The sequence below is a fragment of the Sphingomonas sp. LY54 genome, assembly GCF_035594035.1.
In the GTDB taxonomy this organism is placed as follows: domain Bacteria; phylum Pseudomonadota; class Alphaproteobacteria; order Sphingomonadales; family Sphingomonadaceae; genus Allosphingosinicella.
Window position 1 is genome coordinate 1,340,877 of the sequence record NZ_CP141588.1, and the last position, 54,215, is coordinate 1,395,091.

General features: G+C 67.8%; 58 protein-coding genes and 3 tRNA genes (2 of these 61 cut by a window edge). 38 read left to right on the forward strand and 23 right to left on the reverse strand.

What is annotated here, in order from left to right; all coding sequences use genetic code 11:
* Together SH591_RS06770 and SH591_RS06775 are read left to right on the forward strand one after the other, a co-directional pair.
* Positions 1-544: the 3' portion of an Mrp/NBP35 family ATP-binding protein gene (locus SH591_RS06770; RefSeq protein ID WP_324751342.1), read on the forward strand. Its footprint begins 221 nt before the window's first position; the window shows 544 of its 765 coding nt (coding positions 222-765); its start codon lies beyond the left edge, outside the window; its stop codon occupies positions 542-544.
* Positions 545-585: 41 nt separating this feature from the next.
* Positions 586-1,020: a CoA-binding protein gene (locus SH591_RS06775; protein WP_322832138.1), complete on the forward strand. Its 435-nt coding sequence runs from the start codon at positions 586-588 to the stop codon at positions 1,018-1,020.
* A gap of 1 nt (position 1,021) precedes the next feature.
* On the opposite strand, the gene SH591_RS06780 is transcribed toward SH591_RS06775, so the two are convergent.
* The 3 genes from SH591_RS06780 to ubiA are packed head-to-tail and all read right to left on the reverse strand — an operon-like array spanning position 1,022 to position 4,079.
* Positions 1,022-1,783: a 3'(2'),5'-bisphosphate nucleotidase CysQ gene (locus SH591_RS06780; protein WP_324751072.1), complete on the reverse strand. Its 762-nt coding sequence runs from the start codon at positions 1,781-1,783 to the stop codon at positions 1,022-1,024.
* Positions 1,776-3,122 carry a TldD/PmbA family protein gene (locus SH591_RS06785; RefSeq protein ID WP_324751073.1) on the reverse strand — a complete coding sequence of 449 codons (1,347 nt, stop codon included), beginning with the start codon at positions 3,120-3,122 and terminating at the stop codon, positions 1,776-1,778. Before SH591_RS06785 ends, SH591_RS06780 begins: the two co-directional genes overlap by 8 nt.
* 39 nt (positions 3,123-3,161) lie before the next feature.
* On the reverse strand, positions 3,162-4,079 hold the full coding sequence (ubiA, locus tag SH591_RS06790) for a 4-hydroxybenzoate octaprenyltransferase (RefSeq protein WP_324751074.1): 918 nt from the start codon (positions 4,077-4,079) through the stop codon (positions 3,162-3,164).
* 51 nt (positions 4,080-4,130) lie between these two features.
* Here ubiA and SH591_RS06795 point away from each other — a divergent pair, with 51 nt between their 5' ends.
* From SH591_RS06795 to SH591_RS06815, 5 genes are all read left to right on the forward strand, one after another.
* Positions 4,131-4,886, forward strand: a complete 756-nt coding sequence (locus tag SH591_RS06795; RefSeq protein ID WP_324751075.1) for a 16S rRNA (uracil(1498)-N(3))-methyltransferase — start codon at positions 4,131-4,133, stop codon at positions 4,884-4,886.
* A 50-nt stretch (positions 4,887-4,936) separates the two neighbouring features.
* A complete protein-coding gene (locus SH591_RS06800; RefSeq protein WP_324751076.1) occupies positions 4,937-6,310 on the forward strand; it encodes a glutamate--cysteine ligase in 1,374 nt (457 codons plus the stop codon).
* Positions 6,311-6,327: 17 nt separating this feature from the next.
* A complete protein-coding gene (gene pip / locus SH591_RS06805) occupies positions 6,328-7,284 on the forward strand; it encodes a prolyl aminopeptidase (RefSeq protein WP_324751078.1) in 957 nt (318 codons plus the stop codon).
* A 250-nt stretch (positions 7,285-7,534) separates the two neighbouring features.
* Positions 7,535-8,023 (forward strand): hypothetical protein, encoded by a 489-nt coding sequence (locus SH591_RS06810; RefSeq protein WP_324751079.1) that lies wholly within the window; start codon positions 7,535-7,537, stop codon positions 8,021-8,023.
* The gene (locus SH591_RS06815; protein WP_324751080.1) at positions 8,020-8,268 is read left to right on the forward strand and encodes a hypothetical protein; all 249 of its coding nucleotides are present in this window, start codon (positions 8,020-8,022) and stop codon (positions 8,266-8,268) included. The genes SH591_RS06810 and SH591_RS06815 overlap by 4 nt, the downstream gene beginning before the upstream one ends.
* A gap of 4 nt (positions 8,269-8,272) precedes the next feature.
* On the opposite strand, the gene SH591_RS06820 is transcribed toward SH591_RS06815, so the two are convergent.
* Positions 8,273-9,577 carry a methyltransferase family protein gene (locus SH591_RS06820; RefSeq protein WP_324751081.1) on the reverse strand — a complete coding sequence of 435 codons (1,305 nt, stop codon included), beginning with the start codon at positions 9,575-9,577 and terminating at the stop codon, positions 8,273-8,275.
* A 173-nt stretch (positions 9,578-9,750) separates the two neighbouring features.
* Between SH591_RS06820 and SH591_RS06825 the strand changes: the two genes are divergently transcribed.
* The 4 genes from SH591_RS06825 (at position 9,751) to SH591_RS06840 (ending at position 13,965) form a co-directional block, all read left to right on the forward strand.
* Positions 9,751-10,368, forward strand: a complete 618-nt coding sequence (locus tag SH591_RS06825; protein WP_322832148.1) for a PilZ domain-containing protein — start codon at positions 9,751-9,753, stop codon at positions 10,366-10,368.
* A gap of 57 nt (positions 10,369-10,425) precedes the next feature.
* Positions 10,426-10,499 (forward strand) — tRNA-Gly (locus SH591_RS06830).
* A gap of 254 nt (positions 10,500-10,753) precedes the next feature.
* Positions 10,754-12,880, forward strand: coding sequence for a TonB-dependent receptor (locus SH591_RS06835; protein ID WP_324751083.1), 2,127 nt, complete (start codon positions 10,754-10,756; stop codon positions 12,878-12,880).
* Positions 12,880-13,965, forward strand: a complete 1,086-nt coding sequence (locus tag SH591_RS06840) for a PepSY-associated TM helix domain-containing protein (RefSeq protein WP_324751084.1) — start codon at positions 12,880-12,882, stop codon at positions 13,963-13,965. Before SH591_RS06835 ends, SH591_RS06840 begins: the two co-directional genes overlap by 1 nt.
* A gap of 39 nt (positions 13,966-14,004) precedes the next feature.
* Here SH591_RS06840 and SH591_RS06845 read toward each other — a convergent pair whose 3' ends face one another.
* The 3 genes from SH591_RS06845 to SH591_RS06855 form a co-directional block, all read right to left on the reverse strand.
* Positions 14,005-14,157 carry a hypothetical protein gene (locus SH591_RS06845; RefSeq protein ID WP_324751085.1) on the reverse strand — a complete coding sequence of 51 codons (153 nt, stop codon included), beginning with the start codon at positions 14,155-14,157 and terminating at the stop codon, positions 14,005-14,007.
* 264 nt (positions 14,158-14,421) lie between these two features.
* Positions 14,422-14,508: transfer RNA gene (locus tag SH591_RS06850), tRNA-Tyr, on the reverse strand.
* A 58-nt stretch (positions 14,509-14,566) separates the two neighbouring features.
* Positions 14,567-15,313, reverse strand: a complete 747-nt coding sequence (locus tag SH591_RS06855) for a hypothetical protein (protein WP_324751086.1) — start codon at positions 15,311-15,313, stop codon at positions 14,567-14,569.
* A gap of 97 nt (positions 15,314-15,410) precedes the next feature.
* Here SH591_RS06855 and rlmB point away from each other — a divergent pair, with 97 nt between their 5' ends.
* The gene (gene rlmB / locus SH591_RS06860; RefSeq protein ID WP_324751087.1) at positions 15,411-16,154 is read left to right on the forward strand and encodes a 23S rRNA (guanosine(2251)-2'-O)-methyltransferase RlmB; all 744 of its coding nucleotides are present in this window, start codon (positions 15,411-15,413) and stop codon (positions 16,152-16,154) included.
* Positions 16,154-16,771 (forward strand): DNA-3-methyladenine glycosylase family protein, encoded by a 618-nt coding sequence (locus SH591_RS06865; protein WP_324751088.1) that lies wholly within the window; start codon positions 16,154-16,156, stop codon positions 16,769-16,771. The genes rlmB and SH591_RS06865 overlap by 1 nt, the downstream gene beginning before the upstream one ends.
* A gap of 75 nt (positions 16,772-16,846) precedes the next feature.
* On the opposite strand, the gene SH591_RS06870 is transcribed toward SH591_RS06865, so the two are convergent.
* The 3 genes from SH591_RS06870 to SH591_RS06880 all read right to left on the reverse strand — a co-directional run bounded on the left by SH591_RS06870 (position 16,847) and on the right by SH591_RS06880 (position 19,035).
* Positions 16,847-17,083, reverse strand: coding sequence for a hypothetical protein (locus SH591_RS06870; protein ID WP_324751089.1), 237 nt, complete (start codon positions 17,081-17,083; stop codon positions 16,847-16,849).
* Between the two features lie 514 nt (positions 17,084-17,597).
* Positions 17,598-18,296 (reverse strand): pirin family protein, encoded by a 699-nt coding sequence (locus SH591_RS06875; RefSeq protein ID WP_324751090.1) that lies wholly within the window; start codon positions 18,294-18,296, stop codon positions 17,598-17,600.
* A gap of 112 nt (positions 18,297-18,408) precedes the next feature.
* Positions 18,409-19,035, reverse strand: coding sequence for an FMN-dependent NADH-azoreductase (locus SH591_RS06880; protein WP_322832179.1), 627 nt, complete (start codon positions 19,033-19,035; stop codon positions 18,409-18,411).
* A gap of 93 nt (positions 19,036-19,128) precedes the next feature.
* On the opposite strand from SH591_RS06880, the gene SH591_RS06885 reads away from it, so the two are divergent.
* From SH591_RS06885 to SH591_RS06905, 5 genes are all read left to right on the forward strand, one after another.
* A complete protein-coding gene (locus tag SH591_RS06885; RefSeq protein WP_322832180.1) occupies positions 19,129-20,067 on the forward strand; it encodes a LysR family transcriptional regulator in 939 nt (312 codons plus the stop codon).
* An 87-nt stretch (positions 20,068-20,154) separates the two neighbouring features.
* Positions 20,155-21,951: a DUF885 domain-containing protein gene (locus SH591_RS06890; RefSeq protein WP_324751091.1), complete on the forward strand. Its 1,797-nt coding sequence runs from the start codon at positions 20,155-20,157 to the stop codon at positions 21,949-21,951.
* A gap of 5 nt (positions 21,952-21,956) precedes the next feature.
* On the forward strand, positions 21,957-23,795 hold the full coding sequence (locus SH591_RS06895; protein WP_416385215.1) for a DUF885 domain-containing protein: 1,839 nt from the start codon (positions 21,957-21,959) through the stop codon (positions 23,793-23,795).
* 125 nt (positions 23,796-23,920) lie between these two features.
* Positions 23,921-24,100, forward strand: coding sequence for a hypothetical protein (locus SH591_RS06900; protein ID WP_322832183.1), 180 nt, complete (start codon positions 23,921-23,923; stop codon positions 24,098-24,100).
* A 77-nt stretch (positions 24,101-24,177) separates the two neighbouring features.
* On the forward strand, positions 24,178-24,444 hold the full coding sequence (locus SH591_RS06905) for a DUF3297 family protein (protein ID WP_322832184.1): 267 nt from the start codon (positions 24,178-24,180) through the stop codon (positions 24,442-24,444).
* Here the strand turns inward: SH591_RS06905 and SH591_RS06910 are convergent.
* Entirely contained in the window at positions 24,425-24,748 is a 324-nt protein-coding gene (locus tag SH591_RS06910; protein WP_322832185.1) for a hypothetical protein, read from the reverse strand. The two genes, SH591_RS06905 and SH591_RS06910, sit on opposite strands and share 20 nt — an antisense overlap.
* A 125-nt stretch (positions 24,749-24,873) precedes the next feature.
* Here SH591_RS06910 and SH591_RS06915 point away from each other — a divergent pair, with 125 nt between their 5' ends.
* The 4 genes from SH591_RS06915 to ygiD all read left to right on the forward strand — a co-directional run bounded on the left by SH591_RS06915 (position 24,874) and on the right by ygiD (position 28,249).
* On the forward strand, positions 24,874-26,253 hold the full coding sequence (locus SH591_RS06915; RefSeq protein WP_324751092.1) for an APC family permease: 1,380 nt from the start codon (positions 24,874-24,876) through the stop codon (positions 26,251-26,253).
* A complete protein-coding gene (locus SH591_RS06920; RefSeq protein WP_322832187.1) occupies positions 26,250-26,813 on the forward strand; it encodes a class I SAM-dependent methyltransferase in 564 nt (187 codons plus the stop codon). The genes SH591_RS06915 and SH591_RS06920 overlap by 4 nt, the downstream gene beginning before the upstream one ends.
* Positions 26,814-26,957: 144 nt before the next feature.
* On the forward strand, positions 26,958-27,404 hold the full coding sequence (locus SH591_RS06925) for a hypothetical protein (protein ID WP_324751093.1): 447 nt from the start codon (positions 26,958-26,960) through the stop codon (positions 27,402-27,404).
* 5 nt (positions 27,405-27,409) lie between these two features.
* Positions 27,410-28,249 carry a 4,5-DOPA-extradiol-dioxygenase gene (gene ygiD, locus SH591_RS06930; RefSeq protein ID WP_322832326.1) on the forward strand — a complete coding sequence of 280 codons (840 nt, stop codon included), beginning with the start codon at positions 27,410-27,412 and terminating at the stop codon, positions 28,247-28,249.
* Positions 28,250-28,253: 4 nt separating this feature from the next.
* Here the strand turns inward: ygiD and mnhG are convergent, their stop codons facing one another.
* From mnhG to SH591_RS06975, 9 genes are all read right to left on the reverse strand, one after another.
* Positions 28,254-28,643 carry a monovalent cation/H(+) antiporter subunit G gene (gene mnhG / locus SH591_RS06935; protein ID WP_324751094.1) on the reverse strand — a complete coding sequence of 130 codons (390 nt, stop codon included), beginning with the start codon at positions 28,641-28,643 and terminating at the stop codon, positions 28,254-28,256.
* Positions 28,640-28,921 (reverse strand): K+/H+ antiporter subunit F, encoded by a 282-nt coding sequence (locus SH591_RS06940; protein WP_322832190.1) that lies wholly within the window; start codon positions 28,919-28,921, stop codon positions 28,640-28,642. The genes mnhG and SH591_RS06940 overlap by 4 nt, the downstream gene beginning before the upstream one ends.
* Positions 28,918-29,406 carry a Na+/H+ antiporter subunit E gene (locus SH591_RS06945; RefSeq protein ID WP_324751095.1) on the reverse strand — a complete coding sequence of 163 codons (489 nt, stop codon included), beginning with the start codon at positions 29,404-29,406 and terminating at the stop codon, positions 28,918-28,920. Before SH591_RS06945 ends, SH591_RS06940 begins: the two co-directional genes overlap by 4 nt.
* The gene (locus tag SH591_RS06950; RefSeq protein WP_322832192.1) at positions 29,403-31,028 is read right to left on the reverse strand and encodes a monovalent cation/H+ antiporter subunit D; all 1,626 of its coding nucleotides are present in this window, start codon (positions 31,026-31,028) and stop codon (positions 29,403-29,405) included. Before SH591_RS06950 ends, SH591_RS06945 begins: the two co-directional genes overlap by 4 nt.
* A complete protein-coding gene (locus SH591_RS06955) occupies positions 31,025-31,363 on the reverse strand; it encodes a Na+/H+ antiporter subunit C (protein WP_322832193.1) in 339 nt (112 codons plus the stop codon). The genes SH591_RS06950 and SH591_RS06955 overlap by 4 nt, the downstream gene beginning before the upstream one ends.
* Positions 31,363-34,272, reverse strand: a complete 2,910-nt coding sequence (locus SH591_RS06960) for a monovalent cation/H+ antiporter subunit A (RefSeq protein WP_324751096.1) — start codon at positions 34,270-34,272, stop codon at positions 31,363-31,365. Before SH591_RS06960 ends, SH591_RS06955 begins: the two co-directional genes overlap by 1 nt.
* 138 nt (positions 34,273-34,410) lie before the next feature.
* Positions 34,411-35,289, reverse strand: a complete 879-nt coding sequence (locus SH591_RS06965) for a universal stress protein (RefSeq protein ID WP_324751097.1) — start codon at positions 35,287-35,289, stop codon at positions 34,411-34,413.
* Between the two features lie 87 nt (positions 35,290-35,376).
* Positions 35,377-35,598 carry a CsbD family protein gene (locus tag SH591_RS06970; protein WP_324751098.1) on the reverse strand — a complete coding sequence of 74 codons (222 nt, stop codon included), beginning with the start codon at positions 35,596-35,598 and terminating at the stop codon, positions 35,377-35,379.
* A gap of 87 nt (positions 35,599-35,685) precedes the next feature.
* Positions 35,686-35,928, reverse strand: coding sequence for a DUF6894 family protein (locus SH591_RS06975; RefSeq protein WP_322832197.1), 243 nt, complete (start codon positions 35,926-35,928; stop codon positions 35,686-35,688).
* Between the two features lie 123 nt (positions 35,929-36,051).
* On the opposite strand from SH591_RS06975, the gene SH591_RS06980 reads away from it, so the two are divergent.
* Positions 36,052-36,471 (forward strand): DUF1801 domain-containing protein, encoded by a 420-nt coding sequence (locus SH591_RS06980; RefSeq protein WP_324751099.1) that lies wholly within the window; start codon positions 36,052-36,054, stop codon positions 36,469-36,471.
* 77 nt (positions 36,472-36,548) lie between these two features.
* On the opposite strand, the gene SH591_RS06985 is transcribed toward SH591_RS06980, so the two are convergent.
* Positions 36,549-36,635 (reverse strand) — tRNA-Leu (locus tag SH591_RS06985).
* A gap of 105 nt (positions 36,636-36,740) precedes the next feature.
* Between SH591_RS06985 and SH591_RS06990 the strand changes: the two genes are divergently transcribed.
* The 4 genes from SH591_RS06990 to SH591_RS07005 all read left to right on the forward strand — a co-directional run bounded on the left by SH591_RS06990 (position 36,741) and on the right by SH591_RS07005 (position 39,809).
* On the forward strand, positions 36,741-37,676 hold the full coding sequence (locus SH591_RS06990) for a complex I NDUFA9 subunit family protein (RefSeq protein ID WP_324751100.1): 936 nt from the start codon (positions 36,741-36,743) through the stop codon (positions 37,674-37,676).
* A gap of 21 nt (positions 37,677-37,697) precedes the next feature.
* The gene (locus tag SH591_RS06995; RefSeq protein WP_324751101.1) at positions 37,698-38,501 is read left to right on the forward strand and encodes an undecaprenyl-diphosphate phosphatase; all 804 of its coding nucleotides are present in this window, start codon (positions 37,698-37,700) and stop codon (positions 38,499-38,501) included.
* Between the two features lie 100 nt (positions 38,502-38,601).
* On the forward strand, positions 38,602-39,063 hold the full coding sequence (locus SH591_RS07000) for a hypothetical protein (RefSeq protein WP_324751102.1): 462 nt from the start codon (positions 38,602-38,604) through the stop codon (positions 39,061-39,063).
* A 71-nt stretch (positions 39,064-39,134) separates the two neighbouring features.
* The gene (locus SH591_RS07005) at positions 39,135-39,809 is read left to right on the forward strand and encodes a glutathione S-transferase family protein (protein ID WP_324751103.1); all 675 of its coding nucleotides are present in this window, start codon (positions 39,135-39,137) and stop codon (positions 39,807-39,809) included.
* A gap of 212 nt (positions 39,810-40,021) precedes the next feature.
* Here the strand turns inward: SH591_RS07005 and ubiG are convergent, their stop codons facing one another.
* Positions 40,022-40,756, reverse strand: coding sequence for a bifunctional 2-polyprenyl-6-hydroxyphenol methylase/3-demethylubiquinol 3-O-methyltransferase UbiG (gene ubiG / locus SH591_RS07010; protein WP_324751104.1), 735 nt, complete (start codon positions 40,754-40,756; stop codon positions 40,022-40,024).
* Positions 40,757-40,822: 66 nt separating this feature from the next.
* Here ubiG and SH591_RS07015 point away from each other — a divergent pair, with 66 nt between their 5' ends.
* The 7 genes from SH591_RS07015 to SH591_RS07045 all read left to right on the forward strand — a co-directional run bounded on the left by SH591_RS07015 (position 40,823) and on the right by SH591_RS07045 (position 49,874).
* Positions 40,823-42,061 (forward strand): aspartate kinase, encoded by a 1,239-nt coding sequence (locus SH591_RS07015; protein WP_322832440.1) that lies wholly within the window; start codon positions 40,823-40,825, stop codon positions 42,059-42,061.
* Between the two features lie 2 nt (positions 42,062-42,063).
* Positions 42,064-43,104, forward strand: coding sequence for an NAD(P)H-dependent flavin oxidoreductase (locus SH591_RS07020; RefSeq protein ID WP_324751105.1), 1,041 nt, complete (start codon positions 42,064-42,066; stop codon positions 43,102-43,104).
* Positions 43,105-43,250: 146 nt separating this feature from the next.
* Positions 43,251-45,158 carry a hybrid sensor histidine kinase/response regulator gene (locus SH591_RS07025; protein WP_324751106.1) on the forward strand — a complete coding sequence of 636 codons (1,908 nt, stop codon included), beginning with the start codon at positions 43,251-43,253 and terminating at the stop codon, positions 45,156-45,158.
* A 49-nt stretch (positions 45,159-45,207) separates the two neighbouring features.
* On the forward strand, positions 45,208-47,478 hold the full coding sequence (gene ptsP, locus SH591_RS07030; RefSeq protein WP_324751107.1) for a phosphoenolpyruvate--protein phosphotransferase: 2,271 nt from the start codon (positions 45,208-45,210) through the stop codon (positions 47,476-47,478).
* Between the two features lie 117 nt (positions 47,479-47,595).
* Positions 47,596-48,411 carry a helix-turn-helix domain-containing protein gene (locus SH591_RS07035; protein WP_324751108.1) on the forward strand — a complete coding sequence of 272 codons (816 nt, stop codon included), beginning with the start codon at positions 47,596-47,598 and terminating at the stop codon, positions 48,409-48,411.
* A 105-nt stretch (positions 48,412-48,516) separates the two neighbouring features.
* Positions 48,517-49,362 carry a tetratricopeptide repeat protein gene (locus SH591_RS07040; protein WP_324751109.1) on the forward strand — a complete coding sequence of 282 codons (846 nt, stop codon included), beginning with the start codon at positions 48,517-48,519 and terminating at the stop codon, positions 49,360-49,362.
* Positions 49,363-49,550: 188 nt separating this feature from the next.
* On the forward strand, positions 49,551-49,874 hold the full coding sequence (locus tag SH591_RS07045) for a YnfA family protein (protein WP_324751110.1): 324 nt from the start codon (positions 49,551-49,553) through the stop codon (positions 49,872-49,874).
* 99 nt (positions 49,875-49,973) lie between these two features.
* Here SH591_RS07045 and sugE read toward each other — a convergent pair whose 3' ends face one another.
* Positions 49,974-50,294: a quaternary ammonium compound efflux SMR transporter SugE gene (gene sugE, locus SH591_RS07050; protein ID WP_324751112.1), complete on the reverse strand. Its 321-nt coding sequence runs from the start codon at positions 50,292-50,294 to the stop codon at positions 49,974-49,976.
* Positions 50,295-50,680: 386 nt separating this feature from the next.
* Between sugE and SH591_RS07055 the strand changes: the two genes are divergently transcribed.
* The 4 genes from SH591_RS07055 to SH591_RS07070 all read left to right on the forward strand — a co-directional run.
* On the forward strand, positions 50,681-50,809 hold the full coding sequence (locus tag SH591_RS07055; protein WP_324751113.1) for a hypothetical protein: 129 nt from the start codon (positions 50,681-50,683) through the stop codon (positions 50,807-50,809).
* Between the two features lie 40 nt (positions 50,810-50,849).
* Entirely contained in the window at positions 50,850-51,830 is a 981-nt protein-coding gene (gene tilS, locus SH591_RS07060) for a tRNA lysidine(34) synthetase TilS (protein WP_324751114.1), read from the forward strand.
* A gap of 97 nt (positions 51,831-51,927) precedes the next feature.
* On the forward strand, positions 51,928-52,464 hold the full coding sequence (locus SH591_RS07065) for a hypothetical protein (protein WP_322832430.1): 537 nt from the start codon (positions 51,928-51,930) through the stop codon (positions 52,462-52,464).
* A 263-nt stretch (positions 52,465-52,727) separates the two neighbouring features.
* Positions 52,728-54,215, forward strand: partial view of an ATP-binding protein gene (locus SH591_RS07070; protein WP_324751115.1) — the 5' portion only. 489 nt of this gene lie beyond the right edge of the window; only the first 1,488 of its 1,977 coding nucleotides appear in the window; it begins with the start codon at positions 52,728-52,730; its stop codon lies off the right edge, out of view.

Below are 54,215 nucleotides of genomic sequence, written 5' to 3' on the forward strand. Positions count from 1 at the left end.
CTATGGCGTGCGGATGCTGTCGATCGGCCAGTTGGTCGAGGCCGGCACCGCTTTGGCGTGGCGCGGGCCGATGATCGCAAGCGCGCTCGGCCAGCTGATGGACGGCGACTGGGGCGATACCGAGCTGATGATCATCGACCTGCCGCCGGGCACGGGCGACATCCAGCTCTCGCTCATTCAGAAGTACAAGCCGGCCGGCGCGGTGGTCGTGTCCACGCCGCAGGACCTGGCGCTGATCGACGCCACCCGCGCGATCGATCTGTTCCGCAAGATGCACGTGCCCGTGCTGGGCCTCGTCGAGAACATGTCGGGCTATGCCTGCCCGCATTGCGGCGAGATTTCCGATCCGTTCGGCGCAGGCGGCGCCGAGGCGGCGGCGAAGGTGATGGCGATCCCGTTCCTCGGTCGGGTGCCGCTGACGCTGAACATCCGACGCGCGTCGGATGCGGGTCAGCCTCCTGCCGCCGGCGAAGGCGAGGAAGCCGATGCGTTCCGCGCGATCGCGACGCGATTGATGGAAGAAGTGAACCGCAAGCCGGCCTGAGCATTGTCCTGTCATCCCGGCGAGGCCCAGAAGGAGACATCATGCCCCTCACCAGCGACCAGGACATTGCCGACCTGCTGAGCCACACCCGCACGATCGCGATGATCGGCGCTTCGGACCGGCCGGACCGGCCGAGCTATGGCGTGATGAAGTTCCTCCAGCAGCACGGCTATCGCGTGCTGCCGGTCAACCCGCAGATCACCGGCGAGCATGTCCATGGCGAATATGTCTGGCGCGAGCTGAGCCAGATCGGCGAGCCGATCGACCTGGTCGACATCTTCCGACGCCCGCAGGCCGCGGGCGAGGCGGTGGACGAGGCCATCGCCGCCGGCGCCAAGGCAGTGTGGATGCAGATCGGCGTGATCAACGAGGAAGCGGCAGCGCGCGCCGAGGCCGCAGGCCTCAAGGTGGTGATGGACCGCTGCCCCAAGATCGAGATACCGCGGCTGGGCGTCGCCCCGGTCGGCGGCTTCTGAGCTAGACGATCGCGAGCGCCCGCGCGCGCAGCCGTTCGACCGCGGCCGCGTAGATCCCCGGGGCCGCGACCAGTACGCCGAACGCCTCGCCGCTCACCGTATTGAAGGCAAAGGGCTGGCCGAGCGCGTCGCTGACCGTCGCGCCGGCTTCCCCCGCAATCAAGGCGGCGGCGGCGATGTCCCATTCGAAGCCCCAGCGCAAAGTCGCGACGACGTCGGCCTCGCCCGCCGCGACCATCGCGATGCGCAAAGCGATCGAATTGGGCTTTTCCACCGCGACCAGATCGGCATCGACCGGCCGGAGCTGGTCGGCCGGCACGCGCGCGCCGACGAACTCGGTGCGATCGCTGGCCTGCAGCCGTGCGCCGTTGCGCCACGCCCCTTTGCCGCGCTCGGCGGTCCAATGCTCGCCCCGCTGCGGCGCATCGAGCACGCCGATGACCGGCACCCGATCCTCGACCAGCGCCACCGAGACGCACCAGCCGGGCCGCTGGCGCAGATAATCGCGCGTGCCGTCGATCGGATCGACCACCCAGGCACGGCGGCGCTCGTAGCGGTCGGAGGCATCGAGCGTTTCTTCGGAGAGCCAGCCGGCCTCGGGATCGAGCGCGGTCAGGCGCTCGCGCAGGAAGGCGTCGACCTCGAGATCGATGTCGCAGACCGGGTGGCCGGGGACCTTCTCCCATTGCTGATAAGGCGTTCCGCACCGCTCTTCCGCGATGCGCCCTGCCTCGCGGACGATCTCTGATACTTTATCAAGCACCGGCGACGGTCATTCCCTCGATCCTGATGGTCGGAACATTGACCGCCCGGCGATGTTCCAGGTCGCTCGCCGGCACGAGCGCACGAAACATGTCGATCAGGTTGCCGGCGATCGTGATCTCGGCGACCGGCCCGGCGATGCGGCCGTTCTCGATCAGGAAGCCGGTCGCGCCGCGGCTATAGTCGCCGGTCACCGGATTGACGCCCTGGCCGATCAACTCGGTCACGTAGACGCCGAGGCGGATGTCGGCGATCAGTTCGTCGACGGTCAGCGTGCCTGGAAGCATGTCGACATTGGTCGCGCTGGCGCCCGGGGTGCCGCCGATGCCGCGGGTGGCATGGCCGGTCGGCTCGCGCCCGAGCTGCCGCGCCGAAGCGCTGTCGAGCAGCCAGCCGGTCAGCCGGCCGCCGTCGACGAGCTTGCTCGGGCCGGTCGCCACGCCCTCGCCGTCGAACGGCTTGGAGCGCAGCCCGCGCCGCCGGTGGGGATCGTCGGCGATCGCCACGCCGGGACCGAACACCGGCTTGCCTTCGTGATCGAGCAGGAAGCTGGTCTTGCGGGTGATGGCCGGACCGGTGATTGCGGCGAGCAAATGGCCGACGAGGCTGGTCCCGACGCGCGGATCATAGACGACCGGCATCGTGCCGCTCGCCACCTTGCCCGGGTTGAGCCGCGCCATAGCGCGCTGGCCAGCTTTGCGCCCGATCTCTTCCGGACCATCGAGGTCCTCGAGCCAGCGGGCGCTGTGGGACGCGTAATCGCGCTGCATGGCGCCGCCTTCGCCGGCGATGACGCTCGCCGAGCCGGAATAGCCGCTGGTCCGATAGGCGCGGCAGAAACCGTGGCTGGTGGCGAGCGCGATCACCGAGCGGCCGGCCGTGACGCCGGCGCCTTCGCTGTTGGTGATTCCGGGCACGGCGCGCGCGGCGTCCTCGATCGCCAGCGCCATTGCCTTCAATTCGGTCGGCAGCGGATCGCGGCCGTCGTCGCCCTCGACGTCGGCGCCGCCCTCGCGCAGCAGCCGATCCTCGGGGGCGAGGCCGGAATAATGATCCTCGGGCGCCTCGCGCGCCATCGCCGCCGCGCGCTCGACCAGAGCCGCCAGCGCTTCGGAGGAGAGATCGGAAGAAGACACGCTGGCCGAGCGCCGGCCGACGAAGAATCGGAGCCCGATATCCTCGCCCTCGGAGCGCTCGACATCCTCGAGCTCCCCGAGCCGGACCTGGACCCCGGTCGACGCGTCGCCGACATAGAGGACATCGGCGGCATCGGCCCCGGCCTTGCGGGCGGCTTCGATCAGGGCGGCGGCGCGCGCCTCGGCTTCTTGAACGCTGAGCATGGACGCGCGCTTAAGCCCCCAGCCCGCAAATGCAAAGCCTTAGGCGGTCGCACCCACGACCAGGCAGGCCAGGAACAGGAGCGACCCGGCGAACCGGTTCGACCGGAATTTGCCGAGCGCATCGTCATTGTCGCCGATCCTGAGCGTCGCCACTTGCCACAGCAGATGCATCGCCATCGGCGCCACCGCCGCCAGCGCGAGCAGGTCCGGCCGAACCTGCCAGATCGCCGCCGACCACAAGGTCAAAGCGAGAAGGTACAGGATGGAAACGCCGCCGCGGACATGGTCGCCCATCGCCCGCGCCGAGGATTTCACGCCGACCAAGGCATCGTCTTCCTTGTCCTGCAGCGCGTAGATCGTGTCGTAGCCGATCACCCAGAACACGCCGCCCGCCCAAAGCAGCAAGGCCGGCAGATCCACGGTGCCGCGCACCGCAGGCCAGCCGACCAGCGCCCCCCAGGAGAAAACGAGGCCGAGCCAGGCCTGCGGCCACCAGGTGATCCGCTTCATGAACGGATAGGCGGCGACGAGCAGGACGCTGCCGAGCGCGACGACCTGCGCGGTGCGCGAGAGCTGAAGGAGGACCAGCAGCCCGACCAGGCAGAGCGCGACCAGCCAGATCAGGGCCGCCTTGAGCGACACGCGCTTGCTCGCCAGCGGGCGCAGCCGCGTGCGCTCGACCTGCCGGTCGAGGTCGCGGTCGACAATGTCGTTCCAGACGCAGCCCGCGCTGCGCATCGCGAACGCGCCGAGCCCGAACCACAGGATCAGCCCCAGCCCGTTCGACCCCATCCCGGCCAGCGCCACGCTGCACGCGCACGGCCAGAAGAGCAGCCACGCCCCGATCGGGCGGTCGATCCGCGCCAGCGAGGCGAACGGCCGCCAGGCCCGGGGCAAGGCGCCGATGAACCCCCGCCGCTCGCTGTCGGGGACGATTTCAGGCTCGCTGTCGATCATGTCCGTTCCATGGCGCTCGACTTCCCGCGAAGCAAATGTTTAGGGAGGGGCATGCCCGCCACGCCCGCCTGGCCGCCGTCCAGCCTGCCCCGCCTCTATGTCGACCAGATTCTGTCGGACGGCCTGACGCTGACCCTCGACGGCCCCCAGGCCAATTATCTCGGCGCCGTGCTCCGCCTTGCCGCGGGCGCGCAGGTCAAATTGTTCGACGATCGCACCGGCGAATGGCTGGGCGAGGTCGTCGAAGCCGGCAAGAAGCGCGTCACACTCCGCCTCGTCGCGCATCTTCGCGAGCGCGAGCCCGTCCCCGACCTCTGGCTGCTGTTCGCGCCGATCAAGCGCGGCCGCATCGACTGGATCGCCGAGAAAGCGTCCGAGCTCGGCGTCGCCCGGCTCGTGCCGGTGCTGACCCGGCGCACGATCGTCGACCGGGTCAACACCGATCGCCTGCTCGCCCATGCGATCGAGGCGGCCGAGCAATGCGAGCGCACCGCGCTCCCCGAGATGGCCGAGCCGCAAAAGCTAGCCGCCTTGCTGCGCGACTGGCCCGCGGACCGCACCCTCCTCTTCGCCGACGAACAGGGCGGCGCGCCGCTGAGCCAGGCCGCGAATGCAGGCCCGGCCGCGATCCTGATCGGCCCGGAAGGCGGCTTCACCGAGGATGAGCGCGCTGCGATCCGAGCGCTGCCGCAGGCCAAGCCGGTTTCGCTCGGCCCGCGCATCCTGCGCGCCGACACGGCCGCAGTCGCCGCGGTCGCCTTGTGGATGGCGGCCGCCGGCGACTGGGACCGGCACGCCGACCGATAGCTTTCCGAAACGGACTGGCGGCGCTGCGGACTCGCGGCTATGGGGCCGCGATGACGACGCGCACCGGCACCGCAAAAGTCGATCCCGTGATCGAGAGCCGCGAGGATCTGCTCGCCCCCTTCATCAAGGGTGAGAAGCCGCCCGAAGCCTGGCGGATCGGCACCGAGCACGAGAAATTCGTCTACCGCAAGGCCGACCATCGCGCGCCGAGCTATGACGAGCCCGGCGGCATCCGCGACCTGCTCGCCGAGATGACCCAGTTCGGCTGGGAGCCGGTGACCGAGGGCGGCAACGTCATCGCTTTGGCCGGCCCCGACGGCAATGTCAGCCTCGAGCCCGCCGGCCAGCTCGAACTGTCGGGCGCTCCGCTCGAGCATCTCCACGAGACCTGCGCCGAGACCGGCCGCCACCTCGAGCAGGTGAAGGCGGTCGGCGACAAATTGGGCGTCGGCTTCCTCGGTCTCGGCATGTGGCCGGACAAGACGCGCGCCGAGCTGCCGATTATGCCCAAGGGTCGCTACGCGATCATGCTGCGCCACATGCCGCGCGTCGGCACCCTCGGCCTCGACATGATGCTCCGCACCTGCACCGTTCAGGTGAACCTCGACTATGCGTCGGAGGCGGACATGGCGCAGAAGTTCCGCGTCGGCCTGGCGCTCCAGCCGCTCGCCACCGCGCTCTTCGCCAGCTCGCCCTTCACCGAGGGCAAGCCAAACGGCTTCCTCTCCTACCGAAGCCATATCTGGTCGGACACCGATCCCCATCGCACCGGCATGCTGCCCTTCGTGTTCGAGGACGGCTTCGGTTACGATCGCTACGTCGACTACATGCTCGATGTGCCGATGTACTTCGTCTACCGCGACGGCAAATATATCGACGCTGCCGGCCAGTCCTTCCGCGATTTCCTGCGCGGCGAACTTCCCGCGCTGCCTGGCGAGAAGCCGCGCCTCAGCGACTGGACCGACCATCTCTCCACCGCCTTTCCCGAGGTGCGGCTGAAGAGCTTCCTCGAGATGCGCGGCGCCGACGGCGGCCGCTGGAGCCGGATCTGCGCCCTTCCCGCTTTGTGGGTCGGCCTGCTCTACGACCAGAATGCGCTCGACGCGGCCTGGGACGAGGTCAAGCACTGGACGCTCGAGCAGCGCCAGCAGCTCCGCGATTCCGTGCCCAGGCTCGGCCTCAAGGCCGTTACCCCCGGCGGCGAGAGCCTGCGCGGCTTCGGCCAACGCATCCTGGCCATCGCGGAGTCCGGCCTCAACGCCCGCGGCCGGTTCAACGCGGCCGGCGACAATGAAAGCGGCTTCCTCGATCCGCTGCGCGAGATCGTCGCCCGCGGCACCACGCCCGCCGAGTTGCTGCTCGAGCGCTATCACGGCGAGTGGAAGGGCGACGTCGGCCGCATCTATGACGAAATGAGCTTCTGAACCGAGGGAGATCGCCCGTGTCCGACGCTGAGCTTCGTACCCTCTACCCCGCGATCGAACCCTACCGATCCGGCCATCTCGACGTCGGCGACGGCCACGAGGTCTATTGGGAGCTGTGCGGCAATCCGGACGGCAAGCCCGCCGTCTTCCTGCACGGCGGCCCCGGCGCGGGCTGCTCGCCCGATCACCGCCGACTGTTCGATCCCGCGCGCTACAAAATCCTTCTGTTCGACCAGCGCGGCTGCGGCCGTTCGCGCCCCCATGCCGAACTGGAGGCCAACACCACCTGGCACCTCGTCGCCGACATGGAGCGGCTGCGGGCAATAATCGGCGCCGACCAGTGGCTGGTGTTCGGCGGCTCATGGGGTTCGACCCTCGCTCTGGCCTATGCCGAGACGCATCCCGAGCGGGTCAGCGCGCTCGTGCTGCGCGGCATCTTCACTTTGCGCAAGGCGGAGCTCGGCTGGTATTACCAGCACGGCTGCTCGCAGCTCTTTCCGGACGCCTGGGACGAATTCCTCGCCCCGATCCCCGAGGAGGAACGTGGCGACCTGATCGCCGCCTACCGCGAGCGCCTTGTCGGCGACGATCGCGCCGAGCAGCTTCGCGCCGCCAAGGCGTGGAGTAAGTGGGAGGCGAGCACCATCTATCTGCGCCCGCGCAACGAGGTCGCCTCCGCCTACACGACCGACGAATTCGCGACCGCCTTTGCTCGCATCGAGAACCATTATTTCATCCACGAAGGCTGGATGGACGAAGGCCAGCTGATCCGCGACGCGCACAAGCTGCGCGCCATTCCCGGGGTCATCGTCCAGGGGCGCTACGACGTCTGCACGCCGCCGCGCACGGCCTGGGACCTGCACAAGGCCTGGCCCGAGGCGGAGTTCCACATCGTGCCCGATGCCGGCCATGGCTTTGACGAACCCGGTATCCTCGACAAGCTGATCCGCGCCACCGACCGCTTCGCGGGCTGACGAACCACCTTTTCCGCGCGCTCGTCCCGCATCCGCAACATTTAGTCGGGTTCCGCGCCCGCCCGGGATTCCCGCAGGCGGCATTCGGGCTAGCCTCTGTTCTCCAACAAGCGAATCGGTGGGGAGCCGGTCGAGGGAGACATAGATGGCGACAACCGGACCCGAAGCGAGCATCCCCCGATTGCGGAAACAGGACTGGACCGGCGAACCGGCGTCCCTCCTTGTCTCGCGGCAGGAACTCGCGCGGAGTATGACCCTGCTGCGCGCCAGCAACCTCAGCGTCGTCCGGCTCCAGCTCGCGATGGAGCGGCAGGACAAGCGCCAGGCGATGGAGGCGCTGGACGGGCTCGTCGCGCTCGACGGCGAGATTCGCGAACTGGTGGGGACAATGCCGGCCGAAGCCGAGCCGCTGCGCGAGATGACACAGCGGATCGACGACCAGCGCAGCGCGATTGCTTCCGAGAAGCTCGTACTCGCCGCCGGGCGGGCCGGGCCCGCACTGGCCCGAAATACCGATCCGGCGCCCGTGTCTGAGCCGGCGCCGCTGCTCGACGAGGCCTCCGAGGACTGGGAGGCCTATGAGGAAGCCGGCGAGGAGACCGAACATCGGCACACCGCTGCACTCATCCTCGCACTGCTGTTCCTCGTCGCGGCGATCGGCGCTGCGACGCTCCATTGGGCCGGGATCGATGGCGGGACGCTGCCCGAGCGGCTGCAGACATGGATGGGAGGCCGATGATGGCGACCGACTGCGACGGCCTGCTCCGCGCCCAGGCGCTGGAAGCCTATGAGGCGATCCCCTCGCTCGACGCGCATGGCGAACTCACCCGCCTGATCCTTGCCGAAGTGGCGCTGCTCACCCGCAAATATCGCTGCGTGCGGCGCCACGACGTGCCTCATATCGCCGAGCTCAGCGGCCTGCTCGACGTCTTCTGGCAGGAAGTGCAGATGGTCGAAGCCCAAAGCGAGGCGACCCCGCAATAGGCCCTTATTCGGCGGCGACCGGCCCTGTCGCCGGGCGGCTGCGCAGCCATCGCACCGCCTTGGCCAGCGGGCCATGCTCGGCCATCCAGGCGGCATATTCGCGATAGGCGGGATCTTCCGAGAGGTGGCGCTCCTCGGTCCGCGCGCGCCAATAATAGACGCCGCTCACGATGGCCAGGATCGCCGTGTTGCGGACCATTTCGACCATGTTGCCCGACACCGACAGAAAGGGCAGCGTCCCCAGCCACCAGAACAGGTTCTTGGAAAGATAGGCCGGGTGCTTGGTCCACGCATAGGGCCCGTGGGTCAGGATGCCGCGATGGGTGAGGTTGGAGAAGCGCAGGCCGAACGCCACCGTCGCCCAAGCATAGATCGCGGTCAGCAGCACGAGAAGCAGCCCGACCAGCGTCATCGCCAGCGGGTAGCCTTCCAGCCAATAGGTCCAGTCGCCGGTGCCGGGATGGTAATCGAGCGGGCCGCCGGCATTCATCAGGATGAAGGGGGGATAGCAGATCAAAGCCGCGGCCCAGCCGGCGGCATAGGGATTGGCCGAGCGGATATGGGCGTCGAGCGGCTTCAGCGTCAGCATGTAGCCGATTGTCGCGAAGCTCACGTCGATCATGAACAGGACCGCGATCAGCCAGCGCACGAGGTTGAGCGGCTGGGCGGCGATCTCCTCGGCGGCCGGCCGCACCGCATCGGCCCAGTTACCCGGCAGGATCGAGATCATGAAGGCGAGGAAGAAGCCTTTCACTGCCCACGACCTCAGATAGTCCCAGAGCACTTCCCGGTCTTCGGGCAGGCCCTTACCCGCGATCATCCGGCCGAGCTGCCAGGCGCCGTCGCGCGGCTCCTTCAGCCGTCGGTCGAGCCACAGCACATAGGGCACCGACAGCACCAGCAGGGGCAGGGAGCCGACGCCGAGCACGTTCATCGCAAACAGGTAATTGCCGTCCCAATACCAGCGGGCGATGCAATAGAGCGAGGCTATCCCGGCCCAGGTCGCCCACAGGCCCACGATCTTGGCGAGGCTGATGTCGAAGCTCTCGGACCAAGGCCGCGGCGGCACCTGCCAGTCGATGCCGGTGCTGGCATTGCGGTGCACCTTGTCGACCAGCAGCGACCAGGCGACCATCGGCACGCCGCAGGCGACCAGGCCGCACAAAGCCGCGAGCGGCCCCTGCATCCCCCAGGCGCGCGCGACCATCATCCAGGCGAGCAGCCCGGCGAGCCCGGCCCAGCCGACGCCGGCGCTCACCGCCGAGCGCGGCCGGGCGGCCGCCGTCACGATCCCGCTTTGCGCATCCATGCCGCCTGCCTAGCCCAAACAGGTAAGCAAGCGGTGAAGAGGGCGCCTTCCGGGGACGACTCCGTAACTCTGCCGGGAGAGATCGTAAGCGCTTCTTAAACCTCTTAGTCTTTAGATTTGCACTCAATGACGTGGCCGGCCCGGCAGCGGGCGGCGGGAGATTTTGGGTGCGAATGGAAAACGCCTTCGAAGAGACGATCTTCTCTTTTTCGAGCGAGGCGCCGCAGCCGACCGAACGGCGCCGCGACAGCCGCCACATGACCATCCTGCGCGTCGGCACCTTGCTCGTCGACGGCCGCCGCGAACTCTGCCTGATCCGCAACATCTCGGCCGGCGGCCTGATGGCGCATGCTTATTCGACCTTCACCATCGGCCAGCGCGTCGCGGTCGAGCTCAAAACCAACCAGCAGACCCAGGGCGCGATCAGCTGGATCAGCGGCCAGAATATCGGCATCGCCTTCGACGAGCAGATCGACGTCGAGGAGATGCTGGCGAGCCAGTCGGTGCTCGACAATGGCTGGCGCCCGCGCCTACCGCGCGTCGAGGTCGACCGCATGGGCACGCTCCGCGTCGGCGCGATCACCCATGTCGTCAACACCCGCGACATCTCGCAGGGCGGCGTCAAGCTCGAGTTCGACGCCGTGCTGGAGGCGGGCGACGAGGTCGTGATCAGCCTCGAGAAATTGCGGCCGATCCCGGCGGTGGTGCGCTGGTGCCACGGCGGCGCCTGTGGCGTCGCCTTCAACCAGGTCGTCCCCTTCCGCGAATTGATGGACTGGCTGCGCGGCTGAAAACCTCGCGGGCCGGGCTTGCCGACGCCCGCGCCCTGCGCCATATGCGGCCGTCGGGCGGGTATAGCTCAATGGTAGAGCACTAGCCTTCCAAGCTTGTGATGCGGGTTCGATCCCCGCTACCCGCTCCAACGTTCCCTTCTTCATCACCATCCGGTCCCGTTCGGAACGGGCAGACGGCCGTTGCCGCCGCTGCGTAGGCGACCAGGATCGCCGCTCTCGCCGCCGCCCGATGCTGCAGCAGGCGCCCACCACTCGCTCCAACCATCTCCACTAACTGCTTCCGCCTTTTCGGCTCTCCTTGGCCCGACTCGACTTTAGACTTGCCCTATTGCGAATGACTTGCAATAGCGTCGTTCAAATCAGACCAAGGGGCAGTTCCGACATGGTAGCGCGAACGATTCGAGCGACTCTTCTGGCCTGCTCGGCCATCGGGTTCGCGCCCGCACTTGCCCAGAACAATTCCGCCGAACCCAAGGACGACGAGGCGATCGTCGTCACCGCCGCCCGCACCGTCCTTCCCGCCAGCGCGCTGCCGCTGACGATCGACGTGATCGACGCGCGCGCGCTCGCCGAGCAGGTTTCGATCAGCGGCTCGGTCGTCGACGCGGTCTCGACGTTGTCGCCGTCCTTCTCGCCGACCCGCCAGAAACTGTCGGGCGCGGGCGAGACCCTGCGCGGCCGCTCGCCCCTGTTCGCGATCAACGGCATTCCGCAATCGACCCCGATCCGCGACGGGTCGCGCGACGGCTACACGATCGATCCCTTCTTCATCGACCGCGTCGAATTAATCTACGGCTCGAACGCGCTGCAGGGCATCGGCGCGACCGGCGGCGTGGTGAACCAGGTCACCATCGGCCCGCCGCGTGCCGACGGAATCAGCGGCCGCGCCCTGCTCCAGGGCAGCGCCGACACCGGCTTCTCCGACGACGGCTTCGGCGCCAAGGCCGCAGGCCTCGTCGGCTACCGCGCGGGCGCGTTCGACGCGACGATCGGCGCCGCCTACGAGGCGCGGGGCGCCTTTTACGACGGTCACGGGCGGCGCATCGGCGTCGATGGCACGCAGGGCGAGATCCAGGATTCGAAGAGCTGGTCGGTGTTCGGCCGCTTCGGCTATGCGATCGGCGACAGCGCCCGGCTCGATCTCATCGCCAATCGCTTCGAGCTGAAGGGCGACGGCGATTATGTCGTGGTCAACGGCAACCGCGCAACCGGGCTTCCCACCACCAGCCGCCGGGGCGAGGCTCCCGGCATCCCGCCCGCCAACCGCGTCGAAACGCTGGCGTTGTCGCTGATCGACGACGATCTCGGCGGCGGCGCGCTCACCAGCCAGGTCTTCTTCAACCGCTCGCGCGACACGTTCGGCGGCAGCACCGCGGGCACCTTCCAGGATCCGGCGATCGCCCCTGTCGGTACTTTGTTCGACCAATCGTCGAACCGTTCGCGCAAATATGGCGGCAAGATCGCTTACGAGCGTGCGGTCCCGGGTCTCGAGGGTCTGACCGGGACGCTCGGCTTCGACGCTCTGTTCGACCGCACCGAGCAGAGCCTGGTGCTGACCGACCGGGTCTGGGTGCCGCCGACCGATTTCCGCAGCCTCGCGCCCTTCGCCCAGTTCAATCTCGGCCTGCTCGACAACAAACTGCGCCTCGCCGGCGGCGCGCGCTGGGAGAATGTCGAGCTGAAGGTGGACGATTTCACCACGCTTGCCTCGTCCGGATCGACCTTCGTCAGCGGCGGCAACCCCTCCTTCCAGGACGTGCTGCTCAACGGCGGCGTGATCGTCGAGCCGATGCGCGGGATGCGCCTCTACGGCTCCTATGCCGAAGGCTACACCGTTCCCGATGTCGGCCGTATCCTGCGTGCGGTCAGCACGCCCGGCACCGACGTCGACGACTTCCTCGACATCAGCCCGGTCGTCTCCAACAATCGCGAACTCGGCATCGAGCTGAAGCGCGGCCCGCTCGACGCATCGGTCGCCTATTTCTGGTCGTCGAGCAAACTCGGCCAGTTCCTCGTCAACAATGGCGGCATCTTCGACGTTCAGCGACAGCGGATCGAGATCGAAGGCATCGAGATCAACCTCACCGCGCAGACGCCGGTGCCGGGCCTGGCTTTCTCTGTCGGCTATTCGCATCTCGTCGGCCAGACCGACAGCAATGGCGACGGCGACGTGGATCTAGACCTCGACGGCGCCAATATCTCGCCCGACCGGCTGAACCTTGCCGCCATTTATCGCCGCGGCCCCTTGAGTGCGCGCCTGCAGGGCCAGTTCCATCTGTCGCGCCGCTTCGACGGCGGCGACCCGCGCAACGACTTCGGCGGTTATGCGGTGGCGGACGCCCTGGTGCGCTACGAGACGGGGGTCGGGACGCTCGCGCTGAGCGCCCAGAACCTCTTCGACACCCACTATATCAGCTACAATAGCGACACGACCAACCCGACCGACAACAGCCGCTTCTTCGCCGGCCGCGGCCGCGTCTTCACGCTCGGCTGGGACTATCGCTTCTGATGCGTTTTGTGGACCTCGTGCACCGCTGGACCGGCGGCTTGATCGGGCTCCTGCTGGCGATGCTCGGCCTCACCGGCACGATCCTCATCCACAAGGAGACGTGGCTGCGCTGGTCGCTGCCCGGCGCGGCCGATCCGCAGCTTCAGGACGCTGCGACGCTGGCGGCCGCGGCCGAGCGGCTGCTCGCCGGCCCCGACCGGCCAAGCTCGATCCTGTTCGCGACCGAAGGCTTCGGGCTGCACCGCCTCTCTTATGGCGGGGACGCCGGCGGCTATGCCGACCAGGCGGGGCAGGTCGTCACGCGCTGGAGTTCGATCTGGGAGCGGCCCGAGGTCTGGCTGTTCGATATCCACCATCATCTGCTGATGGGCGAGACCGGCGACACGATCGCCGGCATCCTCGGCCTGACCGGCCTCGGCTTCGTCGTCACCGGCGCGATCCTGTGGTGGCGCACCCGCAAGACGTTCGAATTTCGGCTGTGGCCCAAGCGCGCCTCGCGCCCCGCCATCGTGCGCCACCATCGCGACCTCGGCATCGTCGCCGCGCCCCTGCTCGTCCTGTCGATGCTGACGGGAACGATGATGACTCTGCGCCCCGTCGCCGATTTCGTGCTCGCGCCTTTCTCGTCGGCTGCCGAGATGAAGCAGGCGGCGACGGCCCCGGCCGTGAAGGGCGGAGCGATGGCCGAAATCGACTGGGCCGCGCTGATCGGCGCAGTGCGCAGCCGCTATCCCGACGCCGAGATCCGCACGATCGCCCTCCCCGTCAAGACGGGCGGCCCGATCACGATCCGCGCCCGCCAGCAGGCCGAATGGCTGCCCAACGGCCGCACCACCTTCTGGTTCGACCCCGCCGACGGCCGCCTGATCGAGCATCGCGACGCCTTCTCGCTGCCGCGCGGCTCGCAGATTTTCAACCTCGCTTATCCACTCCACGCCGCGAAGGTCGGCGGCCTCGCCTATCGTCTCGTGATGACACTGTCGGGGCTGAGCCTGTTGCTGCTCGGCTCGCTCACGGTCTGGACCTTCTGGGCCGACCGCCGTGCTCCCAAGGCCCGCCCCGTCCGCAATCCGCGCCCGGCCTGAACGCGCTGCCCTCGAACGACCGGGGGCCGGCGCGACGGTTCAGAATAGCAGGATAGCCGCCGTGAGCATCGCGCCCAGCAGCAGGACCGCGCCAAGGAAGCGGTAGTCGACTTGGTTGACGCGCCGCTTAAAGTGAAAGCGAGCGGTATAATCGAAGTGCCGTTGCACGAGACGCGACAGGAACGAAGTCATGCCCGAGCAATAATCCCGGGCCTGCCTCCGTCAAGACCGTGCAAGCCGAAGGTCGCACAGCGCCGCGCCATTCTAGAGCGGCACCGGCCTCGGGTGACCCCCGATGCCGGCGAAAGTCGGCGCGTCATGATCCTCCCCATTTCCCCATCGCGCAGGCACGATCCGCGGGATCATAGCCTTGGGCGCGCGGGCGTTTGGCTCCAAGTTGGAGCAAGTGCCGGAAAGCCCCGGAGGGCTCGCTGAAGGGAGTATCCGCTCGGCGGATGGTGGACAGGGCTGGATTCGAACCAGCGTACGGGAAACCCGGGCAGATTTACAGTCTGCTGCCTTTAACCACTCGGCCACCTGTCCATCGGTGCCTGTTCGGAGGCGGCTCAATGGCGAATGGCCGCGCCGCTGTCAACGGAGGTCAGGCAATCCCGGCGACAAGGTGCGAAAAAGCCAGCCATGGCGGGCTGTGCATGATCGCCACACGCAGGATCTGGCTCGCCATCAGTGTTCCGCCGCCCCATAGCCACACCGGGTGAACGCGGCCGCGGCTGGCGAGGTCGTAGCCGATGCCGGCGGCGATCACCGCGTCCGCGCCGAGATAGAAGGACCAAGGCGCCGCCTCCACCACCCAGGCGAGCGGCAGCCGCCCGATCGCGGCCTCCAGGATTGCCGCGTTGGACAACAGCATCAGCCTTTTGTGCGCATCCGCATCATGGCGGTGGAGGATGCCGAGCAGCACGACCAGCCCGAACGCCTGGATCGAAAAGAAGGTGATCGCATAGAAGGCGTAAGGATCGCCGACGCCGCGATAGCCGACATGGATCGCCGCCACCGCCGCGAAATTGCCGAGCAGCCAGACGAGGAATGCGAGCCCGGCCCCGGCTATCCCCAGGCGGCGGTGCCAGGCCGGCCGGCCGCCGGCGATCAAAGCCGGCTGGAGCGCGCCGAGCAGAATCCACGCCGAGAACACCACTGCGTGGAGATGGAGCAAAGGCGTGATCTCGGGCATGCGCGCCGGGGCATCGAGCCAATGCGTCAGATAGTAAGTGCGGGCAAAGCCGGCGAACACCACCAAAGCCACCAGCCCGCCCATGATCGGGAAGAACAGCCGGTCGCCGTCCCGCCGCAGCCCCGTCCGTCCGGCCGTCCGCGCTGCCGTCGCCATCGCCTCTCCTGCATCGTTCGTCGGCTCAAACGCTGCAGGCCCGATCGTGGTTCAGGGCGCGCTTGCCTCCGGCGCGCCGGGAGGCCATTGCGTGCCGATGCGACGCAAAGCCAGACAGGCCACCAAGGCCGAGAACCGCCCCCGCTTCTGGGGCCGCCACGCCGTGACCGCCGCGCTCGAAAATCCCGAGCGCAGCGTCACGCGCATCTGGGCGACGCGCGAGGTGGCCAGCCAGTTCGACCTCGACCCGTCGATCCCGACCACCTTGGCCGACGTCGCCGACCTCGGCCGGCTGGTGCCGGGCGATGCGCCCCACCAGGGCATCGTCATCGAGGTCGAGAAGTTGCCCGACATCTGGCTCGGCGATCTGCTCGACCAGGCCGAAGATGGCCGCCCCTTGCTCGTCCTCGACCAGGTCACCGACCCGCATAATGTCGGCGCGATCCTGCGTTCGGCGGCCGCGTTCGACGCGCTCGGCATCGTTACCCAGGACCGCCACGCCCCTGCTGAATCGGGCGCGCTCGCCAAGGCTGCCAGCGGTGCCCTCGAGACCGTCCCTTGGGTCCGCGTCGTCAATCTCGCCCGCGCCCTCGACGAGATCGCGGAGGCCGGTTTCTGGCGCGTCGGCCTGACCGGCGAGGCCGACATGACACTCGCCGAGGCGATGGGCCCGGCTAAGGTCGCGCTCGTGCTCGGTGCCGAGGGCGAGGGGATGCGCCAGAATACCGAAGCCCATTGCGACGCGCTCGCCCGGTTGCCGATCAGCGACCGGATCGAGAGCCTCAACGTTTCCAATGCGGCCGCGATTGCTCTCTATGCCGCAGTGACTGCGCGCGGCTGATGGGCATTTCCGCCGCTGCGCTGCGCGCATCGCTCGAGGAGCTGGCACGGCGCGAGCCGGCGATCGCGGACGCGCTCAATCATAGCGGCTTTCCCGAGCCGCGCATCAGCGAGCGCGGCTACATCACCCTGCTGCGCACGATCGTCGGCCAGCAGGTCAGCATCAAGGCGGCGGCCTCGATGTGGGCCAAGCTGCAGGCCGCCGTCGGCGACCGCGTCGAGCCGGCCGATGTCCTCGCGGCGAGCGACGAGACGCTGCGCGGCGCCGGCCTGTCGCGCCAGAAAATGTCCTATGCCCGCAGCCTTGCCGAAGAAGTGCTGTCGGGAGGATTAGACCTCCACAATCTGCCGGAGGACGACGAAGAGGCGATCGCCCAGCTCGTCCGGGTCAAGGGCATCGGGCGCTGGTCGGCGGAGATCTATCTGCTGTTCGCCGAAGGGCGCGACGATATCTGGCCGGCTGGCGACTTGGCCGTGCAGGTCGCGTTGGGGCGCATCCTCGGCCTGCCCGAAAAGCCGAGCGAGAAGATGACGCGCGAACTGGCGGAGCCGTGGCGGCCGCACCGCAGCGCCTTGGCGATCCTCAGCTGGCACCATTACAAGACGCCGGTCATCTAAAGGCTGCGCGCACAATAAAACGCCCCGGCCTTTCGCGAAGCCGGGGCGAAATTGATCCGGAAGAGAATCAGCCGATCAGGGGCTGACCGGCTCCTCCTTGTCATCGTCGTCGAGCAGCAGCCAGAGGATAACCCCGACGACTACCGCTCCGATGATCCAAACCTCGACGCCCCATTCGCCGTCCACTTGGCTGCCCTGGACGGTCTCTGTCGCCGGCGCAGGCGCCGGCACGGCGCTGCCGGCAATCGCGCTTGTGGACGATAGGGCAAGCCCGGTCGCAGCCACGGCGGTCATCAACTTTTTGAAGGTCACGCTAAGTCTCCCTTCTGTCTTTTTTGTACCCGCCATGTCGGCAGTTCGAAGACCCGTCGCGCGACTCGCAGAGGCTCCCACGACGGAAAGGACAGAATCCATCGCCTGCGCAATGAAATCAAGACAATATTGGCGACTTACGATATCGGGCCGAAGGGACCAAGTCGGCGCCCTTCGGCCCTAACTACCAGAAGGGAGTCGTGGTAGCTGCTTCTCCATATCACAGGCTGTTTTTCAAGACATCCGCATAGATCATGGCAATGCCATTCGCAGCGACGACTTCATAGCGCCCGCAGTACACAAGTCACATAGAGTTGACTGTCCCAGTGAAAGCGGCCGAGCGGCTCGCCTATCGCAGTAAAAACCGCCATCACGCCATGAAAAACCTAACCTATGTCAGCGGAGGTCAGGGGCGGTCCGGAGTATAAGAAGCGAAGCCGTCGCGGCCTCGCTGCACGGTTAGGGCCGGCGGCTCGGTCCCCCCGGCCGCCGGTCCGCCTTTGCGGATATTGGCTCAGCGCGCATCGACCAGAACGATCTCCGCATCGCCGATCGCGACGATCTCGACCTTGTCCTCGCCGGTGATAGCGACGCCGTCGCGCGCTTCGGCGCGAACACCGTTCACTGCGATCGTGCCCTTGGCCGCCACCAGATAGACATGGCGGCTGGGATCGAGGCTGAGCTCGGCTTTCTCGCCGTCCGCCAGCGTTGCGCCCATCACCCGTGCCGCGGCGTTGATCTTCAGCGCGTCGCCATCCTCGGCAAAGCCGCTGGCGAGCGTGACGAAACGGCCGGAACGGTCGTCCTTCGGAAAGGGCTTGGCGCCCCAGGACGGCTCCGCGCCAGGCTTGTCGGTCAGCACCCAGATCTGGAAGAGCGTGGTGAGCTCGTCCTCTAGATTATATTCGGCGTGGCGGACGCCGGTGCCGGCGCTCATCACCTGGACGTCGCCGGCGCCGGTGCGGCCCTGATTGCCCATCGAATCCTGATGGGTGATCGCGCCGGTGCGGACATAGGTGATGATCTCCATGTCGCGGTGCGGATGCGGCGGGAAGCCAGACTTGGCGGCGATCTCGTCGTCGTTCCAGACGCGGATCGCGCCCCAGCCCATCCGCCCCGGATCATGATAATCGGCGAACGAGAAATGGTGATTGGCGTTGAGCCAGCCGTGATTGGCGTTGCCGAGGCTGGCGAAGGGACGGATGTCGATCATGTCTTTACTCCTTGAATGTGGAGGCCCGCCGGCGGAGGAACCGGCGGGCCTCGTTGCCGCCGCCCGGGGGAGCGGGCGGAGGCAAAGTCGGACCCGGTTCGCCGCGAGGGCTTTAGGCGGCAAGCGCCACTTCACGCTCGGCGCAGACGTTCAGTTCGGCAAGGGCGTTGTCCACCGCCGCCTGCACCGCTTCCGGACCGAAGCCCAGTTTCTCGGCGCGGACGAAGACGACATCGGTAACGCCCATGAAGCCGAGCAGGGTGCGCAGATGCGGCTCCTGGCTGTCGTTCGCCATTGCCGGACCTTCGCTGTAGAGGCCGCCGCGGGTCTCGATCACGACCGCCTTCTTCACCGGCAGCAGCCCCTCCGGGCCGTTCTCGGTGTAGCGGAAGGTGACGCCGGCGCGCAGGATATAGTCGAACCACGTCTTGAGCCCGGACGGGATGCCGAAATTGTACATCGGCGCGCCGATCACGAGCAGGTCGATCGCGCGAAGCTCGTCGACGAGTTCGTCCGAAAGCGCCAGCGCCGCCTTCTCGGCCTCGGTGGTCGCGGTGGCGCGAATGCCGGCGACGGTCTCGGGCAGGAGATGCGGCACCGGATTGGCGCCGAGATCGCGGGTGACGATGGTCGTCTGCGGATCGCGCGCCTTCAACTCTTCGGCGAACGCTGCGGTCAGGCGCTTGGAAACCGAAGCGTCGCCGGTGACCGCGCTGTTCAGGATAAGGGCCTTGGTCATTTCGAAATTCCTCCATTAAACTTGTTGATAGAGACTTAGGGGCTTATCATCGTTGCCAGAAGACAGTCTCTAAGCATTGCGGTGTTGCAAGATATGGAACGCTCATCGGTCGATCTGGTTGACGTCCTCGCTTTCGTCCGCGTCGTCGAGACCGGCGCTTTCGCGCGCGCTGCCGAGCGGATGGACATTTCCAAATCGATTCTCAGCCGGCGCGTGGCCCGGCTCGAAGCGCAGCTCGGCGCGCGCCTGCTGACGCGGTCGGCGCAGGGCGCGCAGCCGACGGACATCGGCGAGGCTTATTATGCCCGCGCCTCCAACATCCTTGCGGAGCTCGAGGCGGCGCAGGAGGTGGTGGCGGACGCCGTGACCCAGATCGCCGGGCCGATCCGCCTCACCGCGCCGCTCTCGTTCGGCAGCGCGCACCTCGCCTCCGCGTTGGCCGATTTCGCGCGCGAAAATCCCAGGGTCGATCTCGACGTCTCGCTCGACGACCGCACGGTCGACCTGGTCGGCGGCGGTTTCGACCTCGCGGTGCGGATCGGCAATCTTCCCGATTCCTCATTGGTCGCTCGGAAGATCGCGCCGGTGCGCGCGCTGGCGTTGGCGAGCCCGGACTATCTCGCCGCCCGCGGCCGGCCGCAGAAGCCGCGCGACCTCGCCGACCACGACCTCCTCTTCTACGCCAACATTCCCGCTTACGAGCAATGGCGCTTCAAGGTCGGCGACCGCTGGGAGCATGTCCGCGGCAAGGCGCGCTTCCGTGCCGACAATGGCGAGATGCTGCGCGAGGCGGCTTGCGCCGGGCTTGGCATCGTCATCCTGCCCAGCTTCATCGCCGCACCCGCGATCGAGAGCGGCAAGCTCGAGGCGATCCTGCTCGACTACAAGCTCGAGGAAGCCGGCCTTCACGTCGTCATGCCCCCGGGCCGCGCATCCACTGCCCGCGTGCGCGCGCTGATCGAATTCCTCGCGAAGAGATTCGGCCCGGAGCCGAGCTGGGACCCCTGCTGGATGGCGGGCCAGGCGCGTTGATACCGTTTTAGCCGCATAACACGGAACCTCTGGACCGAGCCCAAGCAGTCGTTACAAGATCGGGCAAAATCAAAGAGAGGAACGCCCGTGAAGACTCTGCGCCTTGCCCTGCTGCTCGCCGCCGCCTTCGTCCCCGCTGCCGCCCCCGCCCAGCAGGCCGCACCGGCCGCAGCCGCCCAGGCCCAGAGCGAGGACGCCCGTTTCCTCGCCTTCCTCGACGCCGCGTTCGACGAGGCCGTGGCGCGCAGCCCGGAGACGCAGACCGCCCTCGGCCTCAAGACCAATTACGGCAAGCTCGACGATTATACCGATGCCGGCGCCGCCGCCGACCAGGCGCTGGCCGAGGCGCAGCTCAAGCGCATGAAGAGCGAATTCCCGCTCGACCGGCTGAACCCGGCATCCCAGGTCTCCTACCGCCTGTTCGAATATAATGTGGAACAGGGCCGGATCGCGCAGGAGTGGCGGCGCAACAACTACGTCGTCACCAACAATTTCAGCATCGTCGGGTCGGTCCCGACCTTCCTGATGAACCAGCACCGCATCGACAGCGTCGCCGACGCGCAGGCCTATATCGCCCGCATTCGCGAGACCGAGCGCGTGCTGGGCGAAGTCACCACCCGCTTCCGCGCTGCCGCCGAGCGCGGCATCGTCCCGCCCAAGTTCGTGTTCGCACCTGTGCGCACCGACGCCCAGAACGTCATGGCCGGCACCAGCCTGCTCGCCGACTTCAAGACCAAGGTCGAAAAGCTCGACGCGCCCGCCGCGACCAAGGCCAAGCTCGTCGCCGATGCCCAGGCCGCGATTTCCGGCCCCTATCAGAACGGCTACAAGACGATCATCGCCGCGCTCGATGCGATCGAGCCCAAGGCCACCGGCAATCAGGGTGTGTGGAGCCTGCCCGAGGGCGAGGCCTATTACAGCGCCATGCTCGGCTTGCAGACGACCACGCCACTGACTGGCGAGCAGATCCATGACATCGGCCTCGCCGAGGTCGCCCGCATCCACAAGGAGATGCAGGCGATCATGGACAAGATCGGCTTCAAGGGCACCCTCCAGCAATTCTTCGCCGAGCTGAAGACCAACCCGAAATATCAATATTCGAACGATGCCGCCGGCCGCGCCGCCTATCTCAAGGACGCCGGCGCCTTCGTCGACCAGGTGATGGCCGTCTCGGGAAAATATTTCCGCCAGCTGCCCAAGGCCAAGCTCGAGGTGCGCGCGGTCGAGGAATGGCGCCAGACGACCGCGCCGATCGCCTTCTACAACGCGCCGGCCCCGGACGGATCGCGCCCGGGCATCTATTACGTGAACCTGTCCGACATGCGGCAGGTGCTGAAGCCCCAGATCGAGGGAATTTCCTACCACGAGGGCGCGCCCGGACATCATTTCCAGATCGCGCTCGCCCAGGAGCTCGCCGGCCTGCCCAAGTTCCGCCGCTTCGGCAATTACGGCGCTTATGCCGAGGGCTGGGGCCTTTACGCCGAACGGCTCGGCAAGGAGATGGGCTTCTACCAGGATCCGATCTCGGACTTCGGCCGCCTGTCGACCGAATTGTGGCGCGCCGTCCGCCTCGTGCTCGACAGCGGCATGCACGCCAAGAAGTGGACGCGCGAAGAGGCGATCGAATATTTCAAGCAGAACTCGCTGCTTTCCGACCGCGATGTCGTGAAGGAAGTCGAGCGCTTCCTGGTGTGGCCGGGCCAGGCGACCAGCTACAAGGTCGGCCAGCTCAAGATCCTCGAGCTGCGCGCCAAGGCCGAGCGCGAGCTTGGGCCGCGCTTCGACCTCAAGGACTTCCACGACGTCGTGCTCGGCATGGGCCCGATGCCGCTCGCGGTGCTTGAGCAGCAGGTCGACGCCTACATCGCCGCGAAGAAAGGCTGACTGCAATGAAGCTTGGTTTCACCGCGCTGCTCCTCGCCACTAGCGCCCTAGTCGCCTGCGCCGGTCCGCAGATGGCGTCGCCGCCGCCCACAGCGTCGGCGGCGCCCGCCGCCGACCCGGTTGCCGAGGATGCCCGCTTGCTCGCCTTCGTGGACCGCGCGTTCGACGAAGCGGTGGGGCTCAGCCCGGAAGCGCTGACCGGGCTCGGCATCAAGCAGGATTACGGCAAGCTCAACGATTATACCGACGCAGGCGCAGCCGAGGAGGTCGCCCTCTCCGAGCGCCAGCTCGCGGACATGAAAGCGCAGTTCGATCATGACGCCCTGTCGCCCGCCGGGCAGCTCACCTACCGCCTGTTCGAGGACAATGTCGAACGCCAGCGCCGCCAGCATCAGTGGCGCTCGCACCGCTTCCCGATCTCGACCAACGGCAGCCCCGCCGGCCAGATCCCGGTCTTCCTGATCAACCAGCACCGCGTCGACAATGTCGCCGATGCCGAGGCCTATGTCGCCCGCCTGCGCGAGGTCGAACGGGTCATGGGCGAGGTTTCGGCTCGCGTCCGCGCCCAGGCCGAGCGCGGCATCGTGCCGCCGAAATTCGTCTTCGCCCCGGTCCGCGCCGACGCGACCAAAGTCATCACCGGCGCGCCGTTCGGCCCCGGGCCGGACAGTACCGTCTTCGCCGACTTCAAGAAGAAGGTGGAGAAGCTCGATGCCCCCGCCGAGACCAAGGCGAAGCTAATCGCCGACGCCAGCGCCGCGCTCACTGGCCCGTTTCAGCGCGGTTATCGGACGATGTTCGCCGCATTGGATGCGATCGAGCCGAAGGCGAAGGGCAATGACGGCGCATGGAGCCTGCCCGACGGCGCCGCTTATTACGCCAACCAGCTCCGCTTCTCGACCACCACCGATCTCTCCGCCGACCAGATCCACCAGATCGGCGTCGACGAGGTGAAGCGCATCCAGGCCGAGATGGAGAAGATCAAGGAGCGCGTCGGCTTCAAGGGCACGCTCCAGCAATTCTTCGCGCACATCAAGGACGGCAAACAGTTCAAATATCCGAACAGCGAGGCCGGCCGCGAGCAATATCTGAAGGACGCCAACGGCTTCATCGCCCAGGCGATGGCGGTCGCACCGCGTTACTTCCACACGCTGCCGAAGGCGCCGCTCGAGGTGCGCGCGGTCGAGAAATGGCGCGAAAACACCGCCTCGGTCGCCTTCTACAACCAACCGACCCCGGACGGGTCGCGGCCGGGCATCTACTACGTCAACCTCAGCGACATGAACCAGGTACTGAAACCCCAGATCGAGGGCATCAGCTACCATGAGGGCGCGCCGGGCCACCATTTCCAGATCGCCCGCGCGATCGAGCTGCAGGGCGTGCCCAAGTTCCGTCGGTTCGGCTTCTACGGCGCCTATATCGAAGGCTGGGGCCTCTATGCCGAGCGGCTCGCCAAGGAGATGGGCTTCTACCAGGATCCCTATTCGGAATTCGGCCACCTCAGCCTCGAGCTTTGGCGCGCGGTCCGGCTCGTCACCGACACCGGCCTCCACGCCAAGCGCTGGAGTCGCGAGCAGGCGATCGCTTATTTCCGCGAGAATTCGCTGCTGTCCGAGCGCGACATTGTCAAGGAAGTGGAGCGCTACATCAACAATCCCGGCCAGGCGACGAGCTACAAGATCGGCCAGATCAAGATTCTGGAACTGCGCAGGAAGGCGCAGGCGGCGCTGGGGGAACGGTTCGACATACGCGACTTCCACGAGGCCGTCCTTTCGAACGGCGCGCTTCCGCTTGACGTTCTCGAGCAGCAGGTCAATGCCTATATCGCTTCGAAACAAGGCTGACAGGAGGACGTCATGGCCAAGGGTCAGATGAAAAAGAGCAAGGAAGCCCGCAAGCCCAAGAAGGAGGTTGCGAAAACGATCGCCGCCAAGCCTTCGACAAAGGGCACGGTCCGCAGCGACAGCTGATGGCCGAGCATTTCGTCCGGCACCGCCAGCCGTGGAAGAGCGAGGAAGTGGCCAAGCTCCGCACGCTGGCGGCAAAGGGCATGGGCCTCAAGGCCATCGCCAAGGCGCTCACCCGGAGCGAGGAATCCGTTCAGGACCGCGCTAAGATCGACAGCATCAAGATCGCCAAGCTGCGCTGATAGCGGGCTCTGCCGCCTTGGCATCGGCGCGCGCGCTGGCTAAGCGGGCGCCAAACCCAGCCTGAAAGCTAAGATCCATGACCGACACGCCTCCCGACCGCCTATCGCTCAACCCGCGCAGCCCGCATTTCAACGCCGACTTGCTCCGCCGCGGCGTCGGCATCCGCTTCAAGGGCGTCGAGAAGACCAACGTCGAGGAATATAGCGTCAGCGAAGGCTGGATCCGCGTCGCCGCCGGCCGCAGCCTCGATCGCCACGGCCAGCCGATGACGATCAAGCTGTCGGGCCCGGTCGAGCCCTATTTCCAGGACATCGCCGACGAAGCTACGCCAGAGCAGGAATAGCCTGCTCTGCGTCGGCCCGGGCGGGACCGAAGTCGACGGCAGCGGTGAACGCGCCGCCGATGCGGCCGGCCAGCGCCCAGCGGACCACTGCTTCGCGCGTGCCGAGGCCGGGGAGGACCAGTTCCACCGCGCTGCCGATCGCCACGAAGTCCTGGCATTCGGCCATGAAGCCTTGCGTCGAAAGGTTGCGCAGGGTCGCCGCCGCCATCGTGCCGTCCGCCAGCAGCAGGCTGGTCTCGATCGAGACCGCCGGGCGGGCGGGACGCGGCTTGTATTTCGCAGGGCTGACCAGCGACTGTTCCATGATTTCCCCGGGGAAGTTCGGGCCCACTAAGCGGTCCGTATCCTAACAAATCCTAAACAGATCGGCACCGATCCGGCGGCTTCTGGAACCGCCCGTTGAAATCGTGCGTCTATTTTTCTGTTGCCGTGCCGAGTCCAGCGGAGGGCGTAACGACCCGATCCCCTTCCCCGCATGCCGTTTCGCCGGACGCCGAAGCGCCCGGCCCGCGCCCGATGCTCGGCGCGCGCCACGTGTTCGCGATCATCATCGGGATCGTCATCGGCGCCGGCATCTTCCGAACGCCGGCGCTGGTGGCCGGCGCCGCCGGGAGCGAGGCCGCCTTCCTGCTCGTCTGGCTGCTCGGCGGGCTGCTCTCGACGGCCGGCGCGCTTTGCTATGCCGAGCTCGCCGCCGCCTTTCCGAGCGCCGGGGGCGACTATCATTTCCTTAGCCGCGCGTTCGGCCGGCGCGTCGGATTCCTCTATGCCTGGGCCCGACTGGCGGTGATCCAGACGGGATCGCTAGCCCTGCTCGCATTCCTGTTTGGCGATTATGCCGCCGCCATTCTGCCCCTCGGACCGCAGGGGCCGGCGCTCTACGCCGCGGCCGCCGTGATCGCGCTGACCCTGCTCAACTGGGTCCATGTCCGCTGCGGCACAGGCAGCCAGATCTGGCTCACCCTGTTCGAGGTCGCCGGGCTGGTCGGAATCGTCGCGGTGGCGTTCGCCCTCCCCGCCGCGCCGGCGAGCGCCGCCCCGGCTGCGGACAGCAGCTTCGGGCTGATGCTGGTGTTCGTTCTGCTGACCTATGGCGGCTGGAGCGAAGCCGCCTATGTCTCGGCCGAGCTGCGCGGCGGCGGGCGGCGCATGGCCTGGGTGCTGGTCTCCAGCCTGGCGCTGATCACCCTCCTCTATCTGCTGGTCAACTGGGCCTATCTGCGCGCGCTCGGGCTCGGCGGGCTCGCCGCCTCGGACGCGGTGGCGGCGGAGCTGGTCGAACGCGCCCTCGGTCCGGCGGGGGCCGTGGCGATCAGCCTGCTGGTCGCCGTCGCGGCACTGACCTCCGCCAACGCGACCTCGATCACCGGGGCGCGCACCACCTATGCGCTCGGCTGCACCTTTCCGCAGCTAAGCTGGCTCGGCCGCTGGCACGAGCGGGCCGGAACGCCGCGCAACGCCTTGCTCGCCCAAGGCGCGCTCGCCTTGCTGCTCGTCCTGGGCGGCGCGTTCGCGCGCGACGGCTTCCGCATGGCGGTGGAATATACCGCCCCCGTCTTCTGGTTCTTCCTCCTGCTCGTCGGACTGTCGCTGTTCGTCCTGCGGGCGCGGGAGCCGGACGCGCCGCGCCCGTTCAAGGTCCCGCTCTACCCGGTCCTGCCCGCGATCTTCTGCCTCACCAGCCTTTATCTGCTATATTCCAGCGTGGCTTATACCGGCGCGAGCGCGCTGGTCGGCGTCGCGGTGCTCGCCGCCGGCGCCCTGTTGCTTCTGTTCCTGCGCAACCCGCGTGCAGAGGAGACGCGATGATGAAGGCCCTGATCGCCATTTTTGCCGCCACGCTGGCGGCCGCCGCTCCGCAGGCGCCCGTCGCCGAGGCGCCTGCCCCCGGCCGTGCGCCCGACGTGATCTACGTGCCGACGCCCCAGCCGGTGGTCGAGGCGATGCTGCAGATGGCGAAGGTTCGCAAAGGCGACATATTGTACGATCTCGGCTCGGGCGACGGCCGCATCCCGATCACGGCGGCCAAGCTCTACCGCGTCCGCGCCACTGGCATCGACATCGATCCGCAGCGCATCGCCGAGGCGCGCGCCAATGCCGTGAAGGAAGGAGTCACCGGTCTCGTCACCTTCCGCGAGGCCGATCTCTTCCAGTCGGACTTTCGCGACGCATCGGTCGTCACCCTCTATCTGTTGCCCAGCCTCAACGAGAAATTGCGGCCCAAGCTGCTCGCCGAACTCAAGCCCGGCACGCGCATCGTCAGCCACGCCTTCACCATGGGCGACTGGGCGCCCGAGCAGACGCGCGAGATAGACGGGTCGATGATCTACGCGTGGACCATACCGCCGCGGAAGCCCGCGCGGCGATAGCCCTCCTACCCCCGCGAGCCCCGCCACGAGGAACCAAGGTCGGCGTCGACAGGTTGGGGCCACGGACGCCGTCGTGGTCACCCACCGGCGGATTGCGTGCCTATGTGGGCGTTTTGTCGTCTATCCCAGCGCGAAGGAAGTCTCATGGTCGATCCGACTCCGCGGCGCCGCCCGACATCCTCCTGGTTCCTGAGAGTCTTCGCCGTCTTCCTCGCCGTGATCGGCCTGGTCCTGTTCGCCGGCGGCGTATGGCTCGTCCTGCTCGGCGGCTCGCTTTACTACCTGCTCGCCGGCGCGGGCCTCGTCCTGTCCGGCGTACTCCTCTTCCGCGGCCGCGTGATCGGCGCCTGGCTCTATATCGGCGTCTTCCTGCTGACGCTGGCATGGGCGCTGTGGGAAGTGGGGCTCGACGGATTGGGCCTCGTCCCGCGGGTGATCGGACCAGCCATTCTGCTGGTCATGACCCTGCTCATCCTCCCGGTCCCCGAAGCGAGCTGGCGGCGCAGTCGTCACGGCACTCGGCCTCGCCTTCATCGCCGCAGCGACCGACGAGCCGATCGCCTACGCCTTGCCGAGGGAGTGACGCAGTGACCAGGATGCCCGCTTTGTTCATCGGCCATGGCAGCCCGATGAACGCGCTCGAGCGCAACGACTATACCGACGGATGGCGCACGCTCGGCCAGCGCCTGCCGCGGCCGCGGGCCCTGCTTGTCATTTCCGCCCACTGGTTCATCGGCGCAACCGCGGTCACCGCCATGGCGCGGCCGCGGACGATCCACGATTTCTACGGTTTCCCGCCCGATCTGTTCGCGTTCGACTATCCCGCGTCCGGCGCGCCCGACGTGGCCGAGGAGGTCGCGGAGGTGGTGAAGCCGCTCTGGGTCGGGCTCGATCATGACCAATGGGGCTTGGATCACGGCACCTGGAGCGTGCTCGCCCACCTTTATCCCGGCGCGGACGTGCCGGTCGTGCAGCTCTCGATCAACGCACTGAAGCCGCTCGAATATCATATCGAGCTCGCCGCGCGGCTCGCGCCGCTCCGCGACCGCGGCATCGCCATCCTCGGCAGCGGCAACGTCGTCCACAATCTGCGGCAGGTGCAATGGGACCGCCCCGACGCCGCCTTCGACTGGGCCGAGCGCTTCGACGACGCCGTCGTTGCCCAGCTGGCCGAGGCGCCGGGCGACATATTGAAGGTCGTCGAGCATCCCGACTTCGCGCGGGCGGTGCCGACGCCGGACCATTTCATCCCCCTGCTCTATCTGGCCGGATTGGCGGCCGAGGACGGCGGCGCCCAGGCGCTGCTGCGCGGCTACGCGATGGGATCGATCTCGATGACCTGCTACGGCGTCGGCACCGACGTGGGCCTGTGCGAGGACCCGGCCGGCGCCGCCGGCCTTCCGCCGGACGTGCCGCCCGATCAGACCAACATGTAGCCGATCAGGATTGCGTGACGTCGGCCGGCTCTTCGTCCGAGATGACGTCGGAGTCGGCGGGGGGCATGTCGATCCGGCGTTCGGCGCGGTCGCGGTATAGCGCTGCGCGGGCGAGCAGCATGAAGGTGACCGGCGTCGTCAGCGTGACGAATATGCCGATCAAAAGCTCGTGCACGGACGGGCGCGAGCGCAGCACCGAGAAGCACACGATCGACCCCAGAACGATCAGGGCCATGCCCATCGTGCTGCCCAAAGTCGGCGGGTGGACGCGGTCGTAGAAGCTCTTCATCCGCAGCAGCCCGAGCGAGCCGATCAGCGTGATCGCGCCGCCGGCGAGCACCAGCAAGGCGACGATGAAGGCCGCCCAGACGGGGAGGTCGGGTGCCTGGATCATTCGATCACCTCGCCGCGCATCAGGAACTTGGCAAGCGCGACCGTACCGACGAAGCCCAGCATCGAGATGATCAGCGCCGCCTCGAAATAGAGCGTGCGCCCGGTCTGGATGCCGAAGGTGAGCAGCATCAGCATCGCGTTCACATAGAGCGTGTCGAGCCCGAGCACCCGGTCCTGCGCGCGCGGCCCGACGAGCATGCGGTAGGTGGCGCAGCACATGGCGAGGCCGAGCATGACCTGCGCCGTCGTGATCGCCCATGCCAGCACGACGGTGGTCATGGCTCGAATATCTCCAGCAGCAGCGCTTCGTAGCGCCGCTTGATGAGGCGGATCCATTCCTCCTCGTCGACGAGGTCGAGCACATGGACGAGCAGGATGCCGCGGGCGCGGTCGAAATCGACCCAGCAGGTGCCCGGGGTGGCAGTGATGATCAGCGCCAGCAGGGTGAGGCCGTGGCGGTTGCGAAGGTCCACCGGCAGGCGGACGAAGCCGGACACGCGCTCTTTCCGTGGGAACAGCACGATCGAGGCGACGGCAAGGTTCGAGCGGACAATGTCGGCGGCGACGCTGCCGGCCAACTTGAAGACCGCGGGCACAGACCGGATCCTAGAGCGCTCCGGGCGCAGCGCCGCCATGGCGTGGGTCGCCAGGATGGCGACGATCCCGCCGAGCACGACTTGCCCCGGCGAGAAGGACTGCGTGAGCAGCAGCCACATCAGGAACAGGCCGGCAGCCAGCAAAGGATAGGGGATCCAGCGCCTCATGGCCGGGCGTCTCCGGCGGGCACCGCGCCGAGCACGGAGCTGATATAGCCGTGGCGGTCGCCGAGCGACTGGCCGGTCCGTTCCATATAGCGCATCGTCGGCCCCGCGAAGATCATCAGGCCGAGGCAGACGGCGAGCAGGAGGCCGACGGGCACCGCTTCGGCGATGTGCAAGGCGGGCTGCGGCTTGTCGGACGGAGTCCAGATGAGGTCGATGCCGGCGCGCGTGGTCGCCACCAGCGTCGCCAGCCCGGAGACGATGATCAGGCCGATCAGCCACCAGACCGGCGTTGCGATCGCGTCCTGGAGGCCAAGCAACCCATCGATGATCGCGAATTTGGCGACGAAGCCGGAGAGCGGCGGCAGGCCCGCCATCAGCAGGGTGCAGAAGACGAAGCCGCCGCCGAGGATGGCGATCGTCGCCGGGATAACGACGCCGACTTCGTCCTCGCCATTTTCCTCGAGCGATCCGGTATATTCATCGTCGAACACCGGTTCGGTTACGTTCTGAGGCCCGGCGTCCGCCTCGCGTCGCTCGACCAATTCGATCAGCAGGTAGAAGGCGCTGATTCCGAGCGTCGAGCTGACGAGGTAGAAGAGCGCGCCGCCGAGCACGTCGCCCTGACCGGCGCCGATCGTCGCCAGCAGCGTCCCCGAGGAGATCAGCACGCAATGGCCGGCGATGCCGGACAGGGTGCGAACCGCGAGCACGCCGATCGTGCCGTAGGCCATCGTCGCCATGCCGCCGAACAAGAGCCATTCCTCGCCGAAATTGGCGGTCCAGCCGACTTCGCCACCGAACAGCAGCAGGTAGACGCGCAGCAGCGCGTAGACGCCGACCTTGCTGAGGATCGCGAACAGGGCCGCGACCGGCGGGGCCGCCGCCGCGTAGGTGCGGGTCAGCCACAGGCCGAGCGGCCACATGCCCGCCTTGACCAGGAAGGCGATGCCGAGGATCGCCATGCCGCTCTGCAGCAACGCGAGGTCGGTGCCGACGACCGACGGAATCCGCACCGCGAGATCGGCCATGTTGAGCGTGCCGGTGACGCCGTAGATCAAGGCGGCGCCGATCAGGAAGAGCAAAGAGGTCGCGATGTTGATCGCGACATAGTGAAGCCCGGTCTTCACCCGCACCGTGCCGGAGCTGTGCAGCAGCAGGCCGTAGGAGGCCGCCAGCAGCACCTCGAAGAACACGAACAGGTTGAACAGGTCGCCGGTCAGGAACGCGCCGTTGAGGCCCATCAGCTGGAGCAGGAACAAGGCCTGGAAGCGCGGCCCGGCCCGGTCCCAGCGCGCGAGCGAGTAGACCAAAGACGTGAAGCCGAGGATGCTGGTCAGCACCAGCATCAGCGCCGACAGCCAGTCGATCACCAGCACGATCCCGAACGGCGCCGGCCAGTTGCCGATCAGATAGGCGGTCGTCGCCGGCTCGCCGGCAAAGCCGGCCGAAGCCGCGCCCTTCAGCAGCAGGATCGAGATGACGAGCAGGGCCGCGGTGGTGGCGAGGCCGATTGCCCGCTTCATCATGATCCGCCGCTCGTCGAACAGCAGCATCAGCGCGCAGCCGACCAGCGGCAGCAGGACCGGCGCGACGATCAGATGGTCGGTCCAGGCGCCGGTCATTCCGATTCCTCCCCGTCGACATGGTCGGTCCCGGTAAGGCCGCGCAGCGCGACGAGAATGACGAGCAGCAGCGCCGTCATCGCGAACGAGATGACGATCGCGGTGAGTACGAGGGCCTGAGGCAGCGGATCGACGTAATTGGCGGGATCGGCGGCGCCGGAGCCGACGATCGGCGGCGCGTCCACCTTCAGCCGGCCCATCGCGTAGATGAACAGGTTCACGGCGTAGGAGACGAGCGACAGCCCGACAACCACCTGGAAGGTGCGCGGGCGCAGGATCAGCCACACGCCCGATGCGGTGAGCACGCCGATGCCGAGCGCGAGGACGAGTTCCATCAGACCTGCTCCGGCTCGAGTTCGGTGCGGGACGCAGTCGGCCGCGGCCCGGCGGGCGTGCGGATCGACTGGTGGGCAAGCGCGATCAGGATCAGCGCGGTGGCGGCCACGACCAGCAGGAAGACGCCGAGATCGAACAGCAAGGCCGTCGCCATCGGCACCTGACCGAAGACCGGCAGATCGAGATAGCGGAACCAGGAGGTGAGGAACGGATAGCCGAACCACCAGGCACCCGCGCCCGTCGCCACCGAGATGAGGAGTCCGACGCCAACCCAGGGGAGCGGCCGCACCACCAGGCGCGCCTCGACGCTGCGCGTGCCCGACGCGATATATTGCAGGATCAGCGCGATCGACAAAGTGATGCCCGCCGCGAAGCCGCCGCCCGGCAGATCATGCCCGCGGATCAGCAGATAGACGGCCAGCACGATGATCACCGGGAACAGCCATTCCATGATGACCCGCGGCACGAGCAGATAGTCGCTCAAAGTGTCACCGAGCTTGCGGCCGTCCTGGGCCTCGTCGAACGCGTCCTGGAAGCGCTGCTGGTCGGGGCTGCGCACGCTCTCCCGCGCCGGGCGGAAACGCCGCAGCAGCGAGAAGACGGTCAAGGCGACGATCGCCACCACGCTGATCTCGCCGAGCGTGTCGAACGCGCGGAAATCGACCAGGATGACGTTGACGACATTCCTGCCGCCGCCGTCCGAATAGGAATGCTCGATGAAGAAGCGCGAGATCGTGTCGGGCAAGGGCCGCGTCATCACCGCATAAGAGAGCAAGGCCATGCCGAGCCCGGCCGCGACCGCGATGGCGAGATCGATCGCCCGGCGCATCCCGACCTTTCCGGGCGAGCGGCCTTCCGGCCAGATCTGCGGCAGCCGCTTGGGAAGCCAGCGCAGCCCGAGCAGCAGCAGCACGGTGGTCACCGTCTCGACCAGGAGCTGAGTGAGCGCAAGATCGGGCGCCGAGAGCCAAACGAAGCTGATGCAACTCACCAGCCCGGCCCCGGCGAGCAGGATCAGGGCGGCAAGGCGGTGATATTTGGCCTGCCACGCAGCACCGATCGCGCAGGCCCCGCCGACGAACCAGAGCACCGCGAAGCCCGGATCGACGATCGTGCCCGCGTCGCGGCCCGGGGCGTAACCGTAGCGCAGGAAGGGCAGCAAAGCGGCTAGGCAGGCGACGACGACCATCACCCGCAACTGCGGCTGGAGCCGGCGCGTGCCGATATAGGTCATCAGCCTGCGCGTGCCCGAGACGATGATCGACAACACGGTTTCGAACATGCGCCGGCCCTTCAGCCGGCCGAGCAGCGGCACCGCGCGCACCGCGTTCAGCCGCTCGCGGAACAGGATATAGCCGGCGGTCCCGAGCGCGAGCGCGGCGACGCTGAGCAGCAGAGGCTCGGTGAATCCGTGCCAGATGGCGAGACTGTAGACCGGCGTATCCTCGCGCAGGACAGACCGCACGGCGGTGTCGAGATAGGGTCCAATCGTCGCGGCCGGGAAGATCCCGACCACGAGGCAGGTGACGACCAATATCTCGATCGGCATGCGCATCCAGCGCGGCGCCTCCCGGGGAACGTGGGGCAAGCCCTCGGGAGGCGGGCCGAAGAAGGTCTGGTGGATGAAGCGCAGCGAATAAAGGACGCTGAACCCGAGCGCGATCGTGGCGACATAAGGAAGCGCCAGATCGAGGAACGTGTCGTTATAATCCTCGAGCGCCTCCGCCAGGAACATCTCCTTCGACAGGAAGCCATTGAGCAGGGGCACGCCCGCCATTGCCGCGGCTGCGACCATCGCCAACGTCGCCGTGATCGGCATGAAGCGGTAGAGGCCGCTCAGCCGCCGCAGGTCGCGAGTGCCGGTCTCATGGTCGATGATCCCGGCCGCCATGAACAAGCTCGCCTTGAACGTGGCGTGATTCAAAGTGTGGAAGATCGCCGCCACCGCCGCCAGCGGACTGCTGAGCCCGAGCAGGAGCGTGATCAGGCCAAGATGGCTGATCGTCGAATAAGCGAGCAGGCCCTTTATGTCCTGCTGGAACATCGCCGCCCAGGCCCCGAACACCAAGGTGACGAGGCCCGTGGTCGTGACGATGAAATACCAGGCCTCGGTTCCGGCCAGGACCGGCCACAGCCGGATCAGGATGAACACGCCCGCCTTCACCATCGTCGCCGAGTGGAGATAGGCCGAGACCGGCGTGGGGGCGGCCATTGCGTGCGGCAGCCAGAAATGAAACGGGAATTGCGCGCTCTTGGTGAAGGCGCCGATCAGGATCAGGATCAGGGCGGGCAGATAGAGCGGGCTGGCGCGGATCGCGTCGCCGGCGGCCAGCACGACGTCGAGATCGTAGCTGCCCGCGACCGTGCCGATCAGCAGCACGCCGACCAGCAGGCACAGGCCGCCGGCGGCGGTGACGATTACCGCCATGCGGGCCGCGCTGCGCGCCGTCTCGTTATGGTGCCAATAGCCGATGAGCAGGAAGGAGAAGAGGCTGGTCAGCTCCCAGAAGAAGACGAGCTGGACGAGATTGCCCGAGAGGACGAGGCCCAGCATCGAGCCCATGAAGGCCAGGAAGAAAGAGAAAAAGCGCGGGACCGGATCTTCGGGCGACATGTAGTAGCGCGCGTAGAGGACGACGAGGAAGCCGATCGCCAGCACCAGGAACGCGAAGATCCAGGACAGGCCGTCGAGCCGAAGCAGGAGATTGAGCCCGAGCGAGGGCAGCCATTCGAGCTCAGCCCGGACGATGGCTCCGTCGGCCACCGAGGAATAGAGATAGACCGCAAGCCCGGTGCCGGTCAGCGCGATCGCGCCGGCAAACACCCCCGCGATATTGCGCGCCCGCGCAGGGAGAAATGCGGCGAGGAGGCTCCCCAGGAACGGGAGCAATAGCAGGAACCACAACAAACTTCCGTCCGGCACTATAGTCCCGCTCTCCCATGCTCACGGATCGGGGCGACCCCGTTTTTTGCCTACTCTAGCAAACGCGTTTCCGTCGCAACCCCGCGCGGGCAAGTTTCGGGCCGCTTGAAAGAAATGGAGCGGTTACGGCCTCGCGGAGGCAGCGTCCTCCTCGTCCGCCGCGGGTACGACCAGCACGTCGCATGGGGCGTCGACCAGCACGTCCTGCGCCACGCTGCCCAGCATGAGCCGCTGCAGCCCCTTGCGCTGGTTGGTGCCGACCACGATCAAATCGACGTCCCGCTCCTTGGCGCAGCCGAGGATCGCCCCGGCCGGGGAGCCACGAGCCGGCCGCAGCAGCCGTTGCGGGCGCGGCGGCCCGACCTCCGCCAGGAACGCATCGAAGTCCGCGGCCGCCCGCCGCTCCTCCGCGCCGACATAATGATCGATCGCCGCCGGCACTTCCATGGCGCGCTTCATCATGCCGGCCGCCGGCGCATCGAACAGGTGCAAAGCGATCGCTTCCGATTGATCGAGCAGACCCAGCCGTCGCGCGCCCATCACCGCTGCTCGCGAAGCCGTGTCCAGATCGAGCGCGAGCAAGCTGCGGCGGTACGGGCCGGCCGGGACCGCATTGGCCATCAGCACGGGCCGGCGGCTGCGCCGGATCGTCCGCTCGGCTGTCGTCCCGACGAACATGTCGAGCAGCTGGCGACGGTGCGGGCCGACGACGATCAGGTCCGCATCCACCTCGTCCGCGGCCTGAAGGATCGCGGCAAAGGCATCGCCCGCCGCGACCGCGAAGTCGGCCGTGATGCCATCGACATCGGCGATGGCTTGGGTCGTCTCGCGCAGCAGAGTCGCAGCGGCGTCCCGCTGGGAAGCGATCATATAAGCGGGGCGATCGTCATCGACCGCATGGAGCAAGGTGAGGGTGGCGCCTGCAACGCGCGCGAGTAGGACCGCGCGAAGCAAGGCGCGGTCCGATCGGGTTGAAAAGTCGGTGGCGGCGAGGATCCGCATCTAACCTCCGCCGCTAAGGACCGCCTGACGGCTTATTGGTTCCGCCTGCGTGACCGGCGGGGCGAACCAAGCCGCCCCGCCGTCATGTCAGCGCTTGTCGCCGGTGACCTCGCGCGCCTTGTCCTTGAGGCCGCCCCAAGCGTTCTGGAGCTTGCCTTCGGCCTGGTCGGCCTGGCCTTCGCGCTTCATCTTTTCGTCGCCCAGAATGCCGCCGGCCGCCTCCTTGAGGTTGCCGCCCATCTTCTTGACGCTGCCTTCGGTGCGATCGGGATCGATGCCCGGGTCATTGTCGCGATCGTTCATCATCATCTTCCTTCTTTTGCTTGTCCTAACAACAAGCAGATCCGGAAAATGTTTCGTAAATCAAACATATAGGCGCCGTCGCAGGGACTCGGGTCACCGCATGCCTTCGATGATGAAGGCCTCGCGGAAGGTGACGGTCAGCACGTCCTGTCCGTCGGCGTCGGTGACGCGGATATAATGGTCGAGATTAAGACGCCCCTCATGGACGCTCTCGCAGACCAGGTCGCGCGCGCCGTTCACGGCAAAGTCGCGGGCAGCCGCGGCGTCGGCCAGTTCGGTCCCTTCGTCATCCTCGGCAACGATGTGATTGTGTATGTGAAAGTAGAAGCGCGGCATCGCCCGAAAGCGCACGAGCCCGTTACCGGTTCCGAAGCGAAACTGGGTTTTGCCAGGTCTTTCCTGTGCGCGGTTGCCGCCATACGCTATGCTGCAAGCACGACTTTGGGATGAGGCAAAGCGATGCAGCGAGACAAGGGCGAGACGGTCCGGCTCCTCTCCGGCGGCAATCCGCAAATTCCGAAGGGGGACGGCGACGCCCCCGTCCAGGCCTATATCGCCGCGATGCCAGGCTGGAAGCGCGCCGTCGGCGAGCGGCTCGACGCGCTGATCGCCGACAATGTGCCGGATGTGCGCAAGGCGGTGAAATGGAATTCGCCTTTTTACGGCGTCGCGGGACAGGGCTGGTTCCTGTCGTTCCACGTCTTCACCCATTATGTGAAAATCACCTTCTTCCGCGGCGCCGCGCTGGAGCCGCTCCCGCCGGGCGCGAGCAAGGACGCGCAAGTCCGCTACCTCGACCTGCGCGAAGGCCAGTTCGACGAAGCGCAGATCACCGACTGGGTGAAGCAGGCCGCCGCGCTGCCGGGCTGGATTCCTTGAGCTGTGCCCTTCGCTGAAGGCCGTCCGGCCTCAAGGACCGGGGCCCCGGAGGGCGGGTCGTGCCATGCAAAAGGAAATGGTGCCCAGAAGAGGACTCGAACCTCCACGCCCTTGCGAGCGCCAGCACCTGAAGCTGGTGCGTCTACCAATTCCGCCATCTGGGCACGGGGTAGGCGGCGCGCTTAGCGGGCCGCGAGCGCGCTTGTCAACGGTCTCCCGACCGGGCAATGGGGCGCCACGCAAATTAATCGATCGAGGAACGTAAGGAAATGGACCGGCTGGTCACTTTGTTCGGCGGCGGCGGCTTCATCGGCCGCTATGTGGCGCAGCAGCTCTACAAAGCGGGCGTCCGCGTCCGCATCGCCCAGCGCGATCCCCGGCAGGCCTATTTCCTGAAGCCGCTCGGCGGCCTCGGCCAGACCCAGTTCGTCCACGCCGACATCACCGATGAGCGCCATGTCGCTGCCGCGGTCGCGGGCAGCGACGCGGTCATCAACCTGGTCGGCATCCTCAAGGGCAAGTTCCACGCAGTCCATGTCGAGGGCGCGCGCAACGTCGCCGCGGCCGCTGCGGCGGCGGGCGCGGGCGCTTTGGTCCACGTCTCGGCGATCGGCGCCGACCCGGAAGGTGCGTCGGCTTATGGCCGCTCCAAGGGCGAAGGCGAGGCCGCCGTCCGCGCCGCCTTCTCCCCGGCAACGATCATCCGCCCCTCGGTCGTGTTCGGCCAGGAAGATAACTTCGTGAACCGCTTCGCCGGCATGGCCCGGGCGCTGCCGGTGCTGCCGGTCATTCGCGGCGCGGCCAAGCTGCAGCCGGTCTGGGTCGCCGACCTCGGCCGCGCGATCGCCGCTGCGGCGCTCGATCCGGATACCCATGCCGGCAAGACCTACGAGTTGGGCGGCCCGGAAGTGATCGAGATGGGCGCGCTCAACGAGTGGATCTGCAAGGCCACCGGCTACGACCGCAGCATCGTCCGGATCCCCGACGCAGTCGGCAGCGCGATGGCGCGGCTCACCGGCTGGCTGCCCGGCGCGCCGATCACCTGGGACCAGTGGCTGATGCTCCAGCGCGACAATGTGTGCGCCGATCCGAAGGCGGGCTTCAAGGCGTTCGGCTTCGCGCCCACCCCGCTCGCCGCGATTACCGAAGGCTGGCTCACCTCCTACCGCCGCAACGGCCGCTTCGCCGTCAAGCAGCCCTACTGACCCCTCCCGGCCGAGCAACTCATGACCAGCCCGATTCTGACGATCATCCTGCTCGGCATCATCGAGGGGCTGACCGAGTTCCTGCCGGTCTCCTCGACCGGACACCTGATCCTCGCCAGCACCCTGCTCGGTTTCGAGGGCGAATCGTCGATCGCGTTCAAGATCGCGATCCAATTGGGCGCGATCCTCGCCGTCGTGGTCGCTTATTGGGGCCGCTTCTGGAACGTCGCCAAGGGGCTGACCGTCGCCGACAAGCAGGCGATCGCCTTCACCCGCAATATCTTGATCGGCTTCCTGCCGGCGATGCTGATCGGCGCCTTCGCCTATGATGCCATCCGCGCCGCGCTGCAGACGCCGATGCTGGTCGCGGTGATGCTGGTCGTCGGCGGCATATTGATCCTGATCATCGAGCGGATGGTGAAGGAGGAGCGCTTCACCAGCGTCGAAGGGATGCCGACCCGCACCGCGATCGCAATCGGAATCGTCCAGTGCCTGGCGATGGTGCCGGGCGTCAGCCGTTCGGGCGCGACGATCATGGGCGCCCGCCTGATGGGCGTCGAGCGCAAGACCGCCGCCGAATTCAGCTTCTTCCTCGCCGTGCCGACCATGCTCGGTGCGACCGTTTACGCGCTCTACAAGGACCGCGACCTCCTCACCTTCGACGATCTCGGCGCGATCGCGCTCGGCCTCTTCATCTCGTTCCTGGTCGCGCTCGCGGTGGTGAAGGCCTTCGTCGCGATCGTGTCGCGCTACGGCTTCGGCCCCTTCGCCTGGTACCGCATCGTGCTGGGCAGTGTCGCCATGGTGTGGCTCTACCTCCGCTGACCATTCAGGAAAGGCTCATCGCGGCAGTGGCATAGCGGCAACCGAGTCGCATCAGCGGCGTTGATGACGCGCGCCCGTCCCAGCGCAGAGGAGCATTGGTTTGCGTAAGATCCTGATTGCCGCCGCCGGCACCCTGGCCCTGGCCGCGCCCGCATTCGCCCAGCCCGTCCCCGCCCAGCCGGATCCGGCCGAGGCGCCGGCCGCCTATCCCGACCCCGCGGACGACGCATTCACGCGCGCGCTCCCCCATCCCTACGACGTCGAGGAAGCCGGCGACACGCTCGGCCGCGCCGTCGGCGCGATTATGAACGTGCCGGTCGGCGGCGTCGTGCAGGCGGTCGACCCGACCGCGCGCGTCCGCCGCGACGAGACGCTCGGCGACCTCGCCCGCCGCGACGATCCCCGTGCCGAGGAGCGCATCCAGGACGAGATGCAGGTGCTGACCATGAAGATGGCCGACATGATGCGCCAGGTTGCGGTGGTCGCGCCGGTGCTGCGCCGCTCGCTCGCCGACCTCGAGCGCGACCTCGGCCGGGCGATCGACCCCGACCGCGGCTACTAATCGCCCTACCCCGTAAAAATCCCGTCCGGACCGGTGGACGCCGCGCCCCGGGACGCTAATGATCGGCGCCCATGTGGCAGCTCTATCAATTCCCGCTTTGTCCTTTCTCTCGCAAGGTCCGGCTCATGCTCGGCGAGAAGGGCGTGGCCCACGAGCTGGTGCGGGAATCGCCGTGGCAGCAGCGCGACGAATTCCTCGACATGAACCCGGCCGGCCAAACGCCGGTGCTGGTCGAGGCGCAGAAGGGCAACGTGCTGATCGATTCCGGCGCGATCTGCGAATATTTTGAGGAGACGATCGACAAGGCGCCGATGATCCCCGGCACCGCCGTCAACCGCGCCGAGGTGCGCCGCCTCGTCGCCTGGTTTGACGAGAAGCTCTATGGCGAGGTCGTCAATCCGTTGCTCGAGGAGCGGATGCGCAAGCGCCTCGTGAGCCGCGCCGCGCCCGACACCCGCGTGCTGCGCGAAGCGATGAAGATCGCCAACGCCCATCTCGATTACATGGATTATCTGCTCGACCATCGCCGCTGGCTCGCCGGCCCGGTGCTGAGCCTCGCCGACCTCGCCGCCGCCGCCCAACTCTCGGTCGCCGACTATCTCGGCGGCATCGATTGGCGCGGCCACAAGCAGACCACCGACTGGTATGCGGTGATGAAGTCGCGGCCGAGCTTCCGCCCCTTGCTCGCCGAGCGGATGGAGGTCATCGCTCCCCCCGCCCATTACGACAAGGTCGATTTCTTCTGAGCCGGGCGACGCCGTCACCCTAACGCCCAATCCCCTCTCCCTTGGAGGGAGAGGATACGGAGCCTTGGCGACGCAGGAGCCTAGGCGCAGTTGGAGGGTGGCAGCCGCGGCGAATATTCTCGACGGCCGCCACCCTCTCCCAGCTCCGCCTAAGGCTCGCCGAAGAGGCTCGGCAAGGCTGCGCAACCCTCTCCCTCGAAGGGAGAGGGGAACTAAGCCCTTTTCGCCGTCACCAGATAGTCGAGCGACTTGTTGTCGGAGAGGGTGAAACCGCGCGTCGCGGAGAAGGCGAGCCCGGTCACGTCGACCACCTCCAGCCCCGCGTCGCGCATCAGCGCGCAGGTCTCGTTCGGGGTCAGGAACTTCTCCCAGTCGTGCGTGCCGCGCGGGATGCGGCCGGTGCCCTCGGCGAGCGTGATCATCAGCAGCCGCGACAGGCTGGTGCGGTTCGGCGTCGACAGGATCAGCAGTCCGTCGGGGCCGAGCAGGTCGCCGAGCCCGCCGATGAAGCCGCGCGGATCGGTGACATGCTCGAGCACCTCGAGCGAGGTGACGAGGTCGAACGGCCCGGCCAGCGTCTCGACGCCGCCGACGCGATAGTCGATCGCCAGCCCCTGCCCCTCGGCATGGAGGCGGGCGGCCGCGATATTCTCCGGCGCCGCATCGACCGCGGTGACCTCCGCCCCGAGCCGAGCGAGCGGCTCGGCGAGCAGGCCCGCGCCGCAGCCGACATCGACCGCGCGCTTGCCGGCGAGCGGCGTCCGGCTGCATTCGTCGAGCCCCCAATGCTGGTCGATCCGGTCGCGTATATAGGACAGCCGCACCGGATTGAGCTTGTGCAGCATCGCCGAGGAGCCGTTCGGGTCCCACCATTCGGCCGCCATCCGGCCGAAATGCTTGGCTTCCTTCGGGTCGATCGTCGAGAGCGGTATGCTTGCATGTGCCATGGCGCCTCCCTATCAGGGCCGCGCTCTTTTTCCCACGCTCTTGTCAACGCCAGCCCAGCGAGTTCGATGGCCCGTATCGTCATGAAATTCGGCGGAACCTCGATGGCCGGCATCGAGCGCATCCGCCACGTCGCCAATCTCGTGAAGCGCGAGGCCGAGCGCGGCAACCAGGTCGCGGTCGTCGTCTCGGCGATGGCCGGCGAGACCGACCGCCTGGTCCAGCTCTGCCGCGAGGCCGCCTCGCTTTACGATCCCCGCGAATATGACGTCGTCGTCGCCAGCGGCGAGCAGGTCACCAGCGGCCTCCTCGCGATCACGCTGCAGGGCATGGGCCTCAACGCGCGCTCCTATATGGGCTGGCAACTCCCGATCCGGACCAGCGGCCATGCCGCCGCCTTGATCGAGGGCATCGATGCGGCGGTGCTGGAGCGCGTTTTTACCGAAGGCGGCATCGCTGTCATCCCGGGATTCCAGGGGGTGACCGACAAGGGCGACGTCACGACCCTGGGCCGCGGCGGTTCCGACACGTCGGCGGTGGCGCTGGCGGCGGCGATGAAGGCGGATCGCTGCGACATCTATACCGACGTCGACGGCGTCTACACGACCGACCCGCGCATCGTGCCGCGCGCGCGCAAGCTCGATCGGGTCACCTATGAGGAGATGCTGGAGCTTGCGAGCGTCGGCGCCAAGGTGCTGCAGACGCGCTCCGTCGGCCTCGCCATGCGCTACAACATGCCGCTCCAGGTCCTCTCCTCCTTCGAGGACAAGCCCGGCACCATGATCGTCGGCGACGACGCCATCGAGGACAAAGATATGGAACGCAACGTCATCACCGGCATCGCCTATGACAAGAACGAGGCGCGGATCACGCTGCTCGGCCTCTCCGACGAGCCGGGGACGGTAGCGGCGATCTTCGCCCCGCTGGCCGACGCCAACATCAACGTCGACATGATCGTGCAGAGCGTTGCCCGCGAAGGCGAGAAAAGGGATCTCACCTTCACCGTCCCCACCGCGTCGCTCGCCCGCAGCGTTGACGCCCTGCAACAGGTGAAGGCAGAGATCGGCTTCGACGAGATCATCACCGACATGAATGTCGTCAAGGTGAGCGCGGTCGGCGTCGGCATGCGTTCCAACGCCGGCATCGCCGCCCAGATGTTCCGCGCACTCGCGGACCGCGGCATCAACATTCTCGCCATCGCCACCTCGGAGATCAAAGTCTCTGTGCTGATCCCCGAGGAATATACCGAACTCGCCGTGCGCGTGCTCCACACCACCTACGGCCTCGACGCCGAACCGACGGAATGACCATGAACGACGTCACCAATTCTACCGGCCACGACCGCCTCAAGCGCCTGATGAAGCGCGGCACCGATTTCCTCGGCTGCGAAGTCGCCATCATGGGCGGCGCGATGAGCTGGATCTCGGAGCGCAACCTCGTTTCCGCCATCTCTAACGCCGGCGGCTTCGGCGTGATCGCCTGCGGCGCCATGACTCCCGACCTGCTCGATACCGAGATCGCCGAGACCAGGAAGCGCACCGACCGGCCGTTCGGCGTCAATCTCATCACCATGCACCCGCAATTGTTCGACCTGATCGACGTGTGCGCCAAGCATAAGGTCGGCCACGTCGTGTTCGCGGGCGGGCTGCCGCCGACGGGCGCGATCGACCGGGTCAAGCAATCGGGCGCGAAGATGGTCTGCTTCGCCCCCGCGCTCGCGCTCGCCAAGAAGCTGATCCGCTCAGGCGTCGACGCGCTCGTCATCGAGGGCATGGAGGCCGGCGGCCATATCGGCCCGGTCTCGACCTCGGTGCTCGCCCAGGAGATCTTGCCGGAGGTGGCGGCGGACATTCCCGTCTTCGTCGCCGGCGGCATCGGCCGCGGCGGGCTCATGGCCGGCTATCTGGAAATGGGCGCCTCCGGCGTCCAGCTCGGCACCCGCTTCGTCTGCGCGCACGAATGCATCGCCCATCCGAACTTCAAGAAGGCGTTCATCCGCGCCTCGGCGCGCGACGCGATTCCGTCGGTCCAGATCGACCCGCGCCTGCCGGTCATCCCCGTGCGCGCGATCCGCAACCGCGAGATGGAGGCCTTCGCCGCCAAGCAGCGCGAGGTCGCCCAGCTTCTCGACGAGGGCAAGGTCGAGATGGGCGAGGCCCAGCTCCAGATCGAGCATTATTGGGCCGGCGCGCTCCGCCGCGCCGTGATCGAAGGCGATGTCGAGAGCGGCTCGATCATGGCCGGGCAGTCGGTCGGCATGGTCAAGGAAGAGGCGCCGGTCGCGACCATCATCTCCAACCTGATCGACGAGGCCGCGCAGGCGCTGGAGCGCCGCGCGATTCACGCCTGAGGCCGCCCGCGGTCCTTGGCCGCGGCGTCCCGGCTGGAGACGTCCGCGGCTAAGGCCTTGATCCGGTACGCCCGGCGCGTACAAGCGAATCGGGCGGGGGATAAACTTTTGTTGGGGCGTCCGCTCCGGCTCCGCTCAGGATGATCATGGCCGACGCGACTCAGTTCGATTCCCACGTCTCCGAGCAGCGCTTCCAGCTGCTGGTCAATTCCGTGACCGACTACGCCATCTACATGCTGGACCCGAACGGGCATATCGCCACCTGGAATGCGGGCGCGCGCCAGTTCAAGGGCTATGAAGAGCACGAGATCATCGGCGAGCATTTCTCGCGCTTCTTCACCGACGAGGATCGCGCCGCCGGACGGCCCGCCAAGGCCCTTGCCACTGCCGCCCGCGAAGGCAGATTCGAGTCCGAAGGCTGGCGCGTCCGCAAGGACGGCACCCACTTCTGGGCCCATGTCGTCATCGATCCGATCCGTGGCGACAGCGGCAAATTGCTCGGTTTCGCCAAGATCACCCGCGACATCACCGAGAAGCGCGCGGCCGAACAGGAATTGCAGAACAGCGAGCGGCGCTTCCGCATGCTCGTCCAGGGCGTGCGCGATTACGCCATCTACATGCTCGACACCGAAGGCCGGGTGAGCAACTGGAACACCGGCGCGGAGGCGATCAAGGGCTACACGGCGCAGGAGATTGTCGGCCAGCATTTCTCGCTTTTCTACACCGACGAGGACCGCGCTTCGGGCGAGCCGGCCCGGGCGCTCGAGACCGCGCGGCGCGAAGGCAAATATGAGAGGGAGGCCTGGCGCGTCCGCAAGGACGGCACCCATTTCTGGGCGAGCGTGGTGCTCGACCCGATCTATGGCGAGGACGGGGATCTGGTCGGCTACGCCAAGGTCACCCGCGACCTTACCGAGCGCAAGCTCTCCGAGCAGGAACTGGAGGAAGCGCGCGCCGCGCTCGTCCAGTCCCAGAAGCTGCAGGCCCTGGGCGAGCTCACCGGCGGCATCGCCCATGACTTCAACAACCTGATGACCGTGATCCGCGGCTCGGCCGAATTACTCCAGCGCGCCGAGCTCAGCGAAGAGAAGAAGCAGCGCTATCTGCGGGCGATCGTCGAGACTGCCGACCGCGCCGCCACGCTCACCAGCCATCTGCTCGCCTTCGGCCGCCGCCAGCCGCTCAAGCCCGAGGTGATCGATCTCAACATCCGCCTCGACGCTTTTGCCGACGTGCTCGCGCGCACGCTCGGCGCGCCCATCGAAGTCCGCCTCGACCTGGCACCCTCGCTCTGGCTGACCGAGGCGGATTCGGCACAGCTCGAGACCGCCTTGCTCAACGCCGCCTTCAACGCGCGCGACGCCATGCCCGACGGCGGCACCCTCACCCTTTCGACGCGCAACGTGCCCGGCGACCCGGACCGGATCTGCATCTCTATCGCCGATACCGGCGAAGGCATGCCGCCCGAAGTGGCGCAACGGGCGTTCGAACCGTTCTTTACCACCAAGCCGGTCGGCAAGGGCACCGGGCTCGGCCTCAGCCAGATCCACGGCTTCGCGGCCCAGACCGGCGGCGAAGCGACGATCGAATCCGAGGCGGCCCAGGGCACGACCATCAACCTCTTCCTGCCGCGCACAGACAAGATTGCGGCGGCCGCGCCTGAGGCCATCGAAAGCGATCGCACCCGCACCGGCCTGACCGTCCTCCTGGTCGAGGACAATGCTCATGTCCGCGAGTTCGCCGAGCATTTGCTGGCCGACCTGCATTATCGCGTGATCAGCGCCGATTGCGCCGAGGCGGCGCTGGAAATGCTGGAGCGCGAGCCGGCCGACATCGTCTTCACCGACGTCGTCATGCCGGGCGCGTCCGGGATCGATCTCGCGCGCGCCATCAACGAAAAGCACCCGGCGTTGCCGGTGCTTCTGGCAAGCGGCTACAGCGACGAGATATTCGGCGGCGCGGCGGCCGAATTCCCGATCCTGCAGAAGCCCTATGGTGTGGAGTCGCTCGGTGCCGCGCTCGCCCGGGCGCTGGAGCAGGCGCCGGGCCAGTGACAATTGCCCGGCCATTGGAAGCCGGGTTCCTTTCTGTTAGCCCCGGTCCATGATCGGCAGCTCCGTCGCCTCAGCCCGCGAGATCCTGACCGGCCTTCACGACGTGATGGCCTCGCGTGCCGGCGCCCAGGCCAAGCTCAACAAGGTCGTCAAGATCATCGCCGACGCGATGGCGAGCGAGGTCTGCTCGATCTATTTGCTGCGCGACGGGCTGCTCGAGCTCTACGCCACCGTCGGCCTCAACCAGGGCGCCGTCCACGTCACCAAGCTGGCGATGGGCGAGGGCCTGGTCGGCACCATCGCCGAGCAGGTAGCGGTGCTCAATCTCGACGAGGCGACGCGCCACCCGGAATTCGCCTACCGGCCGGAGACGGGCGAGGAACTGTACCACAGCTTCGCCGGCGTCCCGATCGTCCGGCGCGAGCGCGCGATCGGCGTGCTCTGCGTCCAGCACGCCGACCCGCGCGCCTATGTCGACGTCGAGATCGAGGCGCTGCAGACCGTCGCGATGGTGCTCAGCGAGTTGATCGGCGCCGCCGGGCTCGCCGACAAGGCAAGCGAAGGCGCCTCCACGCGCGACCTCGGCTCGGTCGGCCTGTCAGGGCTGAAGCTGGTCGCCGGCATGGCGCGCGGCAACGCCGTCTATCACCAGCCGCGCATCCTCATCGAGCATACCGTCGCCGAGGATACCGAGGCCGAACGCCAGCGCGTCTATTCCGCCTTCCGCAAGATGCGCGAGCAGATCGACACGATGACCAGCCAGGCCGAATTCGGCACCGCCGGCGAGCATCAGGAGATCCTCCAGACCTACAAGATGTTCGCCTATGACGAGGGCTGGTCGCGGCGCATCAACGAGGCGATCGACAGCGGCCTCACCGCCGAGGCGGCGATCGAGCGCGTGCAGCAGCGCACGCGGATGCGGATGCGCGAGATCGACGATCCCCTGCTCGCCGAGCGGATGCACGATCTCGACGACCTCGCCAACCGTCTGCTCCGCATCGTCTCCGGCCGGCTCGGCACCGCCGCCCAGATGGGCCTGCAGAGCGATACGATCCTGATTGCGCGCAATCTCGGCCCGGCCGAACTGCTCGAATATGACCGGCGGCGCCTGAAGGGCGTGATCCTGGAGGAAGGGTCGCTGACCTCGCACGTCGTGATCGTCGCCCGGGCGATGGGCGTGCCGATGCTCGGCCGCGTCCGCGACGTCCGCCAGGTCATCAACGAGGGCGACCATATCCTGCTCGACGCCGACGGTTCCCAGGCGTTGGTGCGGCCGGCGCCCGCCCTCGAGCGCAGCTTCGACGCGCGGCTCGTCGTCACCCAGAAGCGCCGCGCCGAATTCGCCGCCACCAAGGATTTGCCGCCCGTCACCAAGGACGGCCAGCGCATCACGGTATTGATCAACGCCGGTCTGCGCGACGATGTCGGCGCGATCGACCTCACCGGCGCCGACGGCATCGGCCTGTTCCGCACCGAATTCCAGTTCCTCGTCTCCGCGACCTTGCCGCGCCGCGAGAGCCAGCAGCGCCTCTACCGCTCAGTGCTGGAGGATGCCGGCGACAAGCCGGTCATCTTCCGCACCGTCGACATCGGCGGCGACAAGGCACTGCCCTATCTGAGCGCCAGCGAACATCAGGAAGAGAATCCGGCGATGGGCTGGCGCGCGCTTCGCCTCGCCCTCGACCGCGATGGCCTGATGAAGGCGCAGGCCCGCGCCTTGCTCGAGGCCGGCGCCGGCCGCGAGATCAGCATCATGTTCCCGATGGTGTCGGAGCCGTGGGAGTTCGACGAGGCCAAGGCGCTGGTCGAATCCCAGCGCGCCATCCTCGCCGCACGCAAGAAAATGCTGCCCACCAATATCCGCTACGGCGCGATGCTGGAGGTGCCGGCGCTTGCCGAGGCGCTCGACATATTGCTGCCGCGGCTCGATTTCCTGTCGATCGGCACCAACGATCTCACCCAGTTCCTGTTCGCCGCCGATCGCGCCCACCCGCGCCTCGCCGAGCGCTACGACTGGCTGTCGCCGGCCGTGCTCCGCTTCCTGCGCCGCATCGTCCGTGCCGCCGACGCGCACAATGTCCCGGTCGGCGTCTGCGGCGAGATGGGCGGCCGCACGCTCGAGGCGATGGCGCTGATCGGCCTCGGCCTGCGCCGCTTGTCGATCACGCCGGTCGCGGTCGGGCCGGTCAAGGCCATGATCCGCTCGCTCGATCATGCCAAGCTGACGCCGATGGTCCACGATCTGCTCGACAACCCGCCCGCCGATCTGCGCGCGGCTTTGGTCGACTGGGCAGAAAAACACGGGGTTTCGACAGGTTGACGTTGCAGCCCGTCTATCAGAGGCAGATAGGGGCCGCGGTTGACAACAACCGGGCTCTGGAGTGTGTTGATCCAAATTAATTCGAGAGCCGGCGCGACCGGCCCCAGGGGTGCGTGAATGAGTGATGCCGACCACGACAAGGTGCTTTCGAACCCGGTCGGCGTGCGCCTTCGCGCCGCCCGCGAAGCCAAGGGCCTGACCCTCGACGACGTCGCCCGCCAGACGCGCATCCCGACCCGCCACCTCCAGCATATCGAGGACGGCGAGTGGGATGCCCTCCCCGCCACCACCTACAGCGTCGGCTTCGCCCGCTCCTACGCCAATGCGATCGGCCTCAACGGCAACGAGATCGGCGCCGAGGTCCGCGAACTGCTCGGCGCCACCCCGACTTATGCCGCCCCGGCCACCGCTTATTACGAGCCCGCCGACCCGGCCCGCGTCCCGCCGCGTTCGCTCGCCTGGGTCGCCGCCGCGATCGCCCTGCTGCTCGTGATCGGCTACATGGTCTGGCGCAGCGGTTCGGTCGACGACAGCGCGGCGCCGGACGCCGATCTGGTCGCCGCCGAGACCCAGGTGCCGCCGCCCGCCGCGCCGCAGCCCGAGGCAGCGCCGGCTCCCGTCACCGGCCCGGTCGTGCTCACCGCCACCGACGACGTCTGGCTGCGCATCTACGAGGGCAATGGCGGGCCGCGCATCCGCGAGGCGACGCTGAAGGCCGGCGAGCGCTACGAAATCCCCGCCACCGCCAAGGCGCCGCAGATCCTGACCGGCCGTCCGGACGCGCTGCGCGTCACCGTCGGCACGACCGAGATTCCGCAGCTCGGGCCGGCGCAGAAGACGATCGCCGACGTCAGCCTGCTGCCCGCCGACCTGCTCGCGCGCCTGCCCGGCGCCCAGCCGGCGGCGCCGGTTGCCCCGGGAACGCCCCAATAGCGTTGAACACTCGCGCTGATAGTCGCGTTGGTACGGCACGCTTAATGCTGGCGACAGGCTCGCTCTCTTAGTATCGACGGGTCAGTCCTAGTGCGGGGGAAATCCATGCGTCTTCATCTTCTGGCCGTCATCCTCATGGCGAGCGTCGCGGCGCCGGCCTCGGCCCAGCAGGCTCCCACCATCGACAAGCGCGTCGGCAAGCTCGAATCCGAGATGCGCGCCGTCCAGCGCAAGGTCTTCCCGGGCGGCAATGTCGAGCCCGAGATCCGGCCCGAGACGCCCGTGGTCGCGCCGGGCGGCGTGCCCGCCAGCAGCGCCATCGCCGACCTCACCGCGCGCGTCGACGCGCTCGAGGCGCAGCTCCAGACCGTCACCCGCCAGGGCGAAGAGAACGCGTTCCGCCTGCGCCAGCTCGAGGATGCCCTCACGCGCCTCCGCAGCGAAACCGAAGCGCGCGCCGCCGAGCCGGTTACGCCGCCGCCCGCCGCCGCGCAGCCGTCCGCTCCGGCCGCGTCGGAGCCCGCCCCGGCCGCCTCCGAGGTCGCGCCGCCCAGCACTGGCGACGCCGGCGAGGACGCCTACCTCACCGGCTACCGCCAGTGGGAGCAGAAGAATTACGCCGCCGCCCAGAAGACGCTGGAAGCGATGGCCAAGCAATATCCCAAGCACAAGCGCGCCAGCTACGCCGCCAACCTCGCCGGCCGCGCCTATCTGGACGACGGCAAGCCGGCGACCGCGGCCAAGGTCCTGCTCGCCAACTACCAGAACAACCCGACCGGCGAGCGCGCCGCCGACAGCCTCTATTTCCTCGGCCAGGCGCTGATGGACCTCAAGAAGCCGGCCGAGGCCTGCAAGGTCTATGACGAGCTCCGCGACGTCTATGGCGCCACCATGCGCGCCTGGCTTCAGCAGCGCCTCCCCCAGGCCCGCACCGCCGCCAAGTGCCGCTGACGGCCTAGCGGCTGCGGCCTAGTCCCGCAGCCGCCGCTTCCTCCTCCGTCATTGCGAGGCGCGCCAGCGCCGCGGCAATCCAACCCGCACCGGCCCCACCGCTCGCTGGATTGCTTCGCTTCGCTCGCAATGACGGCGGCAACCCCCGCACCATTGCACCGCTCGGCCCTCCCTGCGACACCGGCCCCATGACCGCTTTCGCCTATATCGGCGCCGCTTTGGCCGAGATCGCCGGATGCTTCGCCTTCTGGGCGTGGCTGCGGATGGGCAAGTCGGTCTGGTGGCTGTTGCCGGGAATGGCGGCGCTGGCTTTGTTCGCCTATCTGCTGACGCTGGTCGACGCCGAGCATGCCGGCCGCACCTACGCAGCTTATGGCGACGTCTATATCGTTTCGGCGATCGCCTGGCTGTGGCTGATCGAGGGGGCGAAGCCCGATCGCTGGGACCTGATCGGCGCCGCCGTCTGCCTCGCCGGCGCCGCCATCATCCTGTTCGGCCCCCGCCCCGCCTGATCAGCCGCCTCGTCATTGCGAGGCGCGGAACGCGCCGCCGCAATCCAGGCCAGGCCCACTGGATTGCTTCGCTCCGCTCGCAATGACGGGACTACACCCTTACGCCGGGCTAGACACCTTCATCAGCACCAGGCCGACGACGATCAGCAGAGCGGCGGCGATGCGCATCGCGTTCGCCGATTCTCCGAGCACGGCGATGCCGACCAGGAACGCGCCCACCGCACCGATCCCCGTCCACACCGTGTAGGCGGTGCCGAGCGGCAGCGTCCGCATCAACCAGGACAGAAGCGCGAAGCTGACGATCATCGCGCCCAATGTGACCAGCGAGGGCGTCAGGCGGGTGAAGCCTTCCGATTGCTTCATCGAGAAGGCCCACACGACCTCCAGCAATCCGGCGACGACGAGAAGAATCCAGGCCACGACAGCCTCCCATAGCAAGTGGCCGGGCCGTCCCGGACTTCTGCCCATCATGGGGGAGGACGTGGCCTCGCACGGCCGAGATAGGGCCGCACCGGCGATGGTCAAGCGAGGCACCGCCCGATTTCCGTCATTGCGAGGCGCGCAGCGCCGCGGCAATCCATCGGGACCGCCTCTCGGCGGCACCATCGCCCGGCAACCAAAGCCGCGCCCTGCGCTTTCTGTAGGGATGGACGAAGCCGAGTCCGATCTGCGCGCGGAGCTGGCGGTGCTGCAGACCGAGGCGATCGCCGTCCAGGCGGTGCTGGTGGCGCTGTGCCGTCGCCTAGCCCGCGCCGGTCCCGCTCGCCGCCGCGGTCTGCGCGGCGTTCGAGGAAGCCGACACAATCATGTCGGGGCTCGCGGTTCGGATCGGCATCGACGCGCCGATGGCCAACACGACCGGCGCGCTCCCCATTCTTGAGGAATTGCGCGCCGCCGCCATCATCGACGCGGCACGCTTGCGCGCGCCCGACTGACGGCTTACCCGGCCGGGCCGGATCGCCTAAGCTCCTCGCCATGCCCGCCCCCGACCCCCAGCTTGTCGACCGCTTCCGCCGCGATCTCGCCGCGCTTGGCGGCGAAGGCGAGCGGCTCGGCCTCGCTATATCGGGCGGACCCGACAGCCTCGCTCTGCTGCTGCTCGCCGCGGCCGCTCTCCCCGGCGCGGTCCAGGCGGCGAGCGTCGATCATGGCCTGCGCGCCGAGGCCGCCGCGGAAGCGGAGATGGTCGCCGATTTGTGCCGCGCGCTCGATGTCCCCCACGCGACCCTGCGGGTCGAGGTTGCGGCGGGCGGCGCCGGCCTGCAGGGCGAGGCGCGGCGCGCCCGTTATGCCGCGCTCGCCGAATGGGCCGCCGCGCAGGGCCTGCCTTTGCTCGCGACCGCGCATCATGCCGACGACCAGGCCGAGACGATCCTGATGCGGCTGCAGCGCGGCGCCGGCCTGTCCGGCCTCGCCGCGATCCGCCCGGTCCGCGCCGAAGGGCCCGACCTGACGGTGGTGCGCCCCCTGCTCAGCTGGACCCGGGCCGAACTCGCTTCGGTGGTCGGCGAGGCCGGGATCCATGCCGCCGACGACCCGTCGAACCGCGATCCGCGCTTCGACCGGGTGCGGATGCGGGCCTTCCTCGCCGCCAATCCCGCATTCGAACCGGGGCGCCTCGCCCGCAGCGCCGCCGCCTGCCGCGAGGCCGACGACGCGCTCGCCTGGGTGGTCGGCCAGCTCGCCGACGACCGCATCAACGAGCAGGGCGGCGAATGGCGGATCGATGTCGACGGCCTGCCGCGCGCCATCGCGCGCCGCCTGCTGCTGCTGGCGATGGCGCAGATCCGCGCCGCCCACGATCTCCCCGACCCGGCCGGCGGGGACGATGTCGAGAGCCTGCTCGTCGCGCTCGAGGCCGGCGGCGCCGGCACGCTGGGCGGCGTCATGGGCCGTGGCGGACGCTTCTGGCACCTGCGCGCCGCGCCGCCGCGCCGGCCCGTTTCTGCGCCCTGAGCACGGCGCGCGCGGTAAAGCGAGGAACGGCGCGGCCCGCGCCTCGTTGGGGCGGCACGCGGAGCATTGGAGCTCCACAGCCAGAAGAGGATAAAAGATGCCCCAGATCCTGTCCGCCGTGTTCGACACCCGCGCCGAGGCCGAGCGCGCCCTTACCGACCTCCGCGCCGCCGGCGTGCGCGAGAGCGCGCTGTCGCTGATCGCCCGCGATGAAGGCCATGGCGCCGTCCACGAAGCCCGCAGCCACGACGGCGACGGCGACGGCGACGCGACCCGCACGGGCATCGGCGTCGGCATGACCGCCGGCGCCCTGCTCGGCTTCGGCGCTCTGCTCATCCCCGGCGTCGGCCCGTTCCTCGCGGCCGGCGCACTCGCCGAGACGCTCGGCGTCGCCGGGGGCGCGATCGCCGCCGGCGCGGTCGCCGGGGCTGCCGCGGGCGGCCTCGCCGGCGCCCTGCGCGACCATGGCGTCAGCGACGAGGACGCGCATTATTATGAGGAGCATGTCAATCGCGGCGGCGTCTTCGTCTCGGTCGACGCCGAACGCGCCGACATCTCGCCGGTCACGGTCCAGGACATCCTCTACAATGCCGGCGGCCACAGCGCGGCCCGCGCCCGCACAGCGGCACTCTGATCGGATGCGCGCCGGGGGCACGGGCTCCCGGCGCGCCTTCTAAAGTTCAGGAACCACAATAGATTAGCGCCGTTGTTCATCCCGCAGGGCGGTGGGTTCAGCCGCCTTGCCTGTAGAGCATCCGGCCGCAACGTCGCTTCTCGCCGCCAGCCTGTTGGCTTGTAGGCGGCATCGGCGCTTCGTCCCTGTACCGACTGCGTTCTCCCATTCAGCGGGCCTCATGGTCCTTCCGAAAGACAGCGTCTGAGCCGTATGCCATCGCCATGGATACGAACTTCTCGACTAGAACCGGCAGCGTGTCGATGACGATGGCCGAGCGGATCGCCGCATTCGACTGGTCGGCGACCGAATTGGGCCCGCGCGCGGCGTGGCCGCCGACCTTGCAGACCGTCGTCCAGGTCATGCTCGATTCGCGCGTGCCCATGTATCTGGGTTGGGGCCGCAACCTCACCTTCCTGTACAATGACGCGTTCGCCGACCTGCTCGGCGTCCATCACGCCACGAGCCTGGGCAGGGGACTGCGCGATCTCTGGCGCGACATCTGGCCGGCGATCGGTCCGTTCATCGAGCAGGCGCTCGCCGGCGCGGGCATGTGGGCCGAGAATATCCCATTCCCGACCTGGGAGAGCGGCTACCGCCGCACCGGTTATTACACGTTCGGCTATACGCCGGTGCGTGACGACGGCGAAGTCGCCGGTTTGCTCTGCACGTGCATCGACACGACCGCGGCCGTGCACGACCGGCGTCAGATCGAGGAGCAGGGCCGCAAATTAAAAGCCCTGTTCTGGAAGACGCCCGGCTTCGTCTTCCTGACCAAGGGCCCGGAGCATCGCTTCGAGTTCATCAACGAGACCTTCATCGCCATCGCCGGCCGCAGCGACGTGATCGGCCTCACCATGGCCGAGGCCTTTCCGGAGCTCGCCGAGCAGCACTTCCTGGAAATCCTCGACGGCGTCTATGCGACCGGCGAACCGGTGTTTCGCCACGCGCTCCCGCTCAAGATCCGCACCAGCCCGGACGGGCCGATGCGCCAATATTATCTCGACGCCGCCTATCAGGCGCATCGCGACGGCGACGGCGCGATCGCCGGCCTGTTCGCAGTCGGCTACGACGTCACCGAATGGCAGCAGGCGCTCGACGCCGCCGGGGAAACCCAGGAGCGCTATGCGCTGGCCGCCCGCGCCACCAACGACATCGTCTGGGACTGGGACCTTGTCACCGACGACATCAGATGGAACGAGGCGCTCGCCAGCTTTCGGGACGGCGAGGACAAGGCCGACCCGACCCACACGCCCTCGGCCTGGTGGAGCAGCCACCTCCACCCCGAGGACCGCGACCGCGTGCTCGCCTCAGTCGACGCCGCCATCGCCGGAGACGCCACCCATTGGGCGGGCGAATATCGCCTGCGCCGCGGCAATGGCGATTATGCCCTGGTTTATGATCGCGCCTACCTGATCCGCGATGAGGCTGGCCGCGCCACGCGCTTCGTCGGCGCGGTCACCGATCTCACCGCGATACGTTCGGCCGAGCGCCAGGTCCGCCAGCTCCAGGCCGAGCTCATCCATATCTCGCGGGTGAGCGCGATGGGGGCGATGGCCTCGACCCTCGCCCACGAGCTCAACCAGCCCCTGACCGCCGCCGCCAATTATCTGAGCGGCGCGGCGCGGCTGATCCAGTCCCCGGCGGCCGAGCGCGATCTGATGATCGAGGCCGTCCACCACGCCCAGGACAATATCACCCGTGCCGGCGAG

Excerpts from the sequence above, each read along its gene's own strand:
- SH591_RS06885 (WP_322832180.1), top strand. The coding sequence starts at position 19,129 with ATGGAACGCTCATCGGTCGATCTGGTTGACGTCCTCGCTTTCGTCCGC.
- SH591_RS06950 (WP_322832192.1), bottom strand. The coding sequence starts at position 31,028 with ATGACCGGCGCCTGGACCGACCATCTGATCGTCGCGCCGGTCCTGCTG.
- SH591_RS07015 (WP_322832440.1), top strand. The coding sequence starts at position 40,823 with ATGGCCCGTATCGTCATGAAATTCGGCGGAACCTCGATGGCCGGCATC.
- ptsP (WP_324751107.1), top strand. The coding sequence starts at position 45,208 with ATGATCGGCAGCTCCGTCGCCTCAGCCCGCGAGATCCTGACCGGCCTT.
- SH591_RS06910 (WP_322832185.1), bottom strand. The coding sequence starts at position 24,748 with ATGGAACAGTCGCTGGTCAGCCCTGCGAAATACAAGCCGCGTCCCGCC.
- SH591_RS06845 (WP_324751085.1), bottom strand. The coding sequence starts at position 14,157 with ATGACTTCGTTCCTGTCGCGTCTCGTGCAACGGCACTTCGATTATACC.
- SH591_RS06945 (WP_324751095.1), bottom strand. The coding sequence starts at position 29,406 with ATGAGGCGCTGGATCCCCTATCCTTTGCTGGCTGCCGGCCTGTTCCTG.
- SH591_RS06875 (WP_324751090.1), bottom strand. The coding sequence starts at position 18,296 with ATGATCGACATCCGTCCCTTCGCCAGCCTCGGCAACGCCAATCACGGC.
- SH591_RS06895 (WP_416385215.1), top strand. The coding sequence starts at position 21,957 with ATGAAGCTTGGTTTCACCGCGCTGCTCCTCGCCACTAGCGCCCTAGTC.
- SH591_RS07055 (WP_324751113.1), top strand. The coding sequence starts at position 50,681 with ATGTCGGGGCTCGCGGTTCGGATCGGCATCGACGCGCCGATGGCCAAC.
- SH591_RS06880 (WP_322832179.1), bottom strand. The coding sequence starts at position 19,035 with ATGACCAAGGCCCTTATCCTGAACAGCGCGGTCACCGGCGACGCTTCG.
- SH591_RS06775 (WP_322832138.1), top strand. The coding sequence starts at position 586 with ATGCCCCTCACCAGCGACCAGGACATTGCCGACCTGCTGAGCCACACC.
- ubiG (WP_324751104.1), bottom strand. The coding sequence starts at position 40,756 with ATGGCACATGCAAGCATACCGCTCTCGACGATCGACCCGAAGGAAGCC.
- ubiA (WP_324751074.1), bottom strand. The coding sequence starts at position 4,079 with ATGATCGACAGCGAGCCTGAAATCGTCCCCGACAGCGAGCGGCGGGGG.
- SH591_RS06855 (WP_324751086.1), bottom strand. The coding sequence starts at position 15,313 with ATGGCGACGGCAGCGCGGACGGCCGGACGGACGGGGCTGCGGCGGGAC.
- SH591_RS07005 (WP_324751103.1), top strand. The coding sequence starts at position 39,135 with ATGTGGCAGCTCTATCAATTCCCGCTTTGTCCTTTCTCTCGCAAGGTC.
- SH591_RS06820 (WP_324751081.1), bottom strand. The coding sequence starts at position 9,577 with ATGGATGCGCAAAGCGGGATCGTGACGGCGGCCGCCCGGCCGCGCTCG.
- SH591_RS06840 (WP_324751084.1), top strand. The coding sequence starts at position 12,880 with ATGCGTTTTGTGGACCTCGTGCACCGCTGGACCGGCGGCTTGATCGGG.
- SH591_RS06835 (WP_324751083.1), top strand. The coding sequence starts at position 10,754 with ATGGTAGCGCGAACGATTCGAGCGACTCTTCTGGCCTGCTCGGCCATC.
- SH591_RS06900 (WP_322832183.1), top strand. The coding sequence starts at position 23,921 with ATGGCCGAGCATTTCGTCCGGCACCGCCAGCCGTGGAAGAGCGAGGAA.
- ygiD (WP_322832326.1), top strand. The coding sequence starts at position 27,410 with ATGCCCGCTTTGTTCATCGGCCATGGCAGCCCGATGAACGCGCTCGAG.
- SH591_RS06795 (WP_324751075.1), top strand. The coding sequence starts at position 4,131 with ATGCCCGCCACGCCCGCCTGGCCGCCGTCCAGCCTGCCCCGCCTCTAT.
- SH591_RS07065 (WP_322832430.1), top strand. The coding sequence starts at position 51,928 with ATGCCCCAGATCCTGTCCGCCGTGTTCGACACCCGCGCCGAGGCCGAG.
- SH591_RS06980 (WP_324751099.1), top strand. The coding sequence starts at position 36,052 with ATGCAGCGAGACAAGGGCGAGACGGTCCGGCTCCTCTCCGGCGGCAAT.
- SH591_RS07035 (WP_324751108.1), top strand. The coding sequence starts at position 47,596 with ATGAGTGATGCCGACCACGACAAGGTGCTTTCGAACCCGGTCGGCGTG.
- SH591_RS06815 (WP_324751080.1), top strand. The coding sequence starts at position 8,020 with ATGATGGCGACCGACTGCGACGGCCTGCTCCGCGCCCAGGCGCTGGAA.
- SH591_RS06940 (WP_322832190.1), bottom strand. The coding sequence starts at position 28,921 with ATGACCACCGTCGTGCTGGCATGGGCGATCACGACGGCGCAGGTCATG.
- rlmB (WP_324751087.1), top strand. The coding sequence starts at position 15,411 with ATGCGACGCAAAGCCAGACAGGCCACCAAGGCCGAGAACCGCCCCCGC.
- mnhG (WP_324751094.1), bottom strand. The coding sequence starts at position 28,643 with ATGATCCAGGCACCCGACCTCCCCGTCTGGGCGGCCTTCATCGTCGCC.
- tilS (WP_324751114.1), top strand. The coding sequence starts at position 50,850 with ATGCCCGCCCCCGACCCCCAGCTTGTCGACCGCTTCCGCCGCGATCTC.
- SH591_RS06955 (WP_322832193.1), bottom strand. The coding sequence starts at position 31,363 with ATGGAACTCGTCCTCGCGCTCGGCATCGGCGTGCTCACCGCATCGGGC.
- SH591_RS07020 (WP_324751105.1), top strand. The coding sequence starts at position 42,064 with ATGAACGACGTCACCAATTCTACCGGCCACGACCGCCTCAAGCGCCTG.
- SH591_RS06810 (WP_324751079.1), top strand. The coding sequence starts at position 7,535 with ATGACCCTGCTGCGCGCCAGCAACCTCAGCGTCGTCCGGCTCCAGCTC.
- SH591_RS07040 (WP_324751109.1), top strand. The coding sequence starts at position 48,517 with ATGCGTCTTCATCTTCTGGCCGTCATCCTCATGGCGAGCGTCGCGGCG.
- SH591_RS07025 (WP_324751106.1), top strand. The coding sequence starts at position 43,251 with ATGGCCGACGCGACTCAGTTCGATTCCCACGTCTCCGAGCAGCGCTTC.
- SH591_RS06965 (WP_324751097.1), bottom strand. The coding sequence starts at position 35,289 with ATGCGGATCCTCGCCGCCACCGACTTTTCAACCCGATCGGACCGCGCC.
- SH591_RS07045 (WP_324751110.1), top strand. The coding sequence starts at position 49,551 with ATGACCGCTTTCGCCTATATCGGCGCCGCTTTGGCCGAGATCGCCGGA.
- SH591_RS06905 (WP_322832184.1), top strand. The coding sequence starts at position 24,178 with ATGACCGACACGCCTCCCGACCGCCTATCGCTCAACCCGCGCAGCCCG.
- SH591_RS06925 (WP_324751093.1), top strand. The coding sequence starts at position 26,958 with ATGGTCGATCCGACTCCGCGGCGCCGCCCGACATCCTCCTGGTTCCTG.
- SH591_RS06975 (WP_322832197.1), bottom strand. The coding sequence starts at position 35,928 with ATGCCGCGCTTCTACTTTCACATACACAATCACATCGTTGCCGAGGAT.
- SH591_RS06825 (WP_322832148.1), top strand. The coding sequence starts at position 9,751 with ATGGAAAACGCCTTCGAAGAGACGATCTTCTCTTTTTCGAGCGAGGCG.
- SH591_RS06990 (WP_324751100.1), top strand. The coding sequence starts at position 36,741 with ATGGACCGGCTGGTCACTTTGTTCGGCGGCGGCGGCTTCATCGGCCGC.
- SH591_RS06970 (WP_324751098.1), bottom strand. The coding sequence starts at position 35,598 with ATGATGATGAACGATCGCGACAATGACCCGGGCATCGATCCCGATCGC.
- SH591_RS06865 (WP_324751088.1), top strand. The coding sequence starts at position 16,154 with ATGGGCATTTCCGCCGCTGCGCTGCGCGCATCGCTCGAGGAGCTGGCA.
- SH591_RS06920 (WP_322832187.1), top strand. The coding sequence starts at position 26,250 with ATGATGAAGGCCCTGATCGCCATTTTTGCCGCCACGCTGGCGGCCGCC.
- SH591_RS06800 (WP_324751076.1), top strand. The coding sequence starts at position 4,937 with ATGACGACGCGCACCGGCACCGCAAAAGTCGATCCCGTGATCGAGAGC.
- SH591_RS06785 (WP_324751073.1), bottom strand. The coding sequence starts at position 3,122 with ATGCTCAGCGTTCAAGAAGCCGAGGCGCGCGCCGCCGCCCTGATCGAA.
- SH591_RS06995 (WP_324751101.1), top strand. The coding sequence starts at position 37,698 with ATGACCAGCCCGATTCTGACGATCATCCTGCTCGGCATCATCGAGGGG.